This window comes from Gordonia sp. PvP123 (assembly GCF_040547295.1).
GTDB classification, from domain to species: Bacteria; Actinomycetota; Actinomycetes; order Mycobacteriales; family Mycobacteriaceae; genus Gordonia; species Gordonia terrae.
In genome coordinates this window covers 1-57,671 of sequence record NZ_JBEPPN010000004.1, presented here as the reverse complement: position 1 = coordinate 57,671, position 57,671 = coordinate 1, and the positions used below count along the sequence as shown (strand labels likewise).

At 68.8% G+C, this 57,671-nt stretch carries 36 protein-coding genes and 2 pseudogenes (1 of these 38 running past the window's edge); 18 read left to right on the top strand and 20 right to left on the bottom strand.

Annotated elements, in window-relative coordinates; translation table 11 throughout:
- From ABIC25_RS08120 to ABIC25_RS08105, 4 genes are all read right to left on the bottom strand, one after another.
- Positions 1-676, bottom strand: the 5' portion of a protein-coding gene (locus ABIC25_RS08120) for a glycosyltransferase family 2 protein (protein ID WP_354560878.1). 659 nt of this gene lie to the left of the window's left edge; the window shows 676 of its 1,335 coding nt (coding positions 1-676); it begins with the start codon at positions 674-676; its stop codon lies off the left edge, out of view.
- Positions 673-1,452 carry a glycoside hydrolase family 16 protein gene (locus ABIC25_RS08115; protein WP_354561287.1) on the bottom strand — a complete coding sequence of 260 codons (780 nt, stop codon included), beginning with the start codon at positions 1,450-1,452 and terminating at the stop codon, positions 673-675. The genes ABIC25_RS08120 and ABIC25_RS08115 overlap by 4 nt, the downstream gene beginning before the upstream one ends.
- A 23-nt stretch (positions 1,453-1,475) precedes the next feature.
- Entirely contained in the window at positions 1,476-2,471 is a 996-nt protein-coding gene (locus tag ABIC25_RS08110) for a glycosyltransferase family 2 protein (protein ID WP_354560876.1), read from the bottom strand.
- Positions 2,472-2,534: 63 nt separating this feature from the next.
- A complete protein-coding gene (locus ABIC25_RS08105; RefSeq protein WP_354560875.1) occupies positions 2,535-3,836 on the bottom strand; it encodes a hypothetical protein in 1,302 nt (433 codons plus the stop codon).
- Between the two features lie 232 nt (positions 3,837-4,068).
- On the opposite strand from ABIC25_RS08105, the gene pstS reads away from it, so the two are divergent.
- From pstS to pstB, 4 genes are all read left to right on the top strand, one after another.
- Positions 4,069-5,145, top strand: a complete 1,077-nt coding sequence (gene pstS / locus ABIC25_RS08100) for a phosphate ABC transporter substrate-binding protein PstS (RefSeq protein WP_354560873.1) — start codon at positions 4,069-4,071, stop codon at positions 5,143-5,145.
- A gap of 141 nt (positions 5,146-5,286) precedes the next feature.
- Entirely contained in the window at positions 5,287-6,315 is a 1,029-nt protein-coding gene (pstC, locus tag ABIC25_RS08095) for a phosphate ABC transporter permease subunit PstC (RefSeq protein ID WP_354560872.1), read from the top strand.
- Positions 6,316-6,317: 2 nt separating this feature from the next.
- Positions 6,318-7,217 (top strand): phosphate ABC transporter permease PstA, encoded by a 900-nt coding sequence (pstA, locus tag ABIC25_RS08090; protein ID WP_004022009.1) that lies wholly within the window; start codon positions 6,318-6,320, stop codon positions 7,215-7,217.
- Positions 7,218-7,263: 46 nt separating this feature from the next.
- Positions 7,264-8,040, top strand: a complete 777-nt coding sequence (gene pstB, locus ABIC25_RS08085) for a phosphate ABC transporter ATP-binding protein PstB (protein ID WP_004022008.1) — start codon at positions 7,264-7,266, stop codon at positions 8,038-8,040.
- Between the two features lie 60 nt (positions 8,041-8,100).
- Here pstB and ABIC25_RS08080 read toward each other — a convergent pair whose 3' ends face one another.
- The 6 genes from ABIC25_RS08080 to ABIC25_RS08055 all read right to left on the bottom strand — a co-directional run bounded on the left by ABIC25_RS08080 (position 8,101) and on the right by ABIC25_RS08055 (position 14,786).
- Entirely contained in the window at positions 8,101-8,250 is a 150-nt protein-coding gene (locus tag ABIC25_RS08080) for a hypothetical protein (protein WP_004022007.1), read from the bottom strand.
- A 167-nt stretch (positions 8,251-8,417) separates the two neighbouring features.
- A complete protein-coding gene (phoU, locus tag ABIC25_RS08075) occupies positions 8,418-9,080 on the bottom strand; it encodes a phosphate signaling complex protein PhoU (protein WP_004022006.1) in 663 nt (220 codons plus the stop codon).
- A 106-nt stretch (positions 9,081-9,186) separates the two neighbouring features.
- Positions 9,187-11,433: an LCP family protein gene (locus ABIC25_RS08070; protein WP_354560870.1), complete on the bottom strand. Its 2,247-nt coding sequence runs from the start codon at positions 11,431-11,433 to the stop codon at positions 9,187-9,189.
- 176 nt (positions 11,434-11,609) lie between these two features.
- Entirely contained in the window at positions 11,610-12,776 is a 1,167-nt protein-coding gene (dusB, locus tag ABIC25_RS08065; RefSeq protein WP_082931977.1) for a tRNA dihydrouridine synthase DusB, read from the bottom strand.
- Between the two features lie 92 nt (positions 12,777-12,868).
- Positions 12,869-13,861 (bottom strand): acyl-ACP desaturase, encoded by a 993-nt coding sequence (locus ABIC25_RS08060; RefSeq protein ID WP_004022003.1) that lies wholly within the window; start codon positions 13,859-13,861, stop codon positions 12,869-12,871.
- A gap of 382 nt (positions 13,862-14,243) precedes the next feature.
- Complete coding sequence (locus tag ABIC25_RS08055; protein ID WP_354560868.1) at positions 14,244-14,786, bottom strand: nuclear transport factor 2 family protein; 543 nt, start codon at positions 14,784-14,786, stop codon at positions 14,244-14,246.
- A 105-nt stretch (positions 14,787-14,891) separates the two neighbouring features.
- On the opposite strand from ABIC25_RS08055, the gene ABIC25_RS08050 reads away from it, so the two are divergent.
- The 3 genes from ABIC25_RS08050 to ABIC25_RS08040 all read left to right on the top strand — a co-directional run bounded on the left by ABIC25_RS08050 (position 14,892) and on the right by ABIC25_RS08040 (position 19,189).
- A complete protein-coding gene (locus tag ABIC25_RS08050) occupies positions 14,892-16,805 on the top strand; it encodes a protein kinase domain-containing protein (protein WP_354560867.1) in 1,914 nt (637 codons plus the stop codon).
- Positions 16,805-17,656, top strand: coding sequence for a fibronectin type III domain-containing protein (locus tag ABIC25_RS08045; RefSeq protein WP_354560865.1), 852 nt, complete (start codon positions 16,805-16,807; stop codon positions 17,654-17,656). The genes ABIC25_RS08050 and ABIC25_RS08045 overlap by 1 nt, the downstream gene beginning before the upstream one ends.
- A gap of 132 nt (positions 17,657-17,788) precedes the next feature.
- Entirely contained in the window at positions 17,789-19,189 is a 1,401-nt protein-coding gene (locus ABIC25_RS08040) for a WS/DGAT/MGAT family O-acyltransferase (RefSeq protein ID WP_354560863.1), read from the top strand.
- A gap of 69 nt (positions 19,190-19,258) precedes the next feature.
- Here the strand turns inward: ABIC25_RS08040 and ABIC25_RS08035 are convergent, their stop codons facing one another.
- The 4 genes from ABIC25_RS08035 to ABIC25_RS08020 are packed head-to-tail and all read right to left on the bottom strand — an operon-like array spanning position 19,259 to position 22,975.
- On the bottom strand, positions 19,259-21,295 hold the full coding sequence (locus tag ABIC25_RS08035) for an NAD(+) synthase (RefSeq protein WP_354560862.1): 2,037 nt from the start codon (positions 21,293-21,295) through the stop codon (positions 19,259-19,261).
- 52 nt (positions 21,296-21,347) lie between these two features.
- A complete protein-coding gene (gene nadE, locus ABIC25_RS08030) occupies positions 21,348-22,172 on the bottom strand; it encodes an NAD(+) synthase (protein ID WP_354560860.1) in 825 nt (274 codons plus the stop codon).
- 21 nt (positions 22,173-22,193) lie between these two features.
- Complete coding sequence (locus tag ABIC25_RS08025; protein ID WP_004022500.1) at positions 22,194-22,688, bottom strand: SixA phosphatase family protein; 495 nt, start codon at positions 22,686-22,688, stop codon at positions 22,194-22,196.
- Positions 22,685-22,975, bottom strand: coding sequence for a hypothetical protein (locus tag ABIC25_RS08020; protein WP_004022499.1), 291 nt, complete (start codon positions 22,973-22,975; stop codon positions 22,685-22,687). Before ABIC25_RS08020 ends, ABIC25_RS08025 begins: the two co-directional genes overlap by 4 nt.
- A gap of 115 nt (positions 22,976-23,090) precedes the next feature.
- On the opposite strand from ABIC25_RS08020, the gene ABIC25_RS08015 reads away from it, so the two are divergent.
- Positions 23,091-24,023, top strand: a complete 933-nt coding sequence (locus ABIC25_RS08015; protein ID WP_354560858.1) for a DMT family transporter — start codon at positions 23,091-23,093, stop codon at positions 24,021-24,023.
- Positions 24,024-24,050: 27 nt separating this feature from the next.
- Here the strand turns inward: ABIC25_RS08015 and ABIC25_RS08010 are convergent, their stop codons facing one another.
- On the bottom strand, positions 24,051-24,491 hold the full coding sequence (locus tag ABIC25_RS08010) for a flavodoxin domain-containing protein (RefSeq protein ID WP_004022497.1): 441 nt from the start codon (positions 24,489-24,491) through the stop codon (positions 24,051-24,053).
- Between the two features lie 160 nt (positions 24,492-24,651).
- Between ABIC25_RS08010 and ABIC25_RS08005 the strand changes: the two genes are divergently transcribed.
- The 3 genes from ABIC25_RS08005 to mmsB all read left to right on the top strand — a co-directional run bounded on the left by ABIC25_RS08005 (position 24,652) and on the right by mmsB (position 28,306).
- Entirely contained in the window at positions 24,652-26,184 is a 1,533-nt protein-coding gene (locus ABIC25_RS08005; protein WP_033206343.1) for a CoA-acylating methylmalonate-semialdehyde dehydrogenase, read from the top strand.
- 6 nt (positions 26,185-26,190) lie between these two features.
- The gene (locus tag ABIC25_RS08000) at positions 26,191-27,372 is read left to right on the top strand and encodes an acyl-CoA dehydrogenase family protein (RefSeq protein ID WP_004022495.1); all 1,182 of its coding nucleotides are present in this window, start codon (positions 26,191-26,193) and stop codon (positions 27,370-27,372) included.
- Between the two features lie 64 nt (positions 27,373-27,436).
- Positions 27,437-28,306 (top strand): 3-hydroxyisobutyrate dehydrogenase, encoded by an 870-nt coding sequence (gene mmsB, locus ABIC25_RS07995; protein WP_064571021.1) that lies wholly within the window; start codon positions 27,437-27,439, stop codon positions 28,304-28,306.
- A gap of 68 nt (positions 28,307-28,374) precedes the next feature.
- On the opposite strand, the gene ABIC25_RS07990 is transcribed toward mmsB, so the two are convergent.
- The 3 genes from ABIC25_RS07990 to ABIC25_RS07980 all read right to left on the bottom strand — a co-directional run bounded on the left by ABIC25_RS07990 (position 28,375) and on the right by ABIC25_RS07980 (position 30,493).
- Complete coding sequence (locus tag ABIC25_RS07990) at positions 28,375-29,244, bottom strand: type IV toxin-antitoxin system AbiEi family antitoxin domain-containing protein (protein ID WP_354560856.1); 870 nt, start codon at positions 29,242-29,244, stop codon at positions 28,375-28,377.
- A gap of 113 nt (positions 29,245-29,357) precedes the next feature.
- Positions 29,358-29,861, bottom strand: coding sequence for a MarR family winged helix-turn-helix transcriptional regulator (locus ABIC25_RS07985; RefSeq protein WP_004022492.1), 504 nt, complete (start codon positions 29,859-29,861; stop codon positions 29,358-29,360).
- A gap of 35 nt (positions 29,862-29,896) precedes the next feature.
- Positions 29,897-30,493, bottom strand: coding sequence for a TetR/AcrR family transcriptional regulator (locus tag ABIC25_RS07980; protein ID WP_354560854.1), 597 nt, complete (start codon positions 30,491-30,493; stop codon positions 29,897-29,899).
- A gap of 49 nt (positions 30,494-30,542) precedes the next feature.
- On the opposite strand from ABIC25_RS07980, the gene ABIC25_RS07975 reads away from it, so the two are divergent.
- The 3 genes and pseudogenes from ABIC25_RS07975 (at position 30,543) to ABIC25_RS07965 (ending at position 51,042) form a co-directional block, all read left to right on the top strand.
- Positions 30,543-31,076: a DUF4188 domain-containing protein gene (locus ABIC25_RS07975; RefSeq protein WP_354560853.1), complete on the top strand. Its 534-nt coding sequence runs from the start codon at positions 30,543-30,545 to the stop codon at positions 31,074-31,076.
- Positions 31,077-31,629: 553 nt separating this feature from the next.
- Positions 31,630-49,990, top strand: a pseudogene (locus ABIC25_RS07970) (amino acid adenylation domain-containing protein).
- Positions 49,987-51,042: a hypothetical protein gene (locus tag ABIC25_RS07965; RefSeq protein ID WP_354560851.1), complete on the top strand. Its 1,056-nt coding sequence runs from the start codon at positions 49,987-49,989 to the stop codon at positions 51,040-51,042. Before ABIC25_RS07970 ends, ABIC25_RS07965 begins: the two are co-directional and overlap by 4 nt.
- 173 nt (positions 51,043-51,215) lie before the next feature.
- Here ABIC25_RS07965 and ABIC25_RS07960 read toward each other — a convergent pair whose 3' ends face one another.
- Both ABIC25_RS07960 and ABIC25_RS07955 read right to left on the bottom strand, forming a co-directional pair.
- Positions 51,216-52,478, bottom strand: a complete 1,263-nt coding sequence (locus ABIC25_RS07960) for an HNH endonuclease (RefSeq protein WP_354561286.1) — start codon at positions 52,476-52,478, stop codon at positions 51,216-51,218.
- Between the two features lie 705 nt (positions 52,479-53,183).
- The gene (locus ABIC25_RS07955) at positions 53,184-53,837 is read right to left on the bottom strand and encodes a TetR/AcrR family transcriptional regulator (protein WP_354560849.1); all 654 of its coding nucleotides are present in this window, start codon (positions 53,835-53,837) and stop codon (positions 53,184-53,186) included.
- A 252-nt stretch (positions 53,838-54,089) separates the two neighbouring features.
- Between ABIC25_RS07955 and ABIC25_RS07950 the strand changes: the two genes are divergently transcribed.
- From ABIC25_RS07950 to ABIC25_RS24935, 4 genes and pseudogenes are all read left to right on the top strand, one after another.
- A complete protein-coding gene (locus ABIC25_RS07950; RefSeq protein ID WP_004022482.1) occupies positions 54,090-55,655 on the top strand; it encodes an amino acid permease in 1,566 nt (521 codons plus the stop codon).
- Positions 55,656-55,692: 37 nt separating this feature from the next.
- A complete protein-coding gene (locus ABIC25_RS07945) occupies positions 55,693-56,556 on the top strand; it encodes an urea amidolyase associated protein UAAP1 (RefSeq protein WP_101822346.1) in 864 nt (287 codons plus the stop codon).
- Positions 56,557-56,571: 15 nt separating this feature from the next.
- Complete coding sequence (locus ABIC25_RS07940) at positions 56,572-57,252, top strand: urea amidolyase associated protein UAAP2 (RefSeq protein ID WP_101822344.1); 681 nt, start codon at positions 56,572-56,574, stop codon at positions 57,250-57,252.
- A gap of 58 nt (positions 57,253-57,310) precedes the next feature.
- Positions 57,311-57,671, top strand: a pseudogene (locus ABIC25_RS24935) (hypothetical protein); the annotation flags it as partial.

Here is a 57,671-nt window from a genome sequence, read left to right as displayed (position 1 = left end):
TCTCCGGCGACCGGGCGAAACCCTGGGCCAGCCCCAGCAGCCACCCGGTGTCGGCGACGACGTCGTCGTCGGTGAAGGCCACCAGGTCGTGAGCGGTGGCGAGCAGGCCGGCGTTGCGTGCGTTGGACAATCCCGCGACCGGCTCGGTCACGATCCGGATCCGCGGGTCGTCGAGCGACTCGACGACCTGTCGAGTGCCGTCGGTGCGGGGCGCGTTGTCGACGACGACCACCTCGTAGTCGGGGTAGTCCAGTCGTTGCAGTGACTGCAGCGCATCGGCCAGCATGCCGGGGCGCTCGTGCGTGCAGACGACGACGCTGATCGGCGGTAGTGAGGCGCGCGAAGGCGGCTCGGGCAGTGCGTACGGTGCGACCGGGACCTGCACCAGGCCGTCGTCGATCGGTGCGTCGACGAACCGGATGGGTACGGAGCCGTGTCGGAGGAGAACCCGTGCGCGCCGATAACCCGTGGCGTCCGATGGGACGCAGGTGACCGACCCGTCGGGCGCCGATCCGGGAGTCCGGTCGCCGTCGGCGATCTCGGTGACATCGAGTGTCCCGACCCAGGTGGCACCCGCCCATTCGGGGGCGCCCTCGAGCGGCATCGCGGGATTCAGCGGAACCGGGGCCGGATCGGTGGTGTCCTCCGCCGCGTCGTGGACATAGTCGGTTGTCACGGTGCGGTCACCCGTACCCAGTCGATGAGCATGGTGTTCTCCGCGGGTGTCGTGTCGTCGGTCGGTCCGGGCCAGTTGCCCCCGACGGCGAGATTGAGCAGTAGGTGGAAGGGCTGGTCGAGGACCCAGCGTGCGTCCGGCGCGAGATCCCCGGGTTCGACGACGAACAGCCGCTGGTCGTCGATCCCGCTCTCGATCCGGCCCGGGAGCTTGTTCAGCCAGTAGGTGCGGAAGGTCGAGGCCAGCGGCCCGGCGGGGACGCCCGACCTCGAGATGTTCTGTCCCCGTTCCGAGGACGTCTGCGGTACGTGGACCCCGGTGTGGAATTCCGGTGCCTGATTGAGCGTCTCGATGATGTCGATCTCACCGGCCGCGGGCCACCCGACCTCGTCGATGTCGTCGCCGAGCATCCAGAACGCGGGGTGCAGACCGGTGCCGGCGGGTACGGCGATGCGGGCACTGATCCGGCCGTAGGTGACCGAGAGCCGATCCTTCGTCGACAATCTCGCCGAGGTGTAGCCGTCCGGTCCCCGGCGCGCGGTGATGGCCAGGTGTCCCTCGCCGTCGATCCGGGCGTTGGCGGACGAGTCGGTGTAGACCTGCGACTCGTCGTTGCCCCAGCCACCGCCGCCGGTCATCATCTGCCAAGGGCTGCCCGGTGCGCGCGCGGGGCCGTCGAACTCGTCGACGAAGATCACCTCGGGTCCGGTGTCGGGCTCGGCCAGGACGGTCGGTACCGAACACGCGGACACCGCCGTCGCCACCGCCGCACCCATCGACGCGAGCAGCCTGCCGGGCCTCATCGGGACACACCTCGTCCGCGGCCGGCGAGCCCGAAAGCGTATCCGGCGCAGGTGAGCACGAAACCGGCGACGAGTGCGCCGACCCGACTCGGGGTCCGACGATGTCGCCAGACCCCCGCGGGCAGCACCCTGGTGCTGTACCTCCGCTCGCTCGCCAGGGCCTCGCCGCTGCCGGCCAGTTCCGACAGGATCGCCTTCGAACGCCCCTCCTGGTAGCACCGACGGGCGAAGTAGCCGAACCGGGCGCGGTCGTCGGTCACCGTATGTGTGACTCCGAAAGCCGTGTCGCGCACGATCTTCGACGACGGGTCCCGGCGCCGCAGGTCGATGCCCATGAGGGTTTCCTCGCACCCGGCGGGCAACGTGCCCTGTCGACCGAGTCGCGTCGAGAAACCACCGATGTCGATCAAGGCGGCCCGGCGGACGGCCATGGCGGCGCCGATCGGGTTGCGGATCGGCGCGCCGTCACCCGGAAGTCCTCGGTAATCGCAGCCGACCACCCACCCGAACTCCTCGGGGAACCATCGGGGCGCGGGGGAGTCCCACTGTGCCACAACGGCTCCGCCCACTGCCACGACGTCGGGGTCCGAGCATCGGGTTCGGACGGCCGCCAGTGCGCTCGGGGCCGGACACGCGTCGTCGTCGATGAAGACGACGACGTCTCCGCCCGCAGCGGCCGCGCCGGAGTTGCGCGCATCCGACAGCCCGCGGGCTCCGGTGTTGGCGCACACGATCGCGTCGGGATGGGCGGCTGCCAGGTCCGCGCGCAGGGATTCGTTGTGATCGACGACGACGAGGAGTTCGTCCTTGGGACCGAGTTGCGCTCGAACTTCGTCGATCGCGGTGTCGAGCGATCGACGCCGACGCTCGGTGTAACAGCAGATGATGACCGACAGCGTCGGTTCGGTGCGCGCCGCGGCGTCGAGAACGGGGATGCCCGGTGCGGGGGTCATCGGGTCGGCCGCTGGTTCGGCAGGGTGGGAGGACAGCACGTTTCGGCCTTCGATAGCTCGGATCAGGTGGAGTTCACGGGTGGGACGGGGGACCGGTGGACGTCAGGGCACCCCGACGATCCGCGCGGCGTGCCCGGCGACGGCTTCCATCGCCGCGCGAATGCGTGCCGGGTCGAAGACGTCGTCGCGGAAGGCAGCGGTCATGGAGATCCCGCCCCCCACGAAACCGGTCGTCACCGTGATCCCGGCTGCCGACGGCGGTGTGGCCACGGCGATGACCGCGGCGCGGGCGGGGTCGGACCACTGCCAGCCGCGCTCGCGGCCGGGGAGGTGGCCGACGCTCGAATGCAGCAGTTCGGCACGGACCTCACCCTCGGCCGGGACGTGGATGTGTTGACCCGGCGACGCCGACCGGTGGCTGTGGCGACGCAGCGTTTTGATTGTGGCGACGGCCAGGTTGGCCGTCGGACGTCCCATCCGGGCCGATGCGGTCATCGCGCGTTGCAGCGCGGGGGCCGATGTCGTGTGATCAACCGGAAAGCTCAGTCCGGCAGAGAAGTTGGCGTAGGTGCGCACCCGGGCGGGTAGGGAGGTGCGGACGTCGAAGGGCAGTGTGACCATCGGGTCCAGCCGGACGCCGGCCTCGGTCAGTGCCTCGACCAGGGCGACCGTACAGACGGCGAAGAGTCCCGTTTCCGGCATCGACGACGTCCGCGCGGCGCGGATGGCGTCCACGTCGGGGGCCGCGATGTGGACATTCGCCGCCACCGGCCGCCGTGGTGGGACCGGACGGTTCGTGAACGCCGACTCGGCGGGTTCGCGGTGCGACCGGAAGCGCAGGAGCGAGGCGACCCGGCGCGGGTCGGCCACGGTGAGTGCGGAGGCGACCAGCAGGGGTGAGACCGCCGGACCCCGGCGAGGCAGTGTCGACGGGTCGACCGCGCCCACGATGACGTCGACGATCAGGTTGAGCAGGGTGAGGTCGCCGAGTCCGTGGTCGTAGTCCAGCGCGAGGTGGTCGCCCGCCAGCACGATCCGTATCGGCCTGTGCGGCAACGCGTACAGCGCCTCGAACAGGCGGGCCGGGTCCGTGCCCGGCGCGGGGGGCGGTGCGTCGGCGACCGAGTCGGCCGCTGCATCGGGATCGAACACCCAGTCCCGTCGATGGGGCGAGGGCAGGAGTCCGACGCGGGTGTGCGGGCCCAACCGCGCCAGGCGCACGATCCGCTCGGCTGCCACGGCGCGGGACGGAAGGTCGAGTGGGCCGATCGCCAATGCCGCTCGGTTGTGCCCGTGCAGCAGGTCGATCGCCGCGCAGCGGAAACGCGGAAGCGTGCCGGGTCGGGGTGCCGCGGGGTCGACGTGCCGGGGGGTCGAAGGCGGGGTGGGTGAGGGTGTGGCCATGAGTACGATCCGCAGAACTATAGCAAGGCTTGCCTAAGTCTCGATTGTCGGGTTACGCAGATCACGTACGATCGCCTCCGGGCAGGTAGCACCCCGTCTGCCTTGGCCAGTTCACCCGCAGTTCATCTTTTGTAGGGGATCAGTCCACCGCGCCCCCATAGCTTTCCAATCGGACACTCCGGACCCGACGCCAGTCGGCGCGGAGAACGCGAACGGAAAGGCAACACCAGCGGTGAAAATCAATCGGAACGGCGCCCTTGCGTCGGTGTCGGCGATTGCGGCACTGACCCTCGTGACGGCGTGCGGTGGGGGAAGCGAACAGACGGTCAGCGGCGAGGGCTCGACCGCGCAGCAGAAGGCCATGGAGCACTTCAGCCAGGTCCTGACCGACAACACCGACATCGTGCTCGACTACACCGGCAGCGGCTCGGGCGATGGCATCAAGAAGTTCATCGCGGGCGACGTCGACTTCGCCGGCTCGGACTCGGCCCTCAAGGACGACGAGGTCACCGACGCCACCGCGCGCTGCAACGGCAACGCCCCGTGGCACCTGCCGCTCGTCGTCGGCCCGGTCGCGGTCGCCTACAACCTCGACGGCGTCGAGGACCTCAAGCTCAACCCGAGCGTCATCGCACAGATCTTCAACGGCAAGATCACCAGCTGGAACGACCCGGCCATCGCGGCGCTGAACCCGGGCGTGCAGCTGCCCGCGACCGACATCGTCCCGGTCTACCGTTCGGACAGCTCGGGCACCACCGACAACTTCCAGCGCTTCCTGGAGAACTCGGCTCCCGCCGACTGGCCGTACGAGCACAGCAAGGAATTCGCTCCCAAGGGCGTCGGTTCCGGTGCTTCGAAGTCGACCGGCGTCGGCGACACCGTCAAGAAGACCCCCGGCTCGATCACCTACGTCGAGTGGGGCTTCGCCACCGAGAACGACCTCGGCGTCGCCCAGGTCGACTTCGGTGCCGGCCCGGTCGCCCTGAACGCCGAGAGCGCGGGCAACGCGCTCGAGTCGCTGGCCTTCAAGGATCCGGCAAGCAAGGACCTCGTCGTCGACACCGACGCCCTGTTCGCCTCCAAGGCCCCGGGCGCCTACCCGCTGCTGCTCACCCCGTACTCGATCGTCTGCTCGGCAGGCTACGAGGACGAGGCCACCAGCCAGACGCTGAAGGACGCCTTCACCGCGGTCCTGAACGACGGCCAGGCCGGCCTCGAGGAGATCGGCTACGTGCCGGTCCCCGACGCCTTCAAGGCCAAGCTGCAGGGAACCATCGACTCGCTGTCCGGTGGGTCCGGGAACGCCTGATCAACCCCATCTGATCGCGTGCGCGGGGCCGCTTCGGTTGCGGCCCCGCGCACGTGGTTGACACACTGACACGACATTTCGCGTGTCCACGAGACGGCGGGAAGTGCCCCAATGACCAGAGCCGAATCACAAGAAGGACGCATGACCTCGCTGAGCAAAGAGGGTGGCGCGATCCCGCCGGACACCGGCGAACGCCAGACCCCCGGGTCATCGCCCGACCAACCCGAATCCTCGCTCCACGCAGCCGCACATCATCGCGTGGCCGACCGGGTGTTCCGCACCCTCGCCGTCGGCTCGGGCTTCGTGGTCTCCATCGTCATCGCGCTGATCGCGCTCTTCCTCCTCGCGCAGGCGATCCCGTCGCTGGCCAAGAACGAGGAGAACTTCTTCACCTACACGGGTCAGTGGATCACCAGCGGAGATCAGCTCGCCTTCGGCATCCCGCAGCTGTTCTACGCCACGGTCGTGGTCTCGGTGATCGCGCTGCTGATCGCCATGCCCGTCGCGCTCGGCATCTCCATCTTCCTGACCGAGTACGCACCGAAGCGGTTAGTCGGCCCGATCACCTACACGGTCGACCTCCTCGCCGCGGTGCCCTCGATCGTCTACGGCCTCTGGGGCATCCTCGTCCTCGGTCCCGCTCTGGTCCCGGTCAACGAGTGGCTGGTCGGGAACCTCGGCTTCCTGCCGTTCTTCCAGCAGCCCACCCAGGTCGCCAACATGAGCACCGGCGGAACGCTGCTGACCGCGGGGATCGTGCTCGCGGTCATGATCCTGCCGATCATCACCGCGGTGACCCGCGAGGTCTTCATGCAGACCCCGAAGGGCCACCGGGAGGCCGCGCTGGCACTGGGCGCCACCAAGTTCGAGGTCGTGAAGGTCGCGGTGCTGCCCTTCGGGTTCTCCGGATACATCTCCGGGTCGATGCTCGGCCTGGGCCGCGCACTCGGTGAGACGATGGCCCTGCTGCTCATCATCTCGACCGTCGGACCCATGAACTTCAACCTCATGGAGAGCGGCGAGACCTTCGCGACGAAGATCGCCAACAACGCCGCCGAGTTCGACTCCCCGGCCAAGACCGGCGCCTACATCTCCGCCGGCCTCACCCTGTTCGTCCTGACCTTCATCGTCAACGCCGCCGCCCGCGCGGTCGTCGCCGGAAAGAAGTGACCATGTCTGTGACCACGACAACTTCCGCGGCCGACCCGGTCAAGAAGCCCTCCGGCTTCACCCCGATGTCCGGGCGCAGGCGTTTCACCGACGGGGCCGTGCGCGCCGCCGTGATCGCCGCCCTTCTGCTGGCGCTGGTTCCCCTGCTCTGGCTGGTGTTCACCCTGGTGTCGCGCGGTATCGAGACGATCGTCGACATCGACTGGTGGACTCAGGCCGAGCGGCGCGGCGGGGCGGCAAACGCGATCGTCGGCACCCTGATGCAGACCGCGCTCGCCGCGGTCATCTCCATCCCGCTGGGCATCTTCGTCGCCATCTACCTGGTGGAGTACGCGACCAAGAAGTCGCTGCTGGCGCGGGTCACCACCTTCATGGTCGACATCCTCTCCGGTGTTCCGTCGATCGTCGCCGCTCTCTTCGTCTATGCGGTGTGGCGGACCACGCTCGGACTTCCCCGGTCGGGCTTCGTGGTGGCCATCGCGCTGGTGCTGCTGATGGTTCCGCTCGTGGTGCGTGCCACGGAGGAGATGTTGAAGATCGTGCCGCAGGACCTTCGGGAGGCGTCGTACGCGCTGGGCATCCCGAAGTGGAAGACCATCGTGAAGATCGTTCTCCCGACGGCGCTGTCGGGCATCGTCACCGGCGTCATGCTGGCCATCGCCCGCGTGATGGGCGAATCGGCACCGGTGCTGATCCTCGTCGGTGCCACCCGGGCGATGAACTGGAATCCCTTCGACGGCAACCAGCAGTCACTGCCACTGATGATGGTGCAGCAGTACAACAACGGACCGGGCGCGTTCGACCAGGTGTGGGGCGCGGCACTGACACTGGTGATTCTCGTCGCCATCGTCTACTTCGGTGCCAAGGCGGTGTCGAAGCTCTTCGCCCCCAAGACCTCCTGACCTCCTCACCCTTCTCGGGTCATCTTTTCCAGAACGGACCACTGCCATGGCCAAGCGCCTCGACATCAAAGACCTGAACATCTACTACGGCGATTTCCACGCGGTCAAGGACGTCACCCTCGAGGTCCCGCCGCGTTGCATCACCGCCTTCATCGGCCCGTCGGGCTGTGGCAAGTCGACGGTGCTGCGAACCCTCAACCGCATGCATGAGGTGACCCCGGGTGCGTACGCCAAGGGGAGCGTGCTCCTCGACGGCGAGGACATCTACGGCAAGACCGTCGACCCGGTCAGCGTGCGTGCGACCATCGGCATGGTGTTCCAGCGGCCGAACCCGTTCCCGACCATGTCGATCCGCGACAACGTCGTCGCCGGTCTGCGCCTGCAGGGCGTGCGGAACCGTTCCCAGCTCGACGACGTCGCCGAGAAGAGCCTGCGCGGCGCGAACCTCTGGGAAGAGGTCAAGGACCGTCTGGACAAGCCGGGCGGCGGACTGTCGGGTGGGCAGCAGCAGCGTCTGTGCATCGCCCGCGCGATCGCGGTCTCGCCCGACGTCCTGCTCATGGACGAGCCGTGTTCGGCGCTCGACCCGATCTCCACGCTGGCCATCGAGGATCTGATGGGTGAACTCAAGAAGGAGTACACCATCGTCATCGTGACCCACAACATGCAGCAGGCGGCTCGCGTCAGCGATCAGACCGCGTTCTTCAACCTCGAGGCAGTCGGCCAGCCCGGCCAGCTCGTCGAGATCAACGACACCGAGACGATGTTCTCCAACCCGACGAAGAAGGAGACCGAGGACTACATCTCGGGCCGCTTCGGCTAGAAACCCACGCGAGACCGACAAAGCCCGCTCACCCATCCGGGGAGCGGGCTTCGTCGTGCGTCACATGTTGAGCAGCAGGATCGCCAGCAGGGCGACCAGCGATGCGGTCACACCCAGATACGCGAGTATCTTGCGGCGGTGGGCGGCAGCCTCGGCGTCCTCGTCGGTCACCGCATTGAAATCGGGCTCGGTCGGATAGTGCTGGGCCATGACCGCCACCCTAACGACGACCTCGGCGCGTGTGAAATCTCGCCGGCCTCACTTCGGGCACAGTTCTTCACGAACGTGAAAAGAGGCCGAGTTCAGTGTCGGAAACTGAATTCTCAGCCTCTTTCGGTGTGGTCCTCTGCTCGACGATCCGCGGCGAGCGAGGGAAATCACCCCACGCTCTGGAACTGCTCCGGGGTCTTGCCGGTCGCGGTGAACACGACGCGACGGCCGATCAGGACTGCGTGGTCGGCGAATCGCTCGTAGTAGCGGCCGAGCAGCGTGACGTCGACAGCGGCCGCGACGCCGTGCTTCCACTCGCGGTCCATGAGGACGGTGAAGAGATGGCGGTGGAGGTCGTCCATCGCGTCGTCGTCCTCCTGGAGGCGGAGGGCGGCCTGCGGGTCGCTGGTGACCAGGACCTCGTGCGCGTTCTTCGCCAGCGTCACCGCCAGGCGGCCCATCTCGGCGAAGTAACCGTTGACCTCTTCGGGCAGCGCCTTCGCCGGGTGGCGACGACGGGCGACCTTCGCGACGTGCAGCGCCAGGGCGCCCATCCGGTCGGCGTCGGCGACGATCTGGAATCCGCTGACGACTCCGCGCAGATCGCCGGCGACCGGCGCCTGCAACGCGAGTAGCGCGAAGGACTGTTCCTCGGCGCGGGCCGTCAGCTGGCTCATCCGGTCGGTGTCCCCGATGACCTCTTCGGCGATGGCGAGATCGGCCTGCAGCAGTGCCTGCGTGGCGCGCGCCATCGCGGTGCCGGCGAGCTCGCACATCTCACCCAATACCGAGGTCAAGGCCTCGAGTTGCTCTTGGTAGGCGGTACGCATGTTGCCAGGATACGTGCGTGATCGCACGGGACCGACTCCGACCGATGAACGTGCGGTGAACGTCGGGTGCAGATCCGTCCATCCGGGCCTCTGCGACCGCCCGTGATCACGTACAGGTGGTGTCGCCCGCGTTGGTGATCGCCAGGTCATTGGGCAGATTGCCGGTGTTCTCGGCGGGTGCGAGCTGATTCGCCGTCAGGGTCGCCCCGGACGCCGGAACCGATCCGAGAGAGCCGGTGAAATCCGCCCCGACGATGAGCTCGACGCCGGACTTGACCGTGCGATCGAGCTGGATGCTGGCGTTGGGGAACATCTCGGCCAGCGTCGCGGCGGCATCGCGCTGTCCCGGGCCGTAGCGGACGACCGTGTCGTCGCGGTTCTCCGAGGCGTCGGCGACACCGCGGACGTCGAAGCCGTACGGCGTGAGCTGTTCGGACACCTCGGTGGCGAGACCGGTGCGATCGGTGCCGTTGAGCACCCGGACGCCCACATTGCCGGGGTTCTGTGCCGTCGCGGTGACCGGTCCGGGAGCGGACGTGTCGGCCCTGGTGCTCGGGGCATCCGAACTCGAGGGGGCCTTGGAGGATGACGGCGGCTTCTTGCGCGCCTGTTCGCCCGGTAGGGGCAGGTCGTCGATGATGGCGTCGAAGATCGCGTCGATGTCGCTGGTGCGCGGGATCTCGTTGTTGGCGCCGTCGGTGGACGTTCCCGATGTCGGGATCGTCAGGAACGAGACGCGTCCGGCCTCGATGCCCTGCATGGACTCGGCCAGGCTGATGAGCGACTGGGTGTCCACACCGTCGACATAGCTGTACTCGATGAATGTGTTCACGATGCCGTTGAGCTTGTTGGGGTTCGACAGCACGTTGCCCGACAGAGACGACCGCAGCAGCGACGACATGAACAACTGCTGACGCTTGATGCGCCCGTAGTCGCCGTTGCCCTCGGAGGAGATGTTGCGGGCCCGCACGTAGTTGAGCGCCCGTCGACCGGTCAGCTTCTGCTTGCCGGGCTTACGCAGGATCTGACCGATCTCATAGTCGTAGAGCGGCACCGTCGAGCAGACCTCGACGCCGCCGATCGCACGGACGACCTTCTCGAAACCGTAGAAGTCCATGCCGATGAAGTGGTTGATGTTCAGACCGCTCATCGCGGTGATCACGCGGACGAGGCACTGCGGTCCACCCGCGGCGTAGACGCCGTTGAGTTTGACGTCGTCGGCGGGCGGCATCTCGGCGCCGTAGGCGCCCGTCGCGTTGTCCCAGGCGCGGCAGGCCGGCTGGTCCACCTGCAGATCCCGCGGGAACGACACCGCGACGACGCGGCTCCGGTTCGCGGGGACGTTCACCAGGATGACGGTGTCCGATCGGGCGCCGTCGGCGTCGGCTGTGGTGCCTGCCCCCACCTTGGCGTTCTGTCCGCCGCGCGTGTCGGTTCCGACGATCAGATAGGTCTCGTCACCGTATTGGGCGTCCTTGTTGCGGATGTTCTGGTCATCGGGATCGACGGCGGTGACGTTGCGCCAGTTGCCGTTCCACGACTGCAGGTAGCCCCAGACGAAGCCGGTGCCGACGAGCGCGAGGACACATGCGATGGCGACCAGAATCCGTCCGGTCGCGGCGGTCTTGCGGAGCACTGCACCCTGACGGTCCTCGTCGCGTCCGGGATGACGCCGGGGTGCCGAACGCAGCGCGAGGGGTCCGGTGAGATCGGGGGTGCGCTCGAGCGGTGCCTGCGCGACCGGGCTCCCCGACGGAGACCCGGCGACCGGTTCCTGGCCCCTGGATTCCTCGATGGCCCGCTTCTCGGTCGCACGGTCGGACAGGTCCGGTGCGGAGTCGCCGATGGTGGGGATCTTCTGGGTGACGTCGTTGTCGAAGCGATGGACCGTGGTGGGGCGATCGTCGGGCGCCGGCTGGGGTGCGCCCGGCGCACGTGGGGGTGGCGGCGGTTCGGCGCCCTGACCGAACGGCTGTCCGAGGCGGCGGGAACGTGCGCGCGTCGACGGGGTCCCGGGATTCCGCGACTCCGGACGCGGGGGCATCGCGCGGCGGGAGCCGGAGCGGCCGGAGCCCGCAGGCGGCTCGGCGGGTGACGACTCCTCCGCGTTCATCTGCTCCATGAGCTGACGGACGGTCAGCCGCGTTCGTCCGCGGACGAATCGATCCGCGGACCGCGGCTCACGGAGGCTGGGGTGTGCGGGGGGCTGGTCACCCGGGCCGACGGGGCCGGTGGCGTCCTGTCCCGGGGTCGGGCCGAGCTCGTCGTGGGAGCGTCCGGCGCGACGACCACGACGAGAGCGATCGGCGTCGCCCGCCTCGGGGTCGTCCGGGCCCGGTGTCCTACGACTCAATGCACGTTCCTCATGCCCCGTGGTCTGATTCGCGAGTCACCGCAGATCGGGGCTCGACCAGCGCGGTGCGCACAGAATGGAGGTCCCGGCGGCCGGGACCTCCGCGCAATAGTACTGATCCCACCTGAGAAAGCATCTCAGCCAGGCGCCGGTTGTGACGGTTTTCGCAATCCGGTTCAACCGCCGGAGTGCATGATCTCGGCCCCGGCCGGGACGACGTCCTCGTCCGGATCGTCGAGCCATCCGTCCGGCAGCGCGACCTTGGCCGGGGATCCCTGCCTGCCGCGCGGGCCGTGGCCGTCGGACGGGAACGGGGTGTCCGCGGGCAGCTCGGCGAGCAGTTCGCGCAGCTCGTCGACGCTGCCGACCAGTGCCATCCGGCGGCGGATCTCCGATCCGGCCGGGAAGCCGCGCAGGTACCACGCGACGTGCTTGCGGATCTCGCGGCAGCCCTTCATCTCACCGTGGTGGTCCACGAGGAGTTGGCAGTGCCGGACCATGATGTCGGCGACCTCGCCCAGATTCGGCGGGGTCGGGGCGTCGAACCCGCCCAGCTCGGCGGCGAGTTCGGCGAACAGCCAGGGGCGGCCGAGACAACCGCGTCCGATGACCACGCCGTCGCAGCCCGTGCGGTTCATCATCGCGACCGCGTCGGCGGGCTCGAAGATGTCGCCGTTGCCGAGCACGGGCACGGACGTGACGTGGTCCTTCAGACGGGCGATCTCGTCCCAGTCGGCTTCGCCGGAGTACCGCTGCGACGCGGTGCGCGCATGCAGGGCAACGGCGGCGGCGCCCTCCTCCGCGGCGATGCGACCGGCGTCGAGGTGGGTGCGGTGCTCGTCGTCGATGCCGATGCGGAACTTCACCGTCACCGGGATGTCGGTGCCCTCGGTGGCGCGGACCGCCGCCGCGACGATCTTGCGGAACAAGGTGCGCTTGTAAGGGATCGCCGAACCGCCGCCCTTGCGGGTCACCTTGGGGACCGGGCAGCCGAAGTTCATGTCGATGTGGTCGGCGAGGTTCTCGTCGACGATCATCTTCGCGGCCTGATACGTGTACTCCGGGTCGACGGTGTAGAGCTGCATCGACCGAGGATTCTCGTCCGGTCCGAAGGTCGTCATGTGCATCGTGACCGGATGCCGCTCGACGAGCGCGCGGGCGGTCACCATCTCGCAGACGTACAGCCCGGAGACGGTGCCGGTGCGGGCGAGTTCGAGCTCACGGCACAGCGTGCGGAATGCGACGTTCGTGACACCGGCCATCGGGGCCAGCACGACCGGGCTGGCCAGTTCGATCGAACCGATGCGCAGCCCCTTCGAGACGCTCGCAAGCTCGCTCCTCAGGGGGCTGGGGAGCGAGCTTGCGGTGGTCGAAGGCGCCGGGTCGCTGCTCGCTGAGGTGTGAGCGGAGCGAGCCTCGAAGGGGAGGGTGGTGCTCAGGATGCCTGCTGCTCCCGCTTCTTGGCCTCGCGGGCGAGCGAACGGTCGCGCATCTCCTCGAAGCGGATGGTGTCCTTCTCGAGCTGCTCGAGGAAGGCGGCGAGCTCCTCGCGGGTCTTCTCGCCCTCGCTGGTGAAGTCCTCACGCTCGAAGACGTTCCACTTGCGCAGGACCGGCATGACGACCTCTTCGAGGTGCTGGCGCAGGTCGTAGATGCCGTGCTTGGCCATGAGCACGCCGTGACGACGGAAGTTGGGCATCCCGGCGCCGGGCATCTGGAAGTTGGTCACGATGTCGGTGACCGCGCGCAGCGTCTGATCGGGCGAGATGTCGAAGCCCGCGCCGCAGATGTTGCGGTAGAAGATCATGTGCAGGTTCTCGTCGGCCGCGATGCGCTGGAGCATCTTGTCGGCGATCGGGTCGTTGCACGCCTTGCCGGTGTTGCGGTGGCTGACGCGGGTCGCGAGTTCCTGGAAGGTCACATAGGCCACCGAGTGCAGCAGGCCCAGCTCGTCGGCATGCTCCTCGAGTTCGTCCACACGTCCGGCGGCGGCCAGCATCGGGTCGTAGCCGTTGGTCATGTGGATCATCCGCGCCTCTTCGAGCGCGACGGGATCGACGCCGCGGGTGACCACGAGGTAGTCGCGCATGACGATGCCGTGGCGATTCTCCTCGGCGGTCCAGCGACCGACCCAGTGGCCCCAGGCGGAGTCCATGGAGAAGTTGTCGGCGATGACGCGGTGGTACGACGGCAGGTTGTCCTCGGTGAGGAGGTTGGTGATCATCGCGGCCTTGGCGACCTCGTCGAGCTGCGACTGCTCGGGGTCGTAGTCGACCCCGCCCAACGCGGCGAAGTTCCGGCCCTCGTCCCACGGCACGTAGTCGTGCGGGTTCCAGTCCTTGGCGATCTTGAGGTGGCGGTTGACGTTGTCCTCGGCAACCGGGGCCAGCTCCTTGAGGAGCTCGAGTTGCGTCAGGTCGCGTGCCATATGGGTGTCCTCCGAACGGTGTCCGCGTGTGTCATCGTGCGTGTGTCGTCGTCTGTGTCTGGTGGGTCGGTCCACGTGCGCGGCCGCTGCCACGATCGTGGTTCTCGACGTCGTCGGTGATGCTCGACGTCTTGGCGGATGCGTGCCGGGTCCGCCGGACCGCGGTGTGTCGGGCCGGGGTGCGCTCCGGCGCCCGACGCCACTGGTCAAAGTCCTAGCGTACGGCACGCTCACCGGTGTCCCAAGTCCGTCGTGAGGGTGTCGTCGCCGCACCGGCGAACCGTTACGGGGTGCGAGGGTGTCATCCGTCACGCCGGCGACCCCCGCAGGCGTCGCCGCAAACGCCCAGCTGGGCGCGGGTTCGCCCGGTGCGGCGGAACGGTCAGCGCCGAGAGGCGAACATGGCCCCGGTCGTTTCCATCCAGGCCGTTGCGGGCTCGTCGATGGTGCCCAGTTCGCGGGCCTTCTCACACCAGCGCATGGCCGCCCGACCGAACTCCAAGGGGTTGTACACGTCTTCCTCGCGGCTCCAGCGACCGTTGCCCGCGTAGGTGAGGATGGTGATGTTGGTGGCGGTGATGTGGGTGGAGTCACCGGGGTCACGCATCGGGTTGTCGACTTCGCAGATGACCCGGCCGGTCGGGGCGTCGACCACATGCCACAGGGAGGGGAAACCGGTCATGTGGCTGCCGGGGAACGAGGTCATCGTGCGCCAGATCCACGTCCGGATCTCCTCACGGCCGCGCATGGTGCCCAGGGCGTGCTCGACGTAGTCGGCATCGTCGGTGAACAGCTCGGCGAAGCGATCCCAGTCGCGGCTGACGGCGATCTCGGCGACCGTGCGCTGGAACTGCGCGAAGGCCTCGTCGAGTTCTGCGTGGGTGAACTCGGTGGTCGGCGGGGTCGGTTTCTCGGTGGTTTCCATCGTCGCCGATCGTAGAGTCCGGAACGGCGCGATCCACCGCGTTTCGCGACACTCGGTACCATTCGTGCCCAACACTGCCACCGCACACGGATCGGTGAGGACGTCATGTACCAGGTAGGGGACCTGATCGCGGGGTACCGCGTCCTCGACGTGCTCGGACGCGGCGGCATGGGCGAGGTCTACAAGGCCGCCCATCCCCGGCTGCCGCGCGCCGACGCCCTCAAGGTGCTCCGGTCGGTCCACGCCACCGACCCGGTCTTCCGCGCCCGGTTCGAACGCGAGGCCGACATCGTCGCGCCCCTGCACCATCCCAACATCGTCGCCGTCTACGACCGCGGTGTGTTCGACGAGTTGCTGTGGATCGCAATGGAGTACGTGCCGGGCACCGATGCCGCGCGGATGCTCGCCCGGGAGTCCCCGCTCGACCCCGGTCTCGCGTGCACGATCATCACCGGGGCGGCCGCCGGACTCGACGCGGCACACCGGCGCGGCGTCATGCATCGCGACATCAAGCCGGCCAACATCCTGATCACGCCGGGCGAGGAACGTGTCGACGGCGGTCCGAGCGGTCCCGAAGCCATCAAGCTCACCGATTTCGGCATCGCGCAGGTACTCGACGAGGTCACCCACCTGACCGGCACCGGGATCACCATCGGCACGATGCGCTATGCCTCGCCGGAGCAGATCGAGGGCCTGCGCGTCGACGGCCGCAGCGACATCTACTCGCTCGCCGCCACCGCGTACGAATTGCTCACCGGTGCCCCGCCTTTCGACTCACCGTCGCTGCACGGGTTGATGACGGCACACATGCACCACGAACCTCCGTCGGCCAGTGCCCGCAACCGGGCCCTCCCCGCGGCCGTCGACCGGGTGCTCGCCCGGGCGATCGCGAAGGAGCCGGGCCGCCGACACTCGACGGCGGGGGAGTTCGCGGCCGCGCTCGCCGACGTCTTCGACTCCCGCGCAACACTCATCGGCCCGGTGGGCGTGCCCGATTCCGGGGAGGTACCCGCGTCCCACGGTCGGGACGCGGAGATCCTCGCCGAGTTCCGTCCCGCCGGAACCGGCGTCGGTACCGATCCCCGCCCGCCGATCGGTGCTCCGGGCCCGCGTGCCGCGGCGCTCGCGCCGGTTCGGGTTCCGCCGGAACCGTCGCCCACCTGGCCGGCCGACGACGATACGCAACCGAATGCGGTCGGCCGTCCGCGCCAGCTGCTCGTGATCGGGATCGTCGCCGTGCTCGTCGCCGGAATCCTCGGCGCCGGCATCGGACTCGTGCGCATGTCGGCCACGTCTCTGGACACCCCGGACCCGCCGGACGCGGAGGTCACGACCACTGCCGTCGAACTGACCTGGAACAGTGTGGCCGGGGCCACCGGCTACGTGGTCACCCAGAACGACGCCGTGATCTACTCCGGGCCCGCGACCGAGTTCACCGCGCCCCGACCGGTACCCGGTACCTACACGTTCCAGGTCGCCGCGCACGACGACGGCCGGGTGTCGGACTTCTCGCGGAATTCCGAGCAGGTCGATGTCTTCATGACGTGGGGCCAGCTGCAACCGATCGCCGACCTGTACCACGATCTCATCCCCGCGACACCGTTGAGCACCAACGGTTTCGATGCCATGCGCTGCTGGGGTGAGGACGGCGACCTCGCCTTCTCGTCGAGCAAGCGCACCGTGTCGTGCACGCGCGAAGCGGAGAACCCGACCGGGGCCGGCAGCGGAGACCCTTCCGGTCCGCAGGTGGCTGCGTACCAGGTGATCGTCGATGCCTACGACACCCCGGAGGAGGCCACGGCAGCAGCGAAGGTGACCGCGTACGACCTCCGCGGCGTCGACTACACGACTGCGCAGGGACACGCCGGCACGTTGTATCTGTCGGACAAGCAAGGTGATCAGGGTCAGGCGATCCTCACGTTCGACGACGGTGACCACGCCCGATCGGTGGTGTGGGTCGTCGTCCCGGGCGAGCCCGCCGCCGCGGCCGGCGACGTGTTGAAGAGGTTGCCGATCTGATGAACTCGCCCACTCCACCCGCTCTCCCCACTTCGCCGATCTCGACGACGGTCCCGACCCGGCCGCGACGGATCGGATCCGGCCCCTGGCTGATCGGGTTGATCGTGCTGATCTCGGCGGTGGTGGCGCTCGGTGGGTTCGCGGTGGTCCGTTCGGTGACGGCACCCGATGCGCCGGACCCGCCCGGTGGGCTCACCCTGCAGGCCCGGCCGGGGCGGGTCATCGCGACCTGGGACCCGGTCGACGGGGTGTCGGCCTACCAGCTTCTCCGCGGTGACGGATACGTCGTCCACCAGGGGCCGGAGACGACGGCCGAGGACGCGAGTGTGCCTGCCGGAGAACATGACTACCGGGTGGTTGCGATGCGTGGGGGCGTGTACTCCGAGCCCGGGCCGGTGCAGCGGGTCCGGACGGGTGCGAGCTGGGGAGAGTTCGCGCCGCTCGTGGCGCAGTTCCCGGAGTTGCTCCCGCAGGCCCCCGACACCGCCGCGCAATGGATGAACACGGAGTGCATCCGCCGCTACTCCGGTGGCCGGGACGAGGTCGGCCCGTCGGAGACCGGGGCGGGGCAGGTCCGCACCGTCTTCGTCGTGCGGTGTGCGGCGGGTGCGGTGGACCGTCCTTTCGGGGTGTTCTGGTTTGCGTCCAGGGATGCGCTGAACGCGGAGTACTCGCGGTCGTCGTCGACGTCGCGGCCGGTCAGGTGGCGGCACGGAACGGGATTGATCGACGAGAACGGCCGCGGGGTCTTCAAGATCACCGACGACCCGGCGCGCGAACTCGCGATGATCGTCGTACTGGAAACCGACGGTCAGGACATTCTCGACATGGTGGACTCGCTGCCGCTCTGACCGCCGGAGAGCATGTGTCCCCAGTCGGCCGTGGCGGTCGGCGGAACCGGCTCCGCGAGGCACGTCGGGTGCGGCATGATGGCGTGGGGTGCCTGCGGGGTGGGTGCCCGACGTCGAGGAGAGGCTGAACTCATGCAGCGCTTGAGTGGATTGGACGCATCGTTTCTCTACCTCGAGACGCGTTCGCAACTGATGCACGTCATCGGTCTGTTCGAGATCGACCCGAGCACCATGCCGGGCGGCTATCGGTTCGACAAGATCCGTGCGGAGATGGAGCGACGGATCGCCGCCATCCCCGCGTTCCGCCGCAAACTCGACAACTCGTTGCTCAACATCGACCACCCGGTCTGGATCGAGGACGAGGACTTCGACATCGAGCGTCATGTCCACCGCGTCGGGGTGCCGGCACCCGCCGGCGCCGGCGAGGTCGCCGAGCTGGTCGGTCATCTCGCCGGTCAGACGCTCGACCGGGGCAAGCCGCTCTGGGAGCTCTGGATCATCGAGGGGCTCGCCGACGGCCGGGTCTGCGCCATGCTGCGTATGCACCACGCCGGGACCGACGGTGTCACCGGCGCCGAGTTGCTGGCGCAGATGTGCACGCTCTCACCGGAACCCCCGGAACTCGACGCCGAGAAGGTGGGAGAGTCGGCCGGGCCGTCGTCGCGCGTCGCGATGGCCGCGGGTGGGGCGGTCAACTACTTCGTCCAGCGTCCCCTGGCGATGGCCAAACTGCTGCCCCGGACGCTCGGCGTACCGGTCGGCTGGTTCCGTCGCGCACAACAGGATTCGGCGATGCCGGCACCGTTCCGCGCGCCGCGGACGCGGTTCAACGCACCCATCACGCCGCATCGCAGCATCGCCGTGACCCAACTCTCGCTCGCCGACGTGAAGCGCGTGAAGGACCACTTCGGCGTGAAGATCAACGACGTGGTGCTCGCGATGGTGGGTGGAGCGCTGCGCACCTACCTGCTCGAACACGACGAGTTGCCCGATCGCCCGCTGGTCGGGATGGTCCCGGTCTCGGTGCACGGCGCCGATGAGAAGGACCTGGTCGTCGGCGGCACCAACAAGGTGACCGGGATGTTCACCCAGCTCTCCTCCGACGAGCCGGATCCGGTTGCCCGGCTCCGGAAGCAGGCCGAGCTGAGCCGCACCTCGAAGGAGCACCACGCCGAGATCGATGCGAACATCCTGCGGTCCTGGGCTCAATTCGCCCCGGGCACAACGCTGTCCACCGTGATGAAGATCTACGGCGACCGCAACCTGGCGTCGGCCCATCCACCGGTCTTCAACGTCCTGGTGTCCAACGTGGCGGGTCCGGACTTCCCGCTGTACTTCCTCGGCGCCCGGGTCACCGGCGTCTACCCGCTCGGCCCGATCTTCCACGGACTGGGACTGAACATCACGGTGTTCTCCGCCGACGGCAACCTCAACATCGGCATCGTGGGCTGCACCGACCAGACCCCGGATCCGTGGGCGATCGCCGACGCCTTCGACGATCAGCTCAAGCAACTCCTCGCTGCCTGCGACTGAGCACCTTCTGCTGGTTGAGCAGTCGACGAGCGCAGCGAGGAGACGTGTCGAAACCACTCCGCCGCAACGTCATTCCCCGGACATGCCCCCGGCCAACTGGTCGAGCCAGACCCGCGCCGACGCATCCGACGGTGACCGCCAATCGCCACGCGGGGACAGGGACCCGCCCGATCCGATCTTCGGGCCGTTGGGCATCGCCGAGCGCTTGAACTGGTTGCCCATGAACCGCTTCACGAACACGCCGAGCCAGTGCTCGATGGTCGCCGCATCGTATTCGTTGCGTTTGTCCTCGGTCAGCAGATCCGACCACGGACCGCGGGTGCGGTCGCCCCACGCCTGCCGGGCGAGGTAGGCGATCTTGGTCGGCCGATAGCCGAAGCGCGTCAGGTGGTAGAGGAAGAAGTCGTGCAGTTCGTAGGGGCCGACGGTGTCCTCGGTGCTCTGGATCCGGCCGTCGTCACCGGGCGGCACCAACTCGGGGGAGATGACGTCGTCGAGAATCTCGACCAGGGTCTCGGTGGTCTCCGACGAATGGTGTCCGCTGGTGATCATCCACCGGATCAGGTGCTGGATGAGCGTTTTCGGCACCGAGCCGTTGACGTTGTAGTGGGACATCTGGTCGCCGACACCGTAGGTGCACCAACCGAGCGCGAGTTCGGACAGGTCGCCGGTGCCGAGCACGATGGCGCCGTTGGAGTTCGCCAGGCGGAACAGGTGCGAGGTCCGTTCGCCCGCCTGCACGTTCTCGAACGTGACGTCGTAGACCTTCTCGCCGCGGGCGTACGGATGGTCGAGGTCGGCGAGCATCTGCTCACACGACGGCCGGATGTCGATCTCGGTGCCGCTCACGCCGAGGGAGTCCATGAGCGCGTGGGCCCGTCGCAGCGTCGGGCCGCCGGTCGCGAAACCGGGCATCGTGTAACCGAGGATGTTGGTGCGCGGCAGCCCCAGTCGGTCGAACGTGTCGACCGCGACGAGGAGCGCGAGCGTCGAGTCCAGCCCGCCGGAGACGCCGATGACGATCTTCTCCAGTCCGGTCGATCGCAGTCTCTGGGCGAGACCCTGCACCTGAATGGAACGGACCTCGGCACAGCGTTCGTCTCGGTCGGCGGAATCCGCCGGCACATAGGGGAACCGGGGAATCACCCGCCGGACCACGTCATCGTCGCCGGCCAACTCGCCGAAGTCGAAGCCGATGCGGCGCAACGACTTCAACCGTTCGGAGTGGTCGCCGACCTGGTCGCGCAGGCTGATCATGCGCATCCGTTCCTGCCGCAACCGGTCGAGATCGATGTCGGCGGAGATGATCTGGTCGGTCGTCGCGAACTGTTCGCTCCGGGCGAGGAGCGAGCCGTTCTCGGTGATGAGGGCGTCACCGTCCCAGGCCAGGTCGGTCGTCGATTCGCCGAAGCCCGCGGCGACGTACACGTGGGCGGAGATGGTGCGTGCGGAGTGCCCCGTGCACAGGTTGGTGCGGTAGCCCTCTTTGCCGATGGTGACCGGGCTGCCCGACAGGTTGGCCAGCACCGTCGCGCCGCCGAGAGCCGCCCACGTGCTCGGTGGGATCGCCACCCACCCGTCTTCGCAGATCTCGACGAACAGTGCGAAACCGGGGAGGTCGCGTGCCTCGAAGACGAGATCGGCGCCGAACGGGACCTCGTCGCCGCCGATCGACACGGTCGTGGGGATCGCGTCGCGTGCCGCGGCGAAGAAGCGCTGCTCGTAGAACTCGCGGTAGTTCGGCAGGTAGGACTTCGGGACCACCCCCAGGACGGCACCGTCGTGGATGACGGCGGCGCAGTTGTACAGGCCGTCGCCGACGAGCATCGGCAGCCCGACGCAGAGGACCGGCGTCATTCCGGCGCTGGCGGCCACGATCTCGTCGAGTGCGGCGCGGCACCCGTCGAGGAGAGCATCCTGATGGAAGAGGTCGTCGACGCTATAACCGCACAGCCCCAGTTCGGGGAAGACGACCAGGCAGGCGCCGTCGTCGGCGGCCCGTCGCGCGAGTGCGATGGTGCGCGTGGCGTTGACCGCGGGTTCGGCGATCGTCAGGACGGGAACGGCACCGGCGACCCGGGCGAATCCGTTTGCGTAGACAGACACTCCGACACCCTAATCGCGGGCGGGCCCGGACGCGCCTCGGCGGCAGGTGTTCCTAGGACCGCCACCAGGTGTCGTCGACCTCCACCGGAGTCGTCCGCTTGTGCCGGTTACGATGCCACGCGGCCTCGATCTTCTCCGCGGCCTCGACCGGGATCTCGCGTCCCTCGAGGTAGTCGTCGATGTCGTCGTAGCGCAGGCCGAGTTCGTCCTCGTCGGTCTGCCCCGCCTTGTCGTCCAGCAGGTCGGCGGTCGGGACCTTCTCCCACAGTTGCTGCGGCGCACCGAGGTGGCGCAGCAACGCACGACCCTGCCGCTTGTTCAGTCCGGAGAGGGGGAGGACATCGGCGGCACCGTCGCCGTGTTTGGTGAAGAAACCGGTGACGTTCTCCGACGCGTGGTCGGACCCGATGACCAGCAATCCGCGGTCGCCGGCGAGCGCGTACTGCGCGACCATCCGGTGCCGGGCCTTCGCATTGCCCTTGGTGAAATCGGTGAGTCGGTTGCCGGTCGCCTGTTCGATCTCCGCGGTGAGGGCGTCGACGCCGGGGGCCACATTGACGGTGACCACCTCGTCGGCGGCGACGAAATCGAGCGCGGCGGCCGCGTCGTCCTCGTCGTGCTGCACCCGGTAGGGGAGGCGGACCCCCACGAAGACGGCCTCACCGCCACCGGCACGGACGCGGTCGGCGGCCAGCTGTGCCAGCCGTCCGGCGAGGGTGGAGTCCACCCCGCCGGAGATGCCGAGGACATATCCCTTGGCGCCGGTCGCGTCGAGGTAGTCGGCGAGAAAGCGCACCCGGCGTACCACCTCCTCGGCGGGTTCGATCGAGGGCTTCACCGCGAGGGCGTCGATGATGGTTCGCTGGATCTCACGCATGACCCCAGTGTGCGCCATCGGTCAGTCCTCGCGCGGGATTCGCACACCCACGAGGTGGGCCCCCGGGTCGGGAGTCAGGCCGAGGCGGCCCCACGGGTGGGTCACGCCGACGACCGCGTAGGCCGAGGTGGGAAACCGTTCGATGTGACCGTCCGGGTCGAGCGTCAGCGCGGTCGCGGGCATCCCCGGCTCGTGCCCGACGACGAGGATCGTCTGCGCGTCGGCGGGCGCGTGGATGCGGATGGACTCGAGGATCTCCTCGGGTGCGCCGCCGTAGATGTCCTCGACGTAGGTCACCGGCGCGTCGATGCCGGTCCGGGCGAGGGTCTGACGCGTTCGCGTCGACGTGGAGCACAGCACCGCGTCGACCCGCAGGCCCTCGTCGGCCATCCATCGTCCGGCCAGAGCGGCCTGCCGGTCGCCGCGTTCGGCCAGCGGACGGTCGTGATCGGGCGTCGCGGGCGGGTAGCCCGACTTGCCGTGCCGCATCAGGATGAGCGTGCGGGCCTCGCTCATGCGGCGCCGTGCCGCCGGTCGCTGACCCGGTTGCCGGGCCCGGACTCGGCGACCATCATCCGCAGCACCCGCACGGTGGCGCGCCACGCCGCCGCCTCCTGCCGGAGGAAGGCCGCATGCTCGTCGTCGCCGCGGGCCTCGGCCTCCTCGGCGGCGACGTCGAACTCCAGATACTCGTCGACGGCGCAGGCGATGAATTCGCCCACCGAGGTGCAGTCGGTGCAGGCCACCTCGATCGCGGCGGCGTCGAGGGTGGCCAGTCGTTCCAGATCTGACCGATAACGCATGGGTTCGAATCTACGTTGTCCGGGCAGGTGGTGGGTGTTCCGACACCGTCGATCTCGGTTCGGGCGACTCCGGTCGCCACCGCGAGCACCGGCAGCCGCCGTTACCCTGGGGATCGTGCACACCTGGGTACCCGCTCTCCTCGCGGTGCTGGCCGCGTTGATGATCGCGGCGGGCACCGTGTTGCGTCAGCGCGCCTCTCGGGTGAACGGTGCCATCACCCCGGGTTGGTGGGCGGGTGCGGCGATTGCGCTGTGCGGCTTCGGTTTGCAGGCGTCCGCGCTCGGGTTGGGCTCGATCTTGCTCGTGCAACCGCTGGTCGTGCTGGCGGTGCTGTTCGCCCTGCCGCTGGAGGCCTGGGCTGACCATCGGCACCCGGCCCGCATCGAATGGGCGTGGGGCGGGGTGCTCGTCGCGTGTGTCGTCACGTTCCTCATCGTGGCGCGACCCGAACCGTCGATGCGGCGACCCGACGCATTGTTGCTCTGGGGCACGGTGGGGGCGGTCATCGGTGTCGTGGTGGCGTTGGTGGTCTTGGCGCACCGCTCGAGCCCGCACTACAAGGCGCTGTTCTACGGACTGGTCGCCGGCGTTCTCTTCGGGGTGTCGGCACTGCTGGTCAAGACGGTGATCTACCAGGTCACCCATCATTTCTGGCGTACCTTCGTCCACCCCGAGATCTATCTCTTCGTGCTCGTGGTGATCGGCGCGATCCTCGCCCAGCAGATGGGATTCGGCGCGGGCGACCTGCAGACGTCGTTCCCCTCGATGACGGTGGCCGAGCCTGCCGTCGCCATGGTTCTCGGCGTGTTGTTGCTCGGCGAGAACCTGCAGGTGTCGGTGCCGACGGCGCTGTTCCTCGGGATCGTGCTCGCGATCATGGTGCGTGCGGTGTGTGAACTCGCCAAGCTGTCGGCAGTGCGCGGGTACGAACAGGCGGTCGCCGCGGAAGAGGCCGCCGCTGTCGAGGAGACCGCAGCCGACGGGGTCGCAGCGAAAGACGTCGCGGCGGGGGAGTCGGAGACGACGACGTCGCGGCCGGTGGCCTGACCACCGACCGCGACGACGTCCGGGTTCTCAGATCTCCTGCGAGATTCCTTCGGCCCACTCGGCGGCCTGCTTCGCCGGCTTGATCGCCGACGAGTTGTCGTGGCGGGCGTGTTCGCCCACCTGGACCGCGCCGCGCTTGGTGAGCATCTCGGCGACGATCTCGCCACCGCGGTTGAACGTGTCGTAGATCGAATCCCCGAGCCCGAACACCGCGAACCGCACACCGGTGAGGTCGGGGTCGACGCTCTCGAGTTCCTCGGCGAAGGGCTCGGCGCCGGTCGGGAGTTCGCCTTCGCCGTAGGTCGAGCAGACGATGACGAGGAAGTCCTCGGGGTCGAGATCCTCGACCGCGAACTCGCTCATGTCGTAGATCGAGGGATCGTGATCGGCGGCCAGCGTGTCGGCGATGGCGTCCGCGACGAGCTCGCCGTTCCCGGTTTCGGTTCCGTAGAGGATGACAACCGACATGTGAACTCCTCTCGACGTCGGCGTTTTCGCAAAGCGAGGGTAGCCTAACCGGCTCGCCGGTGCGAAATCGCTGGTGAACAGGGGGTTGGAAGAAATACTTGGATGTCCTACTATGTGGTGACACCGGCCATAACCCCCAACGAAGTCGAAGGTGATCTCCGTGTCCGCTCCTGCTGTCCCCTCGATCCCGCACTACCTGAACGGCAAGCGCGTTCCCGCCGAGGGCGGACGTTTCGCCGACGTCTTCAACCCGAGCACGGGCGCCGTGCAGTCCCAGGTCCCGCTGGCGTCGACCGACGACGTCGCCGCCGCGATCGCGACCGCCTCGGAGGCGCAGAAGGAGTGGGCCGCCTGGAACCCGCAGCGCCGCGCCCGCGTCCTGATGCGGTTTGTCGATCTGGTCAACAAGAACGCCGACGAGCTCGCGACCACGCTGTCGCTCGAGCACGGCAAGACCCACGCCGACGCTCTCGGCGACATCCAGCGCGGCGTCGAGGTGATCGAGTTCGCGATCGGCATCCCGCACCTCATCAAGGGCGAGTTCACGGCCGGTGCCGGCGGCGGCATCGACGTGCACTCCATCCGTCAGCCGCTCGGTGTCGTCGCGGGCATCACGCCGTTCAACTTCCCGGCCATGATCCCGCTGTGGAAGGCCGGCCCGGCCCTCGCGTGCGGCAACGCCTTCATCCTCAAGCCCAGCGAGCGCGATCCGTCCGTGCCGGTGCGGCTGGCCGAACTGTTCACCGAGGCGGGCCTGCCCGACGGCGTGTTCCAGGTCGTGCACGGCGACAAGGAAGCGGTCGACGCGCTGCTGACCCACCCGGACGTCAAGGCCCTCGGCTTCGTCGGCAGCTCCGACATCGCGCAGTACATCTACTCGACGGCGGCCGCCCACGGGAAGCGCTCACAGTGCTTCGGTGGCGCCAAGAACCACGCGATCATCATGCCCGACGCCAACCTCGACCAGGTCGTGGACGCGCTGATCGGTGCGGGCTACGGCAGCGCCGGTGAGCGCTGCATGGCCATCAGCGTCGCGGTCCCGGTCGGCGAGCAGACCGCAGATCGGTTGCGCGCCAAGCTGATCGACCGGGTGAACGCGCTGCGTGTCGGGCACAGCCTCGATCCCAAGGCCGATTACGGGCCCCTGGTCACCGCCGCCGCCCTCGAGCGGGTCCGCGGGTTCATCGACAAGGGTGCCGAGGAAGGTGCCGAGGTCGTCATCGACGGACGTGAGCGCGCCAACAACGAGCAGACCTTCGGCGACGAGGACATCTCGAAGGGCTTCTTCATCGGCCCGACCCTGTTCGACCACGTCACCAAGGACATGACCATCTACACCGAGGAGATCTTCGGTCCGGTTCTGTCGATCGTGCGTGCCGGCGACTACGAGGAGGCCCTCGCGCTGGCGTCGGACCACCAGTACGGCAACGGTGTCGCGATCTTCACCCAGGACGGCGACGCCGCCCGCGACTTCACGGCCCGCGTCGACGTCGGCATGGTCGGCGTGAACGTGCCGATCCCGGTTCCGGTGGCGTACTACACCTTCGGCGGCTGGAAGCGTTCGGGCTTCGGTGATCTCAACCAGCACGGCCCGGCGTCGATCCAGTTCTACACCAAGACCAAGACGGTGACGACGCGCTGGCCGTCCGGCATCAAGGACGGCGCCGAGTTCGTCATCCCGACGATGGACTGATCGGCGTTGACCACTTTCGCCGACGCCGCGGTCGCTCGGCTCGACGGTGACGAACGCGTCATCGTCGAGACCGCAGCGGGTTTCGCGGCGAAGAAGCTGGCGCCGTTCGCGCTGGAGTGGGATGCGTCGAACCACTTTCCGGTCGACGAGCTGCGCGAGGCGTCGGAACTCGGGATGGGCGCCATCTACTGTTCGGAGGATGCCGGCGGCAGTGGCCTGCGCCGTCTGGACGGCGTGCGCATCTTCGAGCAGCTGGCCTACGCCGATCCGGCCGTCGCGTCGTTCCTGTCCATCCACAACATGTGCACGTGGATGGTCGACAAGTACGGCACCGACGAACAACGTTCGACCTGGGTGCCGCGCCTGGCGACCATGGAGACGGTTGCGAGCTACTGCCTGACCGAGCCGGGTGCCGGCTCGGACGCGGCCGCGCTCGCGACCCGTGCCGAGCGGTCCGGCGACGAGTACGTGCTCACCGGGGTCAAGCAGTTCATCTCCGGTGCGGGGTCGTCGGACCTCTACGTCATCATGGCCCGCACGGGCGAGGCCGGTCCGAAGGGGATCTCCACATTCCTCGTGGAGAAGAACTCCCCCGGGCTGAGTTTCGGTGCGCAGGAGCACAAGATGGGCTGGCATGCGCAACCCACCGCCCAGGTCATCCTCGACGAGGTGCGCGTGCCCGCGGCCAATCTCCTGGGCGCCACCGAGGGCATCGGCTTCGGCATCGCGATGAACGGCCTGAACGGAGGTCGCATCAACATCGCGGCATCGTCGCTGGGCGGTGCACAGGCGGCCTTCGACAAGGCGGCCGCCTATGTCGCCAGTCGTCGGGCCTTCGGGAACGCGCTGATCGACGAGCCGACGATCCGGTTCACCCTCGCCGACATGGCCACGTCGCTGCAGGCGTCGCGACTGATGCTGTGGCAGGCGGCGTCCGCACTGGACGACGATGCGCCGGACAAGGTCGAGCAGTGTGCGATGGCGAAGCGCTTCGTCACCGACACGTGCTACGAGGTCGCCGACCAGGCGCTCCAGCTGCACGGCGGATACGGGTATCTCACCGAGTACGGAATCGAGAAAATCGTCCGCGACCTCCGTGTGCACCGCATCCTGGAGGGGACCAACGAGATCATGCGCGTCGTGCTCGGCCGTTCGATCGCGACCCGCTACCGTTCCCTCGCCCCCTGAGGTGCGACGAGCCTCGAAGGGCTGAACCCGCTCCACACAACCACTTTCGTAGGAAGCAGAGACAATGACGACGATCGCCTTCCTCGGCCTCGGCAACATGGGCGGCCCGATGGCCGCCAACCTGGTGAAGGCCGGGCACACCGTTCGCGGGTTCGATCCGGTACCCGAAGCGGTGAAGACGGCACAGGACAACGGCATCGAGACCTTCCCGGCCGCGATCGAGGCGGTGTCCGCCGCCGAGGTCGTGATCACGATGTTGCCGAGTGGCGCCATCGTGAAGAAGCTGTACGACGACATCCTCCCGGCGACGCCGACCGGCGCGCTGTTCATCGACTCGTCGACGATCTCCGTCGACGACGCCCGCGAGATCCACCAGCGCGCTGCCGAGCACGGCTTCGCGCAGCTCGACGCGCCGGTGTCGGGCGGCGTCAAGGGCGCCGTCGCGGGCACACTGGCGTTCATGGTGGGCGGTGAGGACGAGGCCTTCGCCGCCGCACGCGGAACCCTGGATCCGATGGCGGGCAAGATCATCCACTGCGGTGCCGCGGGCGCCGGCCAGGCCGCCAAGGTCTGCAACAACATGGTCCTCGCCGTCCAGCAGATCGCGGTGGGCGAGGCGTTCGTCCTCGCGCAGAAGCTGGGTCTCGACGATCAGGCGCTCTACGACGTGATCACCGGCGCCACCGGCAACTGCTGGGCCGTGCAGACCAACTGCCCGGTCCCGGGTCCGGTCCCGACGTCGCCGGCGAACAACGACTTCAAGCCGGGCTTCGCGACCGCTCTGATGAACAAGGACCTCGGTCTGGCGATGGACGCCGTCGCCAGCACGGGGTCGCGCGCACCGCTGGGCACTCATGCCGCACAGCTCTACCGCGGCTTCGCCGAACAGCACGCCGACCTCGACTTCAGCGCGATCATCACCTCGCTGCACTAGGTCTTCGCCGTCCGCACGAGACCCGTATGACGTTGTGCCCGGTTTCCGGGTGCAACGTCATACGCGTTTCAGGCGGCTGATCGGTGGAGCGCGGTGTGGATGGCCGTGGCGACCTGGGCGGGTCGTTCGATGAGGTCGGTCCAGGTGAAGTTGAGGACGGTCCAGCCGTTGGCGGTGAGCAGGTTGCGTTTCGTCCGGTCGCGCTGGAAGGTGGCGACGTCGCGGTGGAAGGCGAAGCCGTCGATCTCGACTGCGATCTTCGTGTCGGGGAAGGCGAAGTCGATGACGTGGCCGAGGGTGGGCATGTTCGCGATCCAGCCGGTGATGCCGGCGGTGGTGAGCAGTTCGGTGGTGAGTCGTTCGGCTTCTGATCGTGCCCCGTCGCCGAGGAGTCGCAGATAGGTGGCGACTCGTGGTGCTCCGTGTCGGTTCGGGTAGCGGTCGTGTGCGGCGTGGAGTGCGTCGAGGGTGACGCGGGTGGTCAGTAGTGCTGAGTCGAGGATGCTGATCCCGATGTCGAGGGAGGCGTCGAGGACGGTCAGTGCGGCGGCCGTCGTCGGAAGTCCTTGGTGGATGGTGATGTCCTCGGCGTGCAGTGGGCGGTATCGGACGAGTGCGGTCGCTGATGAGCGGCGGGCAGTACCGCGGGTTGGCGTGTACACGACGTGTTTTCGTGGTTCGTCGTCGTGGCGGCCGAGCCACCAGGCGGCGGCCGCGCCGCCGAGTACCGCTGCGGTGTGGACCGACAGGACCGCGATGCGCGCTTGGGCTCGGGCTGTGCGGGGGTGTCCGGCGACGAGGTACACCCCGCGTGCGACGGCTTTCCAGTCGCCGGCGGCGAGTTTGCGGTGGATGGTCGAGGAGCTGACGCCGCAGTCGCGGGCTTCGCGGGTGGAGAACACGCCGTCTCGGCGGGCGGTCAGTTCGGCAATGTCCATGGTGATTCGACGCTGCCGGTCGGCGTGCGGTTCCGTCGTCGGGTGGCTCCGGAATCCGTATGACGTTGTGCCCGGTTTGCGGGTGCAACGTCATACGCGTTTCAGGTGCCGACTCAGAAGTCCCCGTTGTGCTTGCGAAGCGACTGGATCGCGCCGACGAGGCCGGTCATCTCGTCGTCGGACATCCCGACGTCGCCGAACACCTCGCGGTTGAGGGTTTCCGTGGCCTCGCCCACCGTCTTCTGCCCGAGCTCGGTGATCTCGACGAGCGTGGTGCGTCCGTCGGTGGGATGCGGGACGCGCCGGACGAGGCCGCCCTCCTCGAGCCGTCGGATCGCGTGGGTCACGCTGGTGACATGGACCTGGAGCCGGTCGCTCGCCTTGGTGATCGGCAGTGAGCCGTGCCGCGAGAACGCCAGCAGGCGGAGGAGTTCGAAGCGGGAGAAGCTGAGGTCGTACGGACGCAGTGCGGCCTCGACGCGCGCGAGCAGGATCTGGTGCGCGCGCATCACCGAGGTCACCGCCACCATGCCGTCGGCGACCCCGCCCCACCCCGCCTGGGTCCAGTTCTCCCGTGCCTCGGCGATCGGGTCGAAATCCATGCTGCGCCCTGCCATACCGATACCCTAGTGCGCCACTCGTCCCGCCGCGGTCAGGCGCGTGCAGTGCGCCACCCGTCGATGACGGCGGTCGCGGCGGCCACCGGGTCGGCGCCCGCCGGGTAGTTGCCCGACAGCAGGAGCGTCGCCATCCCGTGCACCTGCGCCCACAACGATGCGACGACGGTCTCGGTGTCGGCGGCGCGGAGGAGCCCGGCGCCGATCGCCGCCTGCACCCCCTCGCGCAGCGGGGTGATCGCACGCGTCGCGGCCGCACGGGTCTCGTCGGTGCGTTCGACCCCCGCGAGCGCGTCGGAGAACATCAGCTCGTAGAGCCTGGGATTCTCCAGTGCCCATCCGACGTAGGCGACCCCGAGGCCTTCCAGCGTCATCGGGCCCTCGGCTGCCGCCACCGCGGACCGCTGCGCGCCCGCGAACGAGTCGAAGGCACGGACCAGGATCGCGCGCGACAGTCCCTCCTTGTTCCCGAACAGCGAGTAGACCGCGGTGGTGGAGGTGTCGGCAGCGCGAGCCACCTCCCGCACCGACAGCGCGCCGACCCCGTGCGCGGCCACCACCCGGACCGCTTCGTCGAGGAGTCGTGTCCGCACGTCGTCGGTGTGCGATCGAGGTCTTGCCACGGCCACCATCGTTTCATAACATCGTTCTGTAACAGTGTTACCAAACTACGGAGTCGCCATGCCACCCCGCCGAGCCGTCCGCATGACCAACGACATCCCGCCTGGGGGCACGGCCGTGTTCCTGATCGGGATGCGGGTGACCCGGCCCTGGCGGGTGCGCGCGTGGTTGTCGGTGATGGCGGCGATGCCGAGGATGCTCGTTCATCTCCGGCGACGACCGCAGGCGGGCATGCTCGACGCCCGTCTCTATGTGGGTGGCTCACTCATGGTGTTGTCGTACTGGCGCAGCGCCGACGATCTCCGGCGGTTCGCGTCCGACCCCGACGCGCCGCATCTGCCCGTCTGGCGGTGGTTCAACCGGGAGCTCGCCGACACCGACTCGGTCGGGATCTGGCACGAGACCTACGTCATCGGTGAGCACGAGTCCATCTCGAGCGGGATGGCCCCGCAGGGTCTGGCGCGTGCCGTCGGGTGGCGCCCGGTCGGCCCGGGGACGGCCACCGCTTCCGGTCGCCTCGGTCAAAGCCGGCCGATTGCGGACGGTGTCGTGCCAGTGAATGACACTGCCGATTCGGGCGATTCGAAGGGCTGATTCGATCAATTGTGATCAGGGTAGTCGCAATCAAGCCGACGATTAGCATAGAGAACCTATTTGTTAGCAACGACACCTAACTTTCCGCATGTCCCATCTGGGTGGTTCGTCGCCAAAGGGCGTATTGACGCAATCGGTCCTGGTCACCAAATATCAACCAGCACTTGTTGTTTGACAAACACTGACTTTCTGATGAATCCGGATTCGGTTTTACCGATCGCACAGCTGAAAATCAGAGACATGGGCAAGAATCCACCCTTTTCCGAAAACTCATCTGATGAGACCAATTGATCTTTCGTGACGCTTTCGAGACTATTTGTCCCATGTCATTAAGATGCCTTTACCGGCATTTTGCCTTTGCCGAAAATTGATGTCGGCGAATGTTAATCGGGAGTATGGTCCGATTTGTCGACGGGGCGACAGCTCTCCAGGGGGGCTTACTTGGCTTGATCTTGCGCGGGTGACGAGATCTTTCGTCCCGTGGTCTGCGGGGTCCGCCCGGGTCGTCCCGAACCCCGGACGAGTGCGATCGACACGAACGCATGGAGGCCACGTGACCATCTCCGACAAGGACATCGTCAACCCGCCCGCGGGCCCATCGACCCGGCCACCGGCCGCCGCCCCGACGAGACCGGGGGACGGCATCGACTCGTTGCCGCTGTCCGCCGCGCAGCGGGGGATCTGGTTCGCTCAGCACCTCGCGGGTGATCTGCCGATCTCGGTGGCGCAATACGTCGACATCGACGGCGCACTGGACACCGAGTTGCTGGCCGCGGTCTGCCGGACCACGGGGCGGGAATTCGGATCCGGACACCTGCGCTTGACCGTCGTCGACGGCGAACCACGACAGTACGTCGCCGCACAGGGCGCCCCGGTGCGCACCGTGGACCTCCGGGACGAGCCCGACCCGATCGCCACCGCTCATCGAATGATGGTGCGCGACTACACCACACCGCTCGATCTGCTGGCGGATCACCTGATGACGAGCATCGTCTACCGCGTCGGGGACGAGCACTACATCTGGTACCTCCGCGCCCATCACATCGCGCTCGACGGGTTCGCCGCCGTCACGATGGTCCGGCGCATCACCGAGTTGTACAACGCCGCCGTTCGCGGCGACCCGGCTCCGCCGTCGACGGCGAGCGACATCGCCGACATCGTCGACCAGGATGCGTCGTACCCGGGGTCGACTCGTCACGACAACGATCGGAAGTACTGGAGCGAGCACCTCGAGGGCGCTCCGCCGGTCGTCACGCTCGCCGGCCGGCACGGCAAGCCGACCCTGCACCCGATCCTGGTGAGCGCGCCGATTCCGGAGGGCACGGCACAGCGCCTCGACGCCGCCGCGCATGAGGGAGGCGGAGTCACCCCGGTGATCGTCGCGGCCTTCGCCGCGTACCTCGCGCGGATGACGGGAAGCGCCGAGGTGCTCCTCAGCCTGCCGGTGTCCGGTCGGCACTCGGCCGTGCTCCGCAGGTCCGGCGGCATGGTGGCGAATGTGGTGCCGCTGCGCGTCCCGGTCGCGGGGCGCACCCTCGGCGACGTGGTGACCTCCGTGCAGGGGGAATTGCTGAGCGCCCTGCGCCGCCAGCGGTACCGCCAGGAGGACATCTTCGCCGACATGGGGATGGCCCGAGACGAGTCGGCCTCCTTCGGGCCCGCGGTGAATCTCATGATGGTCGACAGCGAGGTCGTCCTGGGTGGGGTCACCGGGCGCCTGCACGTCCTGACGTCCGGCCCGACGTCCGATCTGTTCGTCAACATCTACCCGGGTGCGGGCAAGAGCAGCACACATATCGACCTGCAGGGCAATCCGAACATCTACACACCCGACGAGCTCACCGCGCACCACCGCCGGTTCCTGATGTTCCTGCACGAGTTCCTCGGCGGGGCGCCCGGCGACCACGTGGGACGACTTCCATTGCTCGACGAGCAGGAGCGCTCGGCGTTGCTCCCGGTCCGTGGCGCCGACCCCGCAGCGCCGCGGGTGCTGGCCGATGTCCTCGCCGATACGGTTGCGCGGCATCGAGAGTCAATCGCGGTCTGCGCCTCGGGGCGGAGCATGACCTACCGCGAACTCGACGCCGCCTCGTCGCGGCTCGCGCGTCGGTTGCTCGCCGCCGGTTGCGAGCCCGAGACCTCGGTGGCCGTCCTGCTGCCACGATCCCTGGGCACCGTCGTGGCCGTCTGGGCGATCGCGAAGACCGGGGCCGCGATCGTTCAGGTGGATCCGGAATACCCGCGCAAGCGGATCGAGCACATCGTCGCCGACAGCGGTGCCCGGGCTGCGATCACCGTCGACGACCTCGCCGATCGAGTGCCGCCGGCGGCGGTCCGGATCGACCTCGGTGACCTGTCGACGGACACCGACCCCGGCGACCACGACGGGGCAGACGACGGCGACTTCTCAACGCGTCCACGACTCGAGAACGTCGCGTACATGACCTACACGTCCGGTTCGACCGGCGTGCCGAAGGGCGTGCAGGTCACCCATGCCGGTCTGGCGAGTCTCGTCGCCGACCGGACCGACGCGTACGGCCTCGGACCGGACTCACGGGTGTCCTATGCGCTGTCCCCGAGTTTCGATGCGTCGATGGAACAACTCCTGACCTGCTTCGCGGCCGGCGCCGCCTTGGTCATCGTCCCGCCGGAGGTCATCGGCGGGGAGCGGCTCACACGGCTGCTGGCCGACGAGCGCGTGACCCACCTGACCCTGACCCCGGCGATGCTGGCGACCGTCGAGCCGGAGCAGCTGGCGGGGCTGCAGACGGTCGTCGTCGGGGGCGACAGATGCGCGCCGCATGTCGTCGAACGGTGGACGCGATCGGCGACGATGATCAACGAGTACGGGCCGACCGAGGCGACGATCACGGCCGCGAGCTCGGTGGTCGAAACCGACGGCGATGTCACCGTCGGGGGCCCCATCCGCGGGACCTCGGTGATGGTCCTCGACCACGCGCTCCAGCCGGTGCCGGTGGGGACGGCGGGCGAGCTGTACCTCGCCGGCCCCGGTCTGGCGCGCGGATATGCGCACCTGTCCGGTCAGACCGCGGCTCGTTTCGTCGCCCATCCGAATGGCGCCCCGGGCGAACGGATGTACCGGACCGGCGATCTCGCGCGTTGGGTCGGTGCGTCGACGTCGCCGTCGCTGGAGTTGCTGGGTCGCACCGACTTCCAACTGAAGATCCGTGGCTACCGGATCGAGCCCGGCGAGATCGATGCCGCCCTCACCGGCCACGCCCAGGTGGAACAGTCCGTCACCGTGCCGGTGCGCAACCATGCGGGCACGACCGTGCTGGCGTCGTATGTGGTGCCGGCGGCGGGGCGGCGGCCCGAGCCGGCGGAGCTGGAGCGGTTCGCGCGTGACTGTCTGCCACCGCACCTGGTCCCGGCCGTGATCACGACGCTCGACGCCCTGCCGCTGAACCCGTTCGGCAAGGTCGACCGGCGTGCCCTCCCCGCACCGGTGTTCGCCGCCGCCCGGTCTGGGCGACCGCCGTCCACGCCCAGGGAATATCAACTGGCGCAGCTCTTCTCGGACGTCCTGGGAGTTGCGGGGGTGGGTGCCGACGACAGCTTCTTCGTTCTCGGCGGTGACAGCATCCTCTCGATCCAGCTCGTGGCGCGGGCGAAGGCGAGCGGCCTGGCGTTCACGACCCAGGACGTGTTCGAGCACAAAACCGTTGCGGCACTTGCCACGATGGCGTCCGAGGTCGCCGACGACGCCGGGTTGCGCGAGCTGCCCGGCGGTGCCATCGGGTCTCTGCCGCTGTCGCCGATCATGCACGCGATGCTCGACCGTGGTCCCATCGACCGCTTCGGACAGGCGGCGCTGGTCGAACTCCCGGACGCCGTCGGGCGCGACGAGCTGGTCCGCACGCTGACCGCCGTCCTGGATCGGCACGACATCCTTCGCGCCGTACTCGTCGACGATCTGGCGGACCAGCCGCACGTGGTCGTCCGGCCGCCCGGCGCGGTCGACGCGGACGAGGTGCTGGAGCACACGTGGCTCGAACAGCGGGATGCCGAGGAGATCGACCGGCACCTCCAGGCCGCGGCCGACCGGCTCGACCCGCGTGCCGGCGTGCTGGTGAGGTTCGTCTGGTTGCAGGACCGCGAGCACTCCGCGCCCGACCTGATGTGGCTGGTCATCCACCACCTGGCCGTCGACGGCGTCTCCTGGCGCATCATCCTCGCCGACCTGGTCACGGCCTGGCATCAGATCCGGGAGGGGGACGTGCCGAACCTCGGCCTGCCGACGACCTCGGTGCGGCGCTGGGTCCACGGCCTCGTCGAGCAGGCTCCGTCGCGTGCCGCGGCCGAACTCGACCGATGGACGGAGGTCGTCGCACCGGCGGACCGGTTGCTCGGTCGTCGCGCACTCGACCCGGATCGCGACATCGTCGCCACCGCCGGCCGGCTCCGGATGCGGATTCCGGCGGATGTGACCGAGGCGGTCCTCACCACCATCCCCGCGCGGTTCCACGGCGGTGCCAACGATCCGCTGCTGGCGGCCCTCGCCCTCGCGCTCGCGCAGTGGCGCCGCAGGCATGGCCAGGCCGACGGCAGCGAACTGATCGCCATCGAAGGTCACGGTCGCGAAGAGGCCGCGGTTCCCGGCGCGGACCTCACCTCGACGGTGGGCTGGTTCACCGCACGCTTCCCGGTCCGGCTCGAGCTGCAGGGCGTCGACCTCGAGGACGCCTTCACCGGCGGTGCGTCGGCGGGGCTGGCGATCAAGCAGATCAAGGAACAGCTCCGGGCCGCGCCCGATCACGGGATCGGTTACGGACTGGTCCGGTACCTCGATCCGACCGGCCGCGACGTCTTGGGAGACCGGCCCGAACCCCAGATCAGCCTCAACTATCTGGGCCGGATGGGGACCGGCGAACACTCCGGCCCGTGGATGCCGGCGCGCGGATTCGACGCGCTGGCAGGTACCGGCGACCCGTGGATGGCGTTGCCCGCCCTCATCGACATCAACGCGATCGCCGAACCGGGCCCGGCCGGCGCCGAACTCGACGTCGGCTGGGAGTACGCCTCGCTGGTGCTCGACCGGGTCGACGTCGAAGAACTGGCCGCGCTGTGGGCGCAGGCGCTGAAGGGTCTCGCCCAACACGTCCGGTCCGGGACGGCCGGCGGTCACACGCCGTCGGACTTCCCCTTGGTCTCGGTCAGCCAGGCCGACATCGATCGCTGGGCGGTGGCCCACCCGTCGATGGTCGACGTGTGGCCGCTCACCGCGCTGCAGTCCGGCCTGTTGTTCCACGCGACCTACGACGACGCCGCCGACGGCTACACCGTGCAGGCCGAACTACGACTGGGCGGGCGCCTGCGACCCGAACGGATGCGACGGGCCGCGCAGGCGTTGATCGATCGGCACGACAGTCTCCGCGTCGCGTTCGTCGAGACCGGCGCCGGGCCACGCCAGATCCTCCTCGACGACGTGGCCGTCGACTGGTCGGACTCCGACCTCACCGGCATCGTCGACGCCGACGACCGAGACCGTGCACTGCGGCGGCTCATCGCCGAGTCGGCCGGGCCCTTCGACCTGGCACACCCGCCCCTGCTGCGTTTCCGGCTCGCGCGGGTCGCATGTGGCGACACCGCCGACACCGTCGGCACATCGGACACCGCCGACACCGTCGGCACATCAGACACCGACGAGTACGTGCTGTCGATCACCAACCACCACATCGTGCTCGACGGCTGGTCGATGCCGGTACTCATCTCCGAGCTGTTGCGCCTGTACCTGACCGACGGCGGGAAGGCCGGCGACACCGGACTCCCGGGTCCTCGGACGTTCCGGGACTACCTGCAGTGGCTGCACACCCGCGACCACGATGCGACGACGCGCGCGTGGCAGGAGACCCTCGCCGGCATCGAGAGTCCGACGCGACTCACCGGAGTGCCGGAACGGGGCGCCACCGGCGAGATCGGCGAGACCGGCCTCGAACTCGACAGGGCGACGACGGAGGCGATCGCGGGACTCGCACGCGCCCACGGCGTCACCGCCAACACCTCGATCCAGGTGGCGTGGGCCCTGCTGCTCTCGATCATGACCGGCCGGTCCGACGTCGTGTTCGGCAACACGGTGTCCGATCGTCCCGCCTCGATCCCGGGCATCGAGCAGATGATCGGATTGTTCATCAACACCCTGCCGGTGCGGATCCGGCTCCGCCCGGACGAGCGCGTCGTCGATCTCCTGACGCGGGCCCAGTCCGAGCAGGCGGCGATGCTCGACCACCGCGACATCGGCCTGGCCGAGCTCCAGCGGGTGACCGGGGTGGCCGACATGTTCGACACCGCCACGGTGCTGGAGTCCTACCCCCTCGATCCGGACGAGATCAACCGCATGCTCGCCGACGCGGGCCTGCGATGGAACGGTCTCGCCGCGCACGACGCCACCCCGTATCCGGTGAGCCTCCAGGTCACACCGCCCCGGCCGGGCAGCTCCGAACGTTCGGCCACCGATCAGCCCGGCACCTATGAACTTCTGCTGAAGTACGCCGTGGACCGGCTCGACGCGGAGTCCGCAGACGTGCTGCTCGAGCGGTTCGTGCTCCTGCTGCGGCAGATCGTCGCCGAACCCGGCCGCACGGTCGCCGCGCTGGCCTCGTGCTGGGACACCGAACGCGCCGCCCTGTGTCCGATCGAGGGGCCACCCCCGGTGTCAGCGCGCGTGCTCCGGGACATCCTCGCCGACACCGCACGCCGGCACCCCGAGGCGCCCGCCGTGCGCGCCGACGGCGCGACCATGACCTACCGCGAACTCGCGGACCGCAGCGACCGACTCGCCGCCGACCTCGCCGCCCGCGGCGCCGGCCCGGAAACCTCGGTGGCGCTGGCGGTCCCGCGGTCGGCCGCGCTCATCGTGGCGATCTGGGCGGTCGCGCGGACCGGGGCGGCCTTCGTCGCCGTCGACCCGGGCAATCCCGCCTATCGCATCGCCGAACTGCTCACCGATGCGCGATCCACCATCGGGGTGACCGTCGACGCCGTCGTGCCGAACCTCCCGGACACGGTCGAGTGGCTGACCCTCGTCGGCCCCGGCTCGCTCCCGCTGGGTGATGACACCGCACTGCCGGACCGGCCGGTCGACCCCCGCCCACTCCGGCCGGACAACGCGGCCTACCTCATCTTCACCTCCGGCTCCACCGGCCGGCCCAAGGCCGTCCACATCACCCATCGCGGTCTCGCCGATCGGGTCGTCGAATACGCGGAATCGTTCGCGGTGCACCAGGATTCGACGATCCTGCAGGTCGCCTCGCCGGGGTTCGACGCCTGTGTCTCGGAAGTGCTGGTCGCGCACAGTGCCGGCGCGTGCCTGGTCGTCGCGCCGCCCGAGGTCTACGGCGGCTCCGATCTCGAGGACCTACTGCGGATCGAGCGGGTCTCCCACGCGATCATCACGCCGACGGTGCTCAACACGATGGACCCGTCCCGACTGCCGGCGCTGCGGATCATCGCGGTGGTCGGCGAAGCGACGGGTGCGGACATCGTGAACCGGTGGTCGCCGGGGCGTCGACTGATGAATCACTACGGCCCCACCGAGAGCACGATCTGGGCGACCGGCGCCGACGACCTCCGGCCCGGTGAGCCGGTGACGATCGGGGAGCCGATCCGAGGCGTCTCGGCGTTCGTGCTCGACACCTGGCTGCGTCCGGTGCCCGTCGGTGTGGTCGGCGAACTCTATCTCGGTGGTCCCGGACTCGCGCGCGGCTACTTCGACCGCCCGGGCGTCAGCGCGGCGCGGTTCGTCGCCGACCCACTGCGGGCCCCGGGAGAACGCCTGTATCGCACCGGCGATGCCGTGCGGTGGGTGCGCGTGGACGACGCCTTGCTGCTGGAGTACCTGGGCCGCAACGACCAGCAGGTGAAGGTCCACGGCCTGCGGATCGAGACCGGGGACATCGACGCCCACCTCGTGCGCAACGCCGGTGTCGCCCAGGCAGCCACGGTGCTCCAGCGCGGACATTCGGGCCGTCCGGTCATCGTGTCCTACGTCGTCGGGACGCCCGACGAGACGCTGGACGTGCACGGACTGCACGACGATCTCGCGAACACGTTGCCGCAGTACATGGTTCCCGCGGCGATCATCGAACTGGAGTCGATGCCCGTCACCCGATCCGGCAAGGTCGACACGAAAGCGCTGCGGCAGTGCGACTTCCGCGCCGAGAGCGGGGGCGGGCGAGCGCCGGGGACACCGACGGAGCGGATCATCGCCGCTCTGTTCGCCGAGGTGTTGCAGCTCGAGGACGTCACCGCCGACGACAATTTCTTCACGCTCGGCGGCGACAGCATCGTCTCGATGCAGCTGGTCGCGGCAGCGAAGGCGGCCGGCCTGTCCATCACCCCCCGTGCGGTCTTCGAGGCGAAGACCGTCGCCGCCCTTGCCGCCGTCGCGACCGGAATCGGCGACACCGGCACGGGGAGCGAGGCGAACGGGCCGGACACCGACGTCCTGTCGACGGGTGTGGGCGCCGAAGTCGATGTCGCACATTCGGGGTCGCACCTCGAGCAGTTGCCGCACGGCGACCTCGAGAGCCTGCGACGGCGGTTCCCGGCGCTCACGGATGTGTGGCCGCTGTCGCCGACGCAGTCGGGAATCCACTTCCACTCGACGCTCGATCCCGACTCCGTGGACGACTACACCGTGCAATCGACGATCGCCCTGTCCGGTCGGCTCGACGTGGAGTTGCTGCGCCGCGCCGCTCAGGCCGTCGTGGACCGGCACGACATCCTGCGGACGGCTTTCGTCCAGACGTCGCAGGGCCCCCGGCAGATCGTCGTCGGCGATGTCGGGGTTCGTTTCCGGAGCGTCGATCTCACCGCGGTCGAGGACCGGGGAGCGGCGCGTCGGATCGCCGCCGACGAGGCCGGAGCGGGTTTCGATCTCGCCGAGCCGTCCCTCATCCGATTCACTGTCGTGCGACTCGACACCGACCGCTACGCGGTCCATGTCACCAACCACCACGTGATCCTCGACGGCTGGTCGATGCCGCTGTTGCTCGGCGAACTCCTGCAGTACTACGGAGATCCGGCGCAGATCGGCGTGGCCGGCCCGGCGTCGTCGTACCGGAACTACCTGGCGTGGCTCGACGCGCAGGATCACGACGCCTCGACGGCCGCGTGGGCGCACGCCTACGCCGACGTCGACGGACCCACCCGGGTGACCAGGGGTGGCCTCGCGATGAGTGGGGTCGCGGCCGGCGAGATCATCGCCGAACTCCCCGAGCAGGAGTACGCGCGCCTGCGGTCGGCGGTCGCGGATTCCGCCGTGACGGTCGGCACCGCCCTCTCGGCGGCCTGGGCGCTCGTCCTGCGGACGCTCACCGGTGACACCGACGTGGTGCTGGGCTCCGCCGTGGCCGGGCGACCGCCGGAGCTGCCCGGCGTCGAACGGGCGTTGGGCATGTTCCTCAGCACCGTGCCGATCCGGGTCCGTCTCGATCCGTCGATGTCGTTGCGTGACCTGCTGGTTCACGTGCAGGACGCGAACGCGCTGGTTCTCGACCACCACTACGTCGGACTCCCGGCCATCCACCGCGCGGTGGGACGGTCGGATCTGTTCGACACCGCGCTGGCCTTCCAGTCGTTCCCACTGCGCGAGGACGCGCTGCAACATCTCGTCACCTCGGCCGGTCTGCACGTCGACGGCATCACCGGACTCGACGCCACGCCGTACCCGCTGAGCGTCGTCGTGGCGCCGAAGATCGACAGCGGCGAGGGCGAGCCGGGGCTCAGCGTCACGGTGCGGTTCCATCGCGACGAGTTCGACGAGACCCGCGCGCGTGAGATCGCCGACCACTTCGTGGAATGCCTGGCCCGGATCGCCGACGGGCCCGGTGTACGGCTCGGCGACCTCCGTCATGCGGGGCCGGCCGGTGTCGGTCGGACCGACGAGTCGGCGCCACCGGCAACCCTTCTCGACATCCTCACCGCCGCGACCGGGCAGAATCCGGATGCGATCGCGGTGACCTGTGGGCAGACGTCGATGTCGTACCGAGCGCTCGACGTGGAGTCCGACCGGGTGGCCCGACAGATCCTGCGGCGCACGACGGATCGCCTCGTGGCGTGCGCTCTGCCACGATCCGTCGAGGCGGCGATCGCGATCTGGGCGGCGGCGAAGGCGGGAGTACCGTTCCTGCCGCTGGATCCGAACCTGCCCGCCGAACGCATCGAGTTCGTGCTGGCCGATTCGCGCGCCGGGCTGGGGATCACGATCGGCGCATGCCGGGCGGGGCTGCCCGACAGCATCGACTGGATCGTTCTCGACGGGCCGCACTCGTCTTCTCGTGCGCGCGTCAGACCCGCCGACCCGATCACCGATGACGAACGGGGCGGCCCGATCCGGGTCGCCGACACCGCCTACGTGATCTACACGTCGGGGTCCACCGGTACGCCCAAGGGCGTGGTGGTGTCCCATCGCGGACTGGCACAGGTCGTCGCGGCCCAGCGCGCGGTCCTCGGCGTCGACCACCGGTCGACCGTGCTCCAGGTGGCATCGCCCAGCTTCGACGCCTTCGTGTTCGAACTGTTGATGGCGCACGGGTCCGGCGGGCGGCTGGCGGTGTCGCCGCCGGAGGTCTACGGCGGGCCCGACCTCGCGAATCTGATCCGGCGCGAGGACATCTCCCATGCGGTGCTGACACCGTCGGCCCTGGCCACCGTGCCGTCCGAAGGTCTCGACAGCCTTCGTGTGCTGGCCACCGCGGGTGAGCCCGTGGGGCACGAGTTGGTGTGGCGTTGGGCCGGCGGCCGGAGGATGGTCAACCTCTACGGACCGACCGAGTCCACGATCTGGGCCACCGCGAGCGCACCGTTGGGCGTGGCCGGTCCGATCACGATCGGGACCGCGGTGGGACCCGTCGGCACGGTGGTACTCGACTCGTGGATGCGCCCGGTCCCGCAGGGCGTTGTCGGCGAGTTGTACCTCGTCGGCCCCGGGTTGGCCGACGGCTACGTCGGGCGTGCCGCGACGACGGCCGTGCGTTTCGTGCCCTGCCCGGCCGATGTGCCCGGCGCCCGGATGTACCGGACCGGCGATCTCGTCCGGGTCACCCGATCCGGTGAACTGGAATATCTGGGACGCAACGACTTCCAGGTGAAGGTGCGCGGTACACGAGTCGAGGTGGGCGAGATCGACGCGCGCCTCGGGTCCCGCGTGGACGTCGCCTACGCCGTGACCGTCCCGCATGGGGGGAACGGAGCGCCGCAGTGCCTGGTGTCGTACGTGACCGCTGCGCCGGGGGTGTCGCTGTCCGGGGACGAACTCCGCGCATCCCTGGAGCAGACGCTGCCCGCGTACATGGTTCCCGCCGCGGTCGTCGTCCTCGACGAGATCCCGCTCACCCCGACCGGCAAGCTCGATCGGCGTCGGCTGCCCGAGCCGGTCTTCGCCGCTCGGGAGTTCCGCGCACCGTCCAACCGAGCCGAGTCGGCAGTGGCCGCCGTGTTCGAGGAGGTCCTCGGAGTGCCGCGGGTGGGCGCCGACGACGACTTCTTCGCCCTGGGCGGTGACTCGCTGAGCGCATCGGTGGTGACCGCGCGGCTGGGAGCTGTCCTCGGGGTACGGATCCCACTCCGATCGGTGTTCCGATCGCCCGGCGTTGCGGCCCTGGCCGAGTCGGTCGGATCGCTGGGCGACGACCGGCGCGCACCGCTGGCGGCTTCCGAACGCCCGGAAAGACTTCCGTTGTCGCTCGCGCAACAGCGGATGTGGTTCCTGAACCGGATGGAGCCCGAGTCGCCGGCCTACAACATCCCGGTGGTCCTCGAACTGACGGGGCGACTGGACCTCGCCGCACTCGAGCGGGCGCTCGGCGACGTGGTCCGACGGCACGAGGTACTGCGGACGATCTATCCCGAGATCGACGGTGACCCGTGGCAACTCATCCTCGACGAGGCCCCGGTGACCGTGGCGACCCGCCGGGTGCCGGCGACCGAGGTCGAGGACGTCGTCGCCGGATTCGTGCGCCGCGGATTCGACGTGACCACGTCGGTGCCGATGCGCGTGGCAGTGGTCGCGGTGGATGATCCGGACGAGCGGGGTCGAGACCACCGGCGGACGCTTCCTGCTCGTACTCGTGGTCCATCACATCGCCGGTGACGGACAGTCGATGGCACCGCTGGCGCAGGATGTGATGACGTCCTACGCCGCTCGGCTCGGCGGCGCGGAACCAGCCTGGGAACCGCTCGCGGTCCAGTACGCCGATTACGCCCTGTGGCAACGCCAGATGCTGGGACGCGACGATGACCCGGCATCGATGATGCACGCCCAGCTGGACTTCTGGCGCGCGACCATGGCCGGTGCACCGGACGTCCTCGATCTGCCCACCGACCGGCCGCGCCCGCCGGTGGCGACCCTGGCCGGCGGTCAGGTGCCGGTGGCGATCGATGCTCGGCTCCACGAGCAACTGCTGGCCCTCGCCCGCTCACACGGCGCGTCGTTGTTCATGGTCCTGCATGCCGCGCTCGCGACGGTCCTCGGCCGGTTGAGCGGGGTCGACGACGTCGTGATCGGCGCACCTGTGGCCGGGCGCGGCGAACCGGATCTGGAGCCGCTCGTCGGCATGTTCGTGAACACGCTCGCGCTCCGGACCGATCTCGACGCGGCGGAGTCGTTCGCCGGGTTGCTCGACCGTGTGCGTGACGTCGACCTGGACGCCTTCGAGCACTCCGACGTCCCGTTCGAGCGGATCGTGTCCGAGCTCAATCCGCAACGGTCAACCGCCCACCATCCGCTGTTCCAGGTCGCCCTGGCGTTCCAGAACCTGTCCGGCATCGACGTCGAACTGCCGGACCTACACGTGTCCCGTGCGCGGGTCGACACCGGTATCTGTCAGTTCGACCTCCAGCTGGTCGTGGCCGAGTCGTACTCGGACAACGGTGCGGCACAGGGGATCGCCGGCACGATGATGTTCGCCCGCGACCTCTTCGACCCCGCGACCGTCGCGGGATTCGTTCGTCGGCTCGAGTTCGTGCTCGACGCGATCGTCACCGACGCGTCGACGCCCGTCGGTGACATCGACTGGCTCGGTGACGACGAGCGCACCGAACTGCTCACGGTCGTCGGATCGGGTGCGGCGGCGGAGCCGACCCTGCTGCCGGAGGTCTTCGCGGCCGCCGTCGACGCCGATCCCGACGGCGCGGCGGTGATCGCCGGCGACGTCGAGCTGTCCTACGGTGAGCTCGATCGCCGCTCGAGTCGACTGGCCAGGCAGCTGATCCGGAGCGGAGCGGCACCGGAACGACCGGTGGTGGTGGCCGTCGAGCGGTCGGTCGACTCAGTGGTGGCATGGTGGGCGGTCGTGAAGTCGGGTGCCCCCTACGTCCCGGTGGATCCCCACTACCCGGCTGCACGGATCGACCAGATGGTGACCGATTCGGTTGCGCCACTCGGTATCACGACGCGTGAGTCGCTCCCTGCGCTGCCCGATGCGCTCGAGTGGGTGGTGCTCGACGACCCCGCGACCGCCGCCGAGATCGAGGAACTGCCGTCCTCGCCGATCGCGCAGTCCGACCGGGTGTGCCCGGTCCGACCGGCGAACATCGCGTGGGTGGTCTTCACCTCCGGCTCGACCGGCGTGCCGAAGGGTGTCGCCGTCTCACACGCCGGCGTCGCGGACTATCTCGCCACGCTGCACGTGGACCGAGCGGCCGGAACCTCCTCGCGGGTCCTGCATTTCGCCTCCCCGTCGTTCGACGCCTCGCTGCTGGAGATCCTGCTCGCAGTGAGTGCCGCGGCCGCGCTGGTGGTCGCGCCCACCGGGATGCGTGGCGGTCGCGAACTGGCGGATCTCCTCCGTCGGCATCGCGTCTCGCACGCGTTCGTCACGCCGGCCGCGCTGGCATCGGTGGACCCGGACGGTCTCGACGATCTGCGGGTCGTGTTCTCGGGCGGTGACGAGGTGCCCACCGATCTGGTGAGCCGGTGGGTGGGTGCCGATCGTGCCGGCGGCCGACAGTTCCGCGTGCTGTACGGCCCGACCGAGACCACCATCGTGGCCACCGCCACGGCCGGATTGCGGGTGGGGGAGCGCTCGACGATCGGCTCGGCACTTGCCGGAATGCAGACACTCGTACTCGACCCGCGTCTGCAGCCCGTGCCGGACGGGGTCGCCGGGGAACTGTACCTGTCCGGACCCGCGCTGGCGCGCGGCTACCTGAACCGTCCCGGGGTGTCGGCGGCGCGGTTCGTCGCCCATCCCTTCGGACGGACGGGAGAACGCGCGTACCGGACCGGTGACCTCGTTCGCCGGAACCGCGAGGGGATGCTCGAGTTCCTGGGACGCAACGACTTCCAGGTGAAGGTCCACGGCTTCCGGGTCGAGCTCGGGGAGATCGACACCGCCTTGGCCGAACTGGCCGCGGTGGCCTTCGCCGTCACCGTTCCGCGACACGACGCCGGTATCGGCATGCGCCTGGTGTCCTATGTGGTGCCTGCGCCCGGTGTCGCCCTGACCGGCGAGAAGTTGCGAGCCGGGCTCGGCGAGGTCCTGCCGTCGTACATGGTCCCGGCCGCGATGGTGGTCCTCGACGAGATCCCGTTGACGCCGAGCGGGAAACTCGACCGGCGTGCCCTTCCCGCGCCCATCGTCACCACCCGGACCTTCCGCGCACCCGCCACACCGGTCGAGGAGATCGTCGCAGGGGTGTACGCCGACGTCCTGTCCATCGACGCCGCGGTCGGTGCCGATGACGACTTCTTCGACCTGGGTGGGAACAGTCTGGCCGCGACCCGCGTCGTGGCGAGAATCGGTGCGGCGCTGGACACGACGATCCCGGTCTCACTGATCTTCGAGGCATCCACGGTGACGCGACTGGCGGCGCGCGCCGAATCCCACGCCGACACGGGCCGGGTCGGCCTGGTGGCACACGCTCGTCCGGAACGGGTTCCGCTGTCCTACGCCCAGCAACGCATGTGGTTCCTCAATCGGATCGAACCCGACTCGTCGGCGTACAGCATCCCCATCGTGGTGCGGCTGTCCGGCGATCTCGACGTCGACGCGCTCCACCGGGCGATCGGCGACGTCATCGACCGTCACGAGATCCTGCGCACCGTCTACCCCTTCGTCGAGGGGGAACCGGCCCAGGTGATCCTGCCGGCCGAGGCCGACATCGTCCCGATGGAGGTCGCCCGGGTCGCCGAAACCGAGGTGGACCAGGCGATCGCGGACCTGATCGGGACGCCGTTCGACCTGACCGTCCAGGCGTCGACGCGGATCGTGCTCTTCGAACTCGGCGCCGACGAGTGGGTGCTCGCCGTCGTGCTGCACCACATCGGCGGCGACGGCTCGTCGTTGGCGCCCCTGGCGCGCGACATCATGTCGGCCTATGTCGCGCGAGTGCAGGGGGAGGCGCCCGGATGGGTGCCGCTCCCGGTGCAATACGCCGACTACGCGATCTGGCAGCGGGCGGTCCTTGGCTCGGAGTCGGACCCGGACTCGTTGTTGCGTGCGCAGATCGACTACTGGGCGGAACAGTTGGCCGACACGCCCCCGCTGCTCGAACTACCCACCGACCGGCCCCGCCCGGCCACCCAGTCCTACGCCGGGGATTCCGTCGGTCTGACCGTCGACGCCGAACTGCACGCCGGGCTGCAACGGGTGGCCCGCGCCCACAACACGACCCTGTTCATGGTCGTCCACGCCGCGCTGGCCGCCCTGCTCGCCCGACTCGCCGCGACCGACGACGTCGCCGTCGGCACCCCGTATGCCGGCCGCGGGGAACGCGATCTCGATGACCTGATCGGGATGTTCGTCAACACCCTCGTGCTGCGTACGAGGGTGCGGAGCGGGATGTCGTTCGCGCAGTTGATCGATGACGTGCGCGACACCGACCTCGCGGCATTCGGTCACGCCGACGTCCCGTTCGAGCGGCTCGTCTCCGAACTCAATCCGGTCCGCTCCGACGCCCACAACCCGCTGTTCCAGGTGATGCTCGCGTTCCAGAACATCTCGACCACCGACATCGAACTGCCCGAACTGTCGGTGCGGGCCGTCGAGCCGGACACCGGGCTGGCCCTGTTCGACCTGCAGGTGACGGTGGCCGACGCCTATGACCCGGACGGTACGCCTGCGGGCATCGCCGGTGGGGTCACCTTCGCGTCCGACCTCTTCGACAGGTCGACCGTGGAGCGCTTCGTCGACCGGTTGGTGGGGATGCTCGAGGCGATGACGACCGACCCCGACCGCGCCGTCCACGACGTCGACCTGCTCGACGACGCCGAACGACATGCCGCACTCCAGGGTTCGAATGCCACGTCGCACGACGTGGATTCCGCCGAGAACCTCGCCTCGATGTTCGCGGCGGCTGCGGCGGCACACGCCGACGAGACCGCGGTGATCTCGGGGGCGGTCACGCAGAGCTACGCCGAGTTCGCCGGTCGGGTGAATCGACTGGCCCGCTGGATGATCGCACAGGGAGTGGGCCCGGATTCGCTGGTCGCCCTCCGCATGCGGCGCTCGCTCGACCAGGTGACGGCGATGTACGCGGTGCACGCCGCGGGCGGTGGTTACGTGCCGATCGACCCGGATCATCCGGCCGAACGGATCGACTACATGATCGAGTGCGCCCAGCCGGTGTTGGTCCTGTCGTCACTCGACTCCGTGGACCTGACGGGGTTCGACGACTCGCCGCTGACGGACGACATGCGGACCGGACCACTGAACCCGGATGCCCTTGCCTATGTCCTGTTCACGTCCGGCTCCACGGGGCGTCCCAAAGGCGTTGCGGTGTCGCATCGCTCGGTGGTCAACCAGGTGCGCTGGATCAGTGCCGAGTACGGGCTGAATACGGCGGACGTGGTGCTGCAGAAGACTCCTGCGACCTTCGACGTGTCGGTGTGGGAACTGTTCGCGACATTGGCCGTGGGTGCCCGTCTGGTCATCGCGCGACCGGACGGCCACACCGATCCGCGATATCTGGCCGAGGTCATGTCCGCCCATCGGGTCACGATCACCTCGTTCGTGCCGTCGATGCTGGCGGTGTTCGCCGATGCCCTGCCCGTCGGTTGGGCGACGTCGCTGCGGACCCTGCTCGTGGCGGGCGAGGCGTTCGGGCCCGACGTGGTGGACGCCGCCCGCCGCGCGCTACCGGGCGTGGAGATGTACAACCTCTACGGACCGACGGAGTTCACCGTGCACGCAACGTCGTCCGTGGTGGGGACGGCCGCCGACGGGGCGGTGCCGATGGGGGTACCGGTGTGGAATTCCCGCGCGTACGTGCTGGATTCGCGGATGCGCCCGGTGGCGGCGGGAGTGACCGGCGACCTGTATCTGTCCGGGACACAGGTGGCTCGGGGCTACCACGGACGCCCGGGTCTCACCGCCGACCGTTTCGTGGCCGACCCGTTCGTCGACGGCGCCCGGATGTACCGCACCGGCGACCTGGTGCGTCGACGCCGAACCGGTGAGCTCGAGTACCTGGGACGCAGCGACTTCCAGGTCAAGCTACGTGGGCTCCGGATCGAACTCGGCGAGATCGAGGCGGTGTTCGCCGGGCATCCGGATGTCGCCCGCGCCGCGGCCGCGGTCACCTCGACGGACACGGTCGACTATCTGACCGTCTACCTGGTGCCGGTCGGGTCGGACCGGGACGGGGCGGGATCGGTGGACACCGCCGAGGTCGTCGCCTTCGCGTCGGCGGCGCTACCGGGATACATGATGCCGAACGCGGTGATGGTGCTCGATTCGCTGCCGTTCACTGCGTCGGGCAAGCTCGACCGCGCGCGGTTGCCGGAGCCGCCCCGCGACGCCTCCGGGTTCCGCGCACCCTCGTCGTGGCTCGAGACCGAGATCGCGCGGACGTTCGAGCACGTGCTCGGCGTGCCCAGGGTCGGGGCCGACGACGACTTCTACGCCCTCGGGGGCAATTCGCTGAGGTCGGTGCAGGTGGTCAACGATCTGGAGACCGAGTTGCACGTCGAGATCCCGATCCGGTGGATGCTGTCCGATTCGAGCCCGGCCGACCTGGCCCGGCGGATCGAGGCCGGTATGCGCAACGGGTTCGATGCCGAAAACGCTGCCGCGCCCGAGCCGGGTGGCCCGGGGTCACGCGGCGTGGGGCTCGATGTCCTGCTCCCGATCCGTCCGGAGGGCGAGCAGGCGCCGCTGTTCTGCATCCATCCCGCATCCGGACTGTCCTGGTGCTACCAGACGTTGAGCCGGCAGATCCCGGCCGGCCGGCCGGTCTATGGACTGCAGGCGCCCCAGATCGGCGGCGAGGTGCCCGGTCCGGCCACGATGTCTGAGATCGCACGCAGGTACTTCGACGAGATCCGGTCGGTGCAGTCCGAGGGCCCGTACCACCTGCTGGGCTGGTCGCTGGGTGGGGTGATCGCACATGCGGTCGCGGCCGAGATGCGGGCGGCCGGTCACGAGGTTGCCCTGCTGGCGATGCTCGACACGGAGGCCGACGGCGTCGACACCTCGGCGATCACCACGGTCACGGCGGGCGAGCTGATCAGCAATCTCGGACCGGTGCTCGGCATCGACTTCGTGAGTTCGGACGCGACCGCCGAACGCGCTGCCGAACAGATCGCCGAGCGTCTCGGGGACGGGTTCGGCATCGACGCCGCGACGATCGAGCGGCTGACCGACGCCTACAACCTGCTCATCCGTGCGACCGGTGATTGGCATCCGCCGGTCGTCGAGACCGACGTGCTCTACTTCACCGCCGTGCGCGATCGGCGGCCGGACGCGGTGGGTGCCGACGGGTGGGGTCCATACGTCCGGGGGAGCATCACGAATGTCGACGTCGACACCCACCATCTGGGGATGACCGAGAACGAGGCGATCGCGCGGATCGCAGCGGTCCTCGACGACCATCTGACGTCCGAAAGTGCCTCGCAGCAGGCCCGTTCGGGGTTAGCGTTTTCTCACGATGATCGGTTCACCATCAAGAAATGAGGTCGTCCATGGACAAGATCGGCAAATCCGGCGCACACCGGTGCCCACGCCCGCGCGGTCGCCGCCCGGCCGGGGCCTTGCTCGGCTGCGCATTGGCCGCATCGCTCACCGTGACGGCCCCGGCCGTCGCCCAGGCGGCCGCGCCTGGTGTCGCCCTACCGGTCCCGGTGGTTCCGTCGTCGTCGATGTCGGGAGGAGAGGTGCTGCCCGGCAACGCCTTCCGGATCGCGCACGTCGACGCCGCGTTGGTGTCGGACGCCGGCCCGGTCGTGGTCGGCCAGTGGCCGGAGGCGCCCTCGGTCGTCCCGTCGCCGCGGCACCTACGGCCGCTCGGTCAGGTGATGGTGCCGGTCGCGGCCGATGCCGGTGACCGGGTCCGGGTCGGCAACCTCGATCTGACCCGGCCGAGCGCGTTGTCGCCGGAGCTGGCGGCCCAGATCACGGCGGGGTCCGGTGAGATCGTCCGGGGCATCTCGGATGTGTTGCGGAGCAACGGTGTTCCGGCTGCCCGCGCGGACCGGGTGGCCGAACAGATGGTTGGTGACGCCGCAGTGGGCGGCGTCATCGGCGCCGGGGTGGCCGCGCCCCTCTCCCTCGCGGTCGGCGGCGTTGTGGGTGCCCCATTGGGTCTGATACTCACCTTGCCGTTGTGGCCCACCGGACTCGTCGTCGGGCCGTTGGTGGGGACGGCTGTGGTCGCCACCCTGGTCGCGCTGCCCGCGGTCGCGGCGGGTGTCGCGATCGGCGCCGCGCACGGTTACGACAAGGGCTGGAAGGTCCCGGTCGGCGGGCCTCGGCACCTGCGCGCGGACACCACCGAGGTGTCGGCCGAACGGGTCGTCGTCCCACATCAGGCGAAGCATGCGGCGCCCGCGCCGGCCGTTGTCCCCGAGGTCGCCGCACCCGTCGTCCGGCAGGTGGCCCCGACACCTGCGGTGAAGCGGGTCGAACCCATGCGGACCGTCGGGAGTGGTCCGGCGGACTGCTCGATCGTGCGCAAGGTGGAGGTGGCGCTGCAGGGCGGTGCGATCGGAACCTGTCAGGCAGGGTGACCGGCGCGACAACGACCATGCCGAAGGACTGCGCCGCAACGATCTGCGGTCCCGCTCGACGGTCCGAGCGGGAACGCGGACCGGGCCCGTTTCACTGTGGAGTTGTCAAGGTACGAGCGCGGTCCCGAGTAAGGCCCGGGTGCGGAAGGTGCTGCGCTATAGGTGTGTTGCGGTCAGGCGGCGTTGTCGAGTCGCATGGTGCGTCGGTTGTAGGCGGGTAGGGGTTTGCGTTGTGGGTCGATCGAGGCGGGTGGGATGAGCCAGGGGTGGCGGTCGTAGCCGAGGATGATGTCCCAGCCGTGGTGGTGGACTTGGGTGTGGCAGCGTTGGCAGAGTAGGCAGCCGTTGTCGAGGTCGGTGGGTCCGCCGTCGGCCCAGTGTGCGATGTGGTGCACCTGGGTGTGTGACGGTGGTGCACCGCATTTGATGCAGCACTGGTCTCGCACGATCATCGCTCGCCTTAGGTGTGGTGGGAACAACCGGTGGGTATGTCCCATCTGTAGCGGTACGCCTTCAGCATCGAGCACGATTTCGGTCAGCGACCCGTCGCACGACAGCTGTTTCGCTGTTGCATGGCTGACGGATCCGGTCCAGGGCAGGGTGGCTGGGTCGGCGCCGGTGGCGGGGATCGTGAGCATGAGTAGTGTCCGTGGGGAACCAACGGTGTCGAGGGTGGCTCCGAGTGCGGCTTGGTCGAGGATCAGTTCGAAGGCGTCGGCGCGGCGTTGTTCTGCGGTGCGTCGATCCTGGGCGCCGTCGGGTTCGGGGCGTGGGCAGGATCGTTCGTCGATCATGGCCAGGAACTTCTCGCCGACGACTTGGGTGAGGTCGGCGCGGATGTCGATGCGTCCGTCGTCGGTGGTGTGGGCGTTGACCGTATTCAAGGACGAGTCGTCGGCGGTGGGGATGCCGGCGTCGTCGGCGTCGGCGAGGGTGTTGCCGATGGTGCGGGCGTGCTTGAGCACTTGTGTCGGCGTTGCACCAGAGAGTGCTTGGCCGAGGAGCTCGATTTCGTGCGCCGTCTTGTCTTCGTCGGAAAGAGGTGCCGAGCACCGCTTTTCAATGTGGTTCATTCCGCGGATGATGGCGTCGATGATCTCGGCGGTGAGTCGTCCGTCGGCGGCGTGACGAGCGAGCGCTGGAAGTTCGGGTAGGGCGTCGACGCTGCGCATGACGCGGTGGGCCGAGCTCGGTGCGTGCCCTGATTCGATCAGCATCTTCTTGGTGGTGCTCCCGACCTTTTGTGCGACGCCGAGTTCGTCGAGTTGTGCTGTGTGAGTGACGATCTGGTGGTCGGCGATGTTGCGTATGAGTCGAAGTGTGTTCAGTGCGTCGAATGTTGCTGCGCCGGTGGGGTCGTCGGTGGGCGGGGTGGTCTCGACGAGGTGGTCGAGGAGAGTGGCGAGCTCTGGCATGTCTCCACTATACGGGAACATTAGTTCGACTTCGAGGACTTTCCACAGGCCCAGAATCGCGAAATCGTCGACTGTGCGGCATATTTCGTCCACCGTGCATCCATCGTTGACAGCCGTCAATTCCAGCCTCACTCGTTACAGATTCGGGCGCACGAGTGGTGGATTGCGGTGACGGTTCCGGCGCGCAGTGGAATACCGGGACCGGCCCTGCGGGTGGTTCGCGCTGCCGGTGGCCGGACGATCTGCTCATCAAGAGCCAGCCATCGGGCCGACCTGGTACGTCCTGCTGAAGGGGGTCTCGTCCCACCCGGTCGCGTATTCCGAAAAGGGGCGACGTGCGCAGGGCGCAGAGTCGACGGAGGTGGGCGCACGGTCGACGGCGCGAGTCCGGTTCAGCAGCTCCACTGGCGACCCGAACCAGGATGCGTCGGGGCATGCTTAACCTTGGATCAGTCTGGGTATATCTGTTGTGCCGCTGCGGTTCCGCGGCGGCGCCTACGAAACTCGTTACAGATTCGGGTGCACGGGTGGTGGATTTGCGGTGCCGGTTCCGGCGCGCAGTGGAATACCGGAACCGGCCCCGCGGGTGGTTCGCGCTGCCGGTGGCCGGACGCGGCGCGAGCCCGGCTCAGCAGCTCCACTGGCGACCCGAACCAGGGTGTGTCGGGGCATGCTCCAGTCTTGGATCATCTTGGGTATATCTGTTGTGCCGCTGCGGTTCCGCGGCTACGAACTCGACCCGCTCCGGTGCTCGAGGAGTATCTGGATGGCGCCGACCACGGTGGCGGCGAGTCCGGCGGCGGTGTGCTCGCCGAGTTCGCCGCGCTGCTCGTCGGCACGCATCATGATGACCGACTCCACCAGCCGGAAGGGAAGCAGTGTGCGCTGGTCGGTGTCATCGCCGAGCGCAGCGGCGGCCAGCGCCGCGTAGGCGTGGGCCAATTCCTGTCGATCCGAACGGAATTCGGCGAAGCGCTGGTCGGCGACCTCGGGCAGAAGATACAGCGCCCCGAGGTTCCAGCGCGATCGCGCCAGCTGGTCGACGTCGAAACGCGCGAGTTCCAGCAGCCGGGTCAGCGCGGGCTCGTCGCCGTCGAGGAGTTCCCGTGCGCGTTCGAGTGAGGCGACGACGGTCGTCTCCAGCAGCGTCGCCAGGATGTCGTCCTTGGTGGCGAAGTAGTGGTACATCGACGCCTGCCGGATGCCCACCGCCTCGGCGATCATCCGCGTCGATGTCCCGGTGTACCCATGACGGGTGAACAATTCGGCGGCGGCGTCGAGGATCTCCTCGCGCGCGGTCTGCCCGCGTCGCCGTGCCGGCACCAGGCGCGGACGCCCGCGACCGATCGGAGTCGGGGCTGCGCTCGAGCCGGTCGGCATGCTCGTCTCCTTCATAGGGTCGGTGCGATTTCCCGACCCTAGCCGACGGATTGCGCTCTTCTGCCGCACACGAACCCGCAGGTCGGGGTAACCCCAGGCGCGTAACGGGGACGTAACCGGAGTTTTCACGACCGGAACAATCCTGTCAATCGATAGAAATCCGAGCGAGCTTATCTATCAGGTGACAGGAAACAGTGCCTGACTCACACCGTTGCTCAACGTGGAGCTTCTTCTCCGAAAGGAAGACCGCGCATGACCTCCACCCCCGAAGTGGCTCCCGCGACGACGCCCTCCTCGCCCGCCGGAGACGCCGACGCACACGACCTCTCGGCGCTCGGTTACGACCAGCAACTCCATCGCTCGCTCGGCAAGTTCGCGTCCTTCGCCGCCGGGTTCTCCTTCGTCTCGATCCTGACCACCATCTTCCAGCTGTTCGGCCTCGGGTTCGGTTTCGGCGGTCCGGCCTTCTTCTGGACCTGGCCGATCGTCTACGCCGGCCAGTTCCTGGTCGCCCTGTGCTTCGCCGAAATCGCTGCGCGGTACCCGATCTCGGGCGCGATCTACCAGTGGTCCCGCCGGATGGGGGGCGAGGTCGTCGGCTGGTTCGGCGGCTGGTTCATGATGATCGCGCAGGTGGTCACCGCCGCCGCGGCCGCCATCGCCCTGCAGGTCGTCCTGCCGTCGATCTGGATCGGCTTCCAGATCATCGGCGACGACCCGACTCTGACCACCACCAGCGGTGCGGCGAACGCGGTGTTGCTCGGCTCGGTCCTGCTCGTGGTCGTGACCGCGATCAACTGTGTCGGCGTCCGGTGGATGAGCCGGGTCAACAGCATCGGCGTCGTCTGCGAACTCGTCGGTGTCGTCGCGGTGATCCTGGCACTGTTCACCCACGCCCAGCGCGGCCCCGACGTCGTCTTCGACACCGGCGTTCCCGGTCAGCAGCCCGGCTACATCTGGGCGTTCATCGTGTCCGGTCTGATGGCCGCCTACGTCATGGTCGGTTTCGGGTCGGCGGGCGAGCTGGCCGAGGAGACCCGCGACCCGCGCCGCGTCGCACCTCGTACGATCCGGATGGCGCTGACCGTGTCGGCCATCGGCGGCGGACTGATGCTGCTCGGCACCCTCATGGCGGCGCCCACCCTCGACGAGCAACTCGCAACCGGCGGTCTGCCGTACGTTCTCGATTCGGTACTCGGCAGCTTCTGGGGCAAGGTCCTGCTCGCCGACGTGGCGGTGGCCATCTTCATCTGCACCCTCGCCATCCAGACCGCCTGCTCGCGTCTGATGTTCTCGATGGCCCGCGACGGCCGACTCCCGTTCTCCGCGCAACTGTCACATGTCAACAGCCGCACCGGGACCCCGATCCTGCCCTCGATCCTGATCGGTGTGCTCTGCATCGGCATCCTGCTCGTGAACGTCGGCAACTCCGCGATCTTCGCGACCCTCGCCAGTGTGTGCATCATCCTGATCTACCTGGCCTATCTCGCGGTCACCGGTCCGATGCTCTACCGACGGTTCCAGGGTTGGCCGCATCGTGGCGGCCGGGGCAACCCGACTGTCGATGCCGGTGGCCGAAAGCTGTTCAGCCTGGGTCGTTTCGGGATTGCGGTGAACGCCCTCGCGGTGCTCTACGGCGCCCTGATGGTGATCAACCTGGCATGGCCGCGGGCCGAGGTCTTCGACCCGGCGGGTGAGATGCCGATCCTGCGGTGGGCCGGTCCCATCTGCATCGTGGCGACCGTCCTCGTCGGGATCGCCTGCTATCCCCGCGGCAAGGAACACCCCCGGCCGGTGAACACCGATCCGTCCGCCTGAGCGCGCCGCACACAATCACCACGACAAGGAGTTCCGAATGAGCACGATCACCGCGGCGGGTACCGGCACCACCACCGGTGCACGCGAACACGCCCGCGCGCAGGCCGGCGCGATAACCGACAGCATGCCGGTGGTGCCCGCGTCGAACTGGCCCGCTCCGCCCGACGACGTGCCGGCGGCCTCGTTGACCTGGGCGGAGACGGTTCCCGGCGGTCGCTACACCAGCAAGGTGCTGGCTCGGGGGACCCGCCTGCGGTTCGCCGACGTCGCCGGGGCGGCGTGCGCACACGTGCTGCTGTGGCGCGCCGACGCCCCGTGGGAACGTCTCAACGTCGCCGACACCGTCAAGGTCCCGTGGCAGGCCTACCTGGGCGCGGGCCATCCGCTGCTCAGTGACCAGGGCCGGGTGCTGGCCACCGTCGTCGCCGACGACTCCGGCCATCACGACGCGCTGTGCGGCACGTCCACCCTCGCCGGGAATGCGGCGAAATACGGCGCGGGCGAGGTGTATTCGACGAGTCCCGCCGGTCGCGAACTGTTCACGCTCGCCGCGGCGAAACACGGTCTGACACCGACCGACGTCGCCCCGTCGTTGTCGTTCTTCCACGGCGTCACGGTCGACGCCGACGGGGCGCTGCGCTCGACCGGGAGCGCCGGGCCCGGCCGGACCGTGGATCTGATCCTGCATCTGCCGTGCACGGTGGCGATCGCCAACACTGCTCACCCCCTGGATCCGTCGCCCGATTTCGGCACCACCTCGCTGGAAGTACTGGCGTGGCAGGCGCAGAACGATCTCGACACCCTGCTGGCCGAGGTCGCCGGAACCGACCCCGAGTACCAGCGGGCCGTCGCCAACTCCGAAGACGTCTGGGCCGCGGCTCATCACCGAGCCGTCCAGTAGAGAGGACCACCCATCGTGACCGAGACACACTCCGCAGTCATCCCCGATGTCGCGACGGAATCCGCCGCCGGACTCGCCCTCGTCCCCGGCACCGTCGTCGACGACGCGCAGGTGGGCGAGCGGGCACCGTGGTCGGGTGTCGTCGCCGCCGGCGACGTGCTCACCATCGTCGACCTGCACGGCAATCAGGCCGTCGACACGCTGTTCTACGCCGCCGACGACACCACGCGGCGGTATTCGGCCCAGGCGACGATCACCGCGCAGGGCAACATCTTCCTGACCACCGGCAGCGTCATCCGCGATCACGACTCCGCACCGCTGATGACGATCGTCGCCGACGAGGTCGGCAACCACGACACCCTCGGCGGCGCGTGCTCGCAGGAGTCGAACACGCTGCGGTACGGCCACCACACCAAGCATCAGCACGCATGTGTGGAGAACTTCCTCATCGAGGGCAGCCGCCACGGACTGGGCAAGGCCGACCTCGTCGGGAACGTGAACTTCTTCATGAACGTGCCCGTCGACCCCGACGGCTCGCTCGGCATCGTCGACGGGTTGTCCGCACCCGGTAAACGACTGGCGCTGCGGGCCGAGGTCGACACCCTGGTGCTCATCTCGAACTGTCCGCAGATCAACAACCCCTGCAACGGGTTCGACCCCACCGCGGTGCGCGTCATCGTCACCCGGCCGTTCTGAGAATCTCTTTCCGCCGCGCCCCCGGGCGCCGACCGAGCCCGACGAGGAATTCATCATCATGACTGCCACCACCCCGGGTGCCGTGACCGTTCTCCGGTCCGGTCCGCTCACCACCATCCAGGACTGGCCCGGCCGGGTCGGGTACTGGAAGGTCGGCGTACCGCCGTCCGGTCCGATGGACGACCTGTCCTTCCGGCTCGCCAACCTCGCCGTCGGCAACCCGGAGACCGCCGCCGGTCTGGAGATCACCCTCATGGGTCCCGCCCTTCGGTTCGACCGGTCCGCGGTCGTGGGGGGGGGGGGGGGGGGGGGGGGGGCCCCCCGCGCCCCCCCCCCCCCGGCGCCGCGGGGGGGGGGGGGGCGCCGGGGGGGGGGGGGGGGGGCGCCCCCCGCGGAGCGGCCGCCCCGGGCGGGGGGGC

What these genes read in the sequence shown, in the direction of transcription:
- ABIC25_RS08115 (WP_354561287.1), bottom strand. Translation starts at nt 1,452, where the DNA reads ATGGGTGCGGCGGTGGCGACGGCGGTGTCCGCGTGTTCGGTACCGACC.
- ABIC25_RS08105 (WP_354560875.1), bottom strand. Translation starts at nt 3,836, where the DNA reads ATGGCCACACCCTCACCCACCCCGCCTTCGACCCCCCGGCACGTCGAC.
- pstC (WP_354560872.1), top strand. Translation starts at nt 5,287, where the DNA reads ATGACCTCGCTGAGCAAAGAGGGTGGCGCGATCCCGCCGGACACCGGC.
- pstA (WP_004022009.1), top strand. Translation starts at nt 6,318, where the DNA reads ATGTCTGTGACCACGACAACTTCCGCGGCCGACCCGGTCAAGAAGCCC.
- pstB (WP_004022008.1), top strand. Translation starts at nt 7,264, where the DNA reads ATGGCCAAGCGCCTCGACATCAAAGACCTGAACATCTACTACGGCGAT.
- ABIC25_RS08080 (WP_004022007.1), bottom strand. Translation starts at nt 8,250, where the DNA reads ATGGCCCAGCACTATCCGACCGAGCCCGATTTCAATGCGGTGACCGAC.
- phoU (WP_004022006.1), bottom strand. Translation starts at nt 9,080, where the DNA reads ATGCGTACCGCCTACCAAGAGCAACTCGAGGCCTTGACCTCGGTATTG.
- ABIC25_RS08060 (WP_004022003.1), bottom strand. Translation starts at nt 13,861, where the DNA reads ATGGCACGCGACCTGACGCAACTCGAGCTCCTCAAGGAGCTGGCCCCG.
- ABIC25_RS08055 (WP_354560868.1), bottom strand. Translation starts at nt 14,786, where the DNA reads ATGGAAACCACCGAGAAACCGACCCCGCCGACCACCGAGTTCACCCAC.
- ABIC25_RS08050 (WP_354560867.1), top strand. Translation starts at nt 14,892, where the DNA reads ATGTACCAGGTAGGGGACCTGATCGCGGGGTACCGCGTCCTCGACGTG.
- ABIC25_RS08045 (WP_354560865.1), top strand. Translation starts at nt 16,805, where the DNA reads ATGAACTCGCCCACTCCACCCGCTCTCCCCACTTCGCCGATCTCGACG.
- ABIC25_RS08040 (WP_354560863.1), top strand. Translation starts at nt 17,789, where the DNA reads ATGCAGCGCTTGAGTGGATTGGACGCATCGTTTCTCTACCTCGAGACG.
- nadE (WP_354560860.1), bottom strand. Translation starts at nt 22,172, where the DNA reads ATGCGTGAGATCCAGCGAACCATCATCGACGCCCTCGCGGTGAAGCCC.
- ABIC25_RS08025 (WP_004022500.1), bottom strand. Translation starts at nt 22,688, where the DNA reads ATGAGCGAGGCCCGCACGCTCATCCTGATGCGGCACGGCAAGTCGGGC.
- ABIC25_RS08020 (WP_004022499.1), bottom strand. Translation starts at nt 22,975, where the DNA reads ATGCGTTATCGGTCAGATCTGGAACGACTGGCCACCCTCGACGCCGCC.
- ABIC25_RS08010 (WP_004022497.1), bottom strand. Translation starts at nt 24,491, where the DNA reads ATGTCGGTTGTCATCCTCTACGGAACCGAAACCGGGAACGGCGAGCTC.
- mmsB (WP_064571021.1), top strand. Translation starts at nt 27,437, where the DNA reads ATGACGACGATCGCCTTCCTCGGCCTCGGCAACATGGGCGGCCCGATG.
- ABIC25_RS07990 (WP_354560856.1), bottom strand. Translation starts at nt 29,244, where the DNA reads ATGGACATTGCCGAACTGACCGCCCGCCGAGACGGCGTGTTCTCCACC.
- ABIC25_RS07985 (WP_004022492.1), bottom strand. Translation starts at nt 29,861, where the DNA reads ATGGCAGGGCGCAGCATGGATTTCGACCCGATCGCCGAGGCACGGGAG.
- ABIC25_RS07980 (WP_354560854.1), bottom strand. Translation starts at nt 30,493, where the DNA reads ATGGTGGCCGTGGCAAGACCTCGATCGCACACCGACGACGTGCGGACA.
- ABIC25_RS07975 (WP_354560853.1), top strand. Translation starts at nt 30,543, where the DNA reads ATGCCACCCCGCCGAGCCGTCCGCATGACCAACGACATCCCGCCTGGG.
- ABIC25_RS07965 (WP_354560851.1), top strand. Translation starts at nt 49,987, where the DNA reads ATGAGGTCGTCCATGGACAAGATCGGCAAATCCGGCGCACACCGGTGC.
- ABIC25_RS07960 (WP_354561286.1), bottom strand. Translation starts at nt 52,478, where the DNA reads ATGTTCCCGTATAGTGGAGACATGCCAGAGCTCGCCACTCTCCTCGAC.
- ABIC25_RS07955 (WP_354560849.1), bottom strand. Translation starts at nt 53,837, where the DNA reads ATGCCGACCGGCTCGAGCGCAGCCCCGACTCCGATCGGTCGCGGGCGT.
- ABIC25_RS07950 (WP_004022482.1), top strand. Translation starts at nt 54,090, where the DNA reads ATGACCTCCACCCCCGAAGTGGCTCCCGCGACGACGCCCTCCTCGCCC.
- ABIC25_RS07945 (WP_101822346.1), top strand. Translation starts at nt 55,693, where the DNA reads ATGAGCACGATCACCGCGGCGGGTACCGGCACCACCACCGGTGCACGC.